General features: G+C 62.9%; 66 protein-coding genes (1 of these 66 cut by a window edge). 26 read left to right on the top strand and 40 right to left on the bottom strand.

Going from position 1 to position 52326, the window contains the following annotated elements; genetic code table 11:
* The 3 genes in view from LNV08_RS16810 to LNV08_RS16800 are tightly spaced (at most 5 nt apart) and all read right to left on the bottom strand, a layout consistent with a single transcriptional unit that may run on beyond the window.
* Nucleotides 1-362: the 5' portion of a MotA/TolQ/ExbB proton channel family protein gene (locus tag LNV08_RS16810; protein ID WP_263534886.1), read on the bottom strand. It extends 295 nt beyond the left edge of the window; 362 of the gene's 657 nt are visible here — the first part of the coding sequence; its start codon is at nt 360-362; its stop codon lies beyond the left edge, outside the window.
* Nucleotides 363-367: 5 nt separating this feature from the next.
* On the bottom strand, nt 368-1174 hold the full coding sequence (gene dapB, locus LNV08_RS16805; RefSeq protein ID WP_263534885.1) for a 4-hydroxy-tetrahydrodipicolinate reductase: 807 nt from the start codon (nt 1172-1174) through the stop codon (nt 368-370).
* On the bottom strand, nt 1171-1734 hold the full coding sequence (locus LNV08_RS16800; RefSeq protein ID WP_263534884.1) for an outer membrane protein assembly factor BamE: 564 nt from the start codon (nt 1732-1734) through the stop codon (nt 1171-1173). Before LNV08_RS16800 ends, dapB begins: the two co-directional genes overlap by 4 nt.
* Before the next feature lie 104 nt (nt 1735-1838).
* Between LNV08_RS16800 and fur the strand changes: the two genes are divergently transcribed.
* Nucleotides 1839-2267: a ferric iron uptake transcriptional regulator gene (fur, locus tag LNV08_RS16795; protein WP_263534883.1), complete on the top strand. Its 429-nt coding sequence runs from the start codon at nt 1839-1841 to the stop codon at nt 2265-2267.
* A 100-nt stretch (nt 2268-2367) separates the two neighbouring features.
* On the opposite strand, the gene hprK is transcribed toward fur, so the two are convergent.
* The 3 genes from hprK to hpf form a co-directional block, all read right to left on the bottom strand.
* Nucleotides 2368-3330: an HPr(Ser) kinase/phosphatase gene (gene hprK / locus LNV08_RS16790; protein WP_263534882.1), complete on the bottom strand. Its 963-nt coding sequence runs from the start codon at nt 3328-3330 to the stop codon at nt 2368-2370.
* Between the two features lie 28 nt (nt 3331-3358).
* Complete coding sequence (locus LNV08_RS16785; RefSeq protein ID WP_263534881.1) at nt 3359-3829, bottom strand: PTS sugar transporter subunit IIA; 471 nt, start codon at nt 3827-3829, stop codon at nt 3359-3361.
* A 267-nt stretch (nt 3830-4096) separates the two neighbouring features.
* Entirely contained in the window at nt 4097-4450 is a 354-nt protein-coding gene (gene hpf / locus LNV08_RS16780; RefSeq protein ID WP_263534880.1) for a ribosome hibernation-promoting factor, HPF/YfiA family, read from the bottom strand.
* A gap of 475 nt (nt 4451-4925) precedes the next feature.
* Here hpf and corA point away from each other — a divergent pair, with 475 nt between their 5' ends.
* Nucleotides 4926-5900, top strand: a complete 975-nt coding sequence (corA, locus tag LNV08_RS16775) for a magnesium/cobalt transporter CorA (protein WP_263534879.1) — start codon at nt 4926-4928, stop codon at nt 5898-5900.
* An 18-nt stretch (nt 5901-5918) separates the two neighbouring features.
* Here the strand turns inward: corA and LNV08_RS16770 are convergent, their stop codons facing one another.
* From LNV08_RS16770 to LNV08_RS16730, 9 genes are all read right to left on the bottom strand, one after another.
* Nucleotides 5919-6365: a nuclear transport factor 2 family protein gene (locus LNV08_RS16770; protein ID WP_263534878.1), complete on the bottom strand. Its 447-nt coding sequence runs from the start codon at nt 6363-6365 to the stop codon at nt 5919-5921.
* Nucleotides 6362-7147 (bottom strand): SDR family NAD(P)-dependent oxidoreductase, encoded by a 786-nt coding sequence (locus tag LNV08_RS16765; RefSeq protein WP_263534877.1) that lies wholly within the window; start codon nt 7145-7147, stop codon nt 6362-6364. The genes LNV08_RS16770 and LNV08_RS16765 overlap by 4 nt, the downstream gene beginning before the upstream one ends.
* Before the next feature lie 7 nt (nt 7148-7154).
* Nucleotides 7155-7700, bottom strand: a complete 546-nt coding sequence (locus LNV08_RS16760) for a DUF3833 domain-containing protein (protein WP_263534876.1) — start codon at nt 7698-7700, stop codon at nt 7155-7157.
* Complete coding sequence (locus LNV08_RS16755; RefSeq protein ID WP_263534875.1) at nt 7697-8974, bottom strand: MFS transporter; 1278 nt, start codon at nt 8972-8974, stop codon at nt 7697-7699. The genes LNV08_RS16760 and LNV08_RS16755 overlap by 4 nt, the downstream gene beginning before the upstream one ends.
* Nucleotides 8964-9533: a chalcone isomerase family protein gene (locus LNV08_RS16750; RefSeq protein ID WP_263534874.1), complete on the bottom strand. Its 570-nt coding sequence runs from the start codon at nt 9531-9533 to the stop codon at nt 8964-8966. The genes LNV08_RS16755 and LNV08_RS16750 overlap by 11 nt, the downstream gene beginning before the upstream one ends.
* Nucleotides 9534-9535: 2 nt before the next feature.
* The gene (locus tag LNV08_RS16745) at nt 9536-10756 is read right to left on the bottom strand and encodes a class I SAM-dependent methyltransferase (RefSeq protein ID WP_263534873.1); all 1221 of its coding nucleotides are present in this window, start codon (nt 10754-10756) and stop codon (nt 9536-9538) included.
* A gap of 16 nt (nt 10757-10772) precedes the next feature.
* Nucleotides 10773-11591: a DUF1365 domain-containing protein gene (locus LNV08_RS16740; RefSeq protein ID WP_263534872.1), complete on the bottom strand. Its 819-nt coding sequence runs from the start codon at nt 11589-11591 to the stop codon at nt 10773-10775.
* The gene (locus tag LNV08_RS16735) at nt 11588-12937 is read right to left on the bottom strand and encodes an NAD(P)/FAD-dependent oxidoreductase (RefSeq protein WP_263535063.1); all 1350 of its coding nucleotides are present in this window, start codon (nt 12935-12937) and stop codon (nt 11588-11590) included. Before LNV08_RS16735 ends, LNV08_RS16740 begins: the two co-directional genes overlap by 4 nt.
* Nucleotides 12938-13368: 431 nt before the next feature.
* Nucleotides 13369-13974, bottom strand: coding sequence for a glutathione peroxidase (locus tag LNV08_RS16730; protein ID WP_263534871.1), 606 nt, complete (start codon nt 13972-13974; stop codon nt 13369-13371).
* 258 nt (nt 13975-14232) lie between these two features.
* On the opposite strand from LNV08_RS16730, the gene LNV08_RS16725 reads away from it, so the two are divergent.
* Complete coding sequence (locus LNV08_RS16725; RefSeq protein ID WP_263534870.1) at nt 14233-15234, top strand: MerR family transcriptional regulator; 1002 nt, start codon at nt 14233-14235, stop codon at nt 15232-15234.
* A gap of 9 nt (nt 15235-15243) precedes the next feature.
* Here the strand turns inward: LNV08_RS16725 and LNV08_RS16720 are convergent, their stop codons facing one another.
* The 3 genes from LNV08_RS16720 to LNV08_RS16710 are packed head-to-tail and all read right to left on the bottom strand — an operon-like array spanning nt 15244 to nt 17391.
* Entirely contained in the window at nt 15244-16137 is an 894-nt protein-coding gene (locus LNV08_RS16720) for a hypothetical protein (protein ID WP_263534869.1), read from the bottom strand.
* A gap of 19 nt (nt 16138-16156) precedes the next feature.
* Entirely contained in the window at nt 16157-17044 is an 888-nt protein-coding gene (locus LNV08_RS16715; RefSeq protein ID WP_263534868.1) for an ABC transporter ATP-binding protein, read from the bottom strand.
* A complete protein-coding gene (locus LNV08_RS16710) occupies nt 17041-17391 on the bottom strand; it encodes a GntR family transcriptional regulator (RefSeq protein ID WP_263534867.1) in 351 nt (116 codons plus the stop codon). Before LNV08_RS16710 ends, LNV08_RS16715 begins: the two co-directional genes overlap by 4 nt.
* Before the next feature lie 173 nt (nt 17392-17564).
* Here LNV08_RS16710 and LNV08_RS16705 point away from each other — a divergent pair, with 173 nt between their 5' ends.
* Genes LNV08_RS16705 through LNV08_RS16695 form a run of 3 tightly spaced genes read left to right on the top strand, consistent with a single transcriptional unit; the run spans nt 17565 to nt 19382 of the window.
* Nucleotides 17565-18209 (top strand): hypothetical protein, encoded by a 645-nt coding sequence (locus LNV08_RS16705; protein WP_263534866.1) that lies wholly within the window; start codon nt 17565-17567, stop codon nt 18207-18209.
* Nucleotides 18202-18858 carry an OmpA family protein gene (locus tag LNV08_RS16700; protein ID WP_263534865.1) on the top strand — a complete coding sequence of 219 codons (657 nt, stop codon included), beginning with the start codon at nt 18202-18204 and terminating at the stop codon, nt 18856-18858. Before LNV08_RS16705 ends, LNV08_RS16700 begins: the two co-directional genes overlap by 8 nt.
* Nucleotides 18855-19382 (top strand): DUF2894 domain-containing protein, encoded by a 528-nt coding sequence (locus LNV08_RS16695; RefSeq protein ID WP_263534864.1) that lies wholly within the window; start codon nt 18855-18857, stop codon nt 19380-19382. Before LNV08_RS16700 ends, LNV08_RS16695 begins: the two co-directional genes overlap by 4 nt.
* Before the next feature lie 5 nt (nt 19383-19387).
* Here the strand turns inward: LNV08_RS16695 and truD are convergent, their stop codons facing one another.
* The 4 genes from truD to LNV08_RS23085 form a co-directional block, all read right to left on the bottom strand.
* Complete coding sequence (gene truD / locus LNV08_RS16690) at nt 19388-20419, bottom strand: tRNA pseudouridine(13) synthase TruD (protein WP_263534863.1); 1032 nt, start codon at nt 20417-20419, stop codon at nt 19388-19390.
* A gap of 418 nt (nt 20420-20837) precedes the next feature.
* On the bottom strand, nt 20838-21389 hold the full coding sequence (locus LNV08_RS16685) for a hypothetical protein (RefSeq protein WP_263534862.1): 552 nt from the start codon (nt 21387-21389) through the stop codon (nt 20838-20840).
* 53 nt (nt 21390-21442) lie between these two features.
* Complete coding sequence (locus LNV08_RS16680; RefSeq protein WP_263534861.1) at nt 21443-21586, bottom strand: hypothetical protein; 144 nt, start codon at nt 21584-21586, stop codon at nt 21443-21445.
* A 127-nt stretch (nt 21587-21713) separates the two neighbouring features.
* Nucleotides 21714-22517 carry a beta/gamma crystallin-related protein gene (locus LNV08_RS23085; protein WP_318014132.1) on the bottom strand — a complete coding sequence of 268 codons (804 nt, stop codon included), beginning with the start codon at nt 22515-22517 and terminating at the stop codon, nt 21714-21716.
* 342 nt (nt 22518-22859) lie between these two features.
* Between LNV08_RS23085 and LNV08_RS16665 the strand changes: the two genes are divergently transcribed.
* Nucleotides 22860-23261 (top strand): response regulator transcription factor, encoded by a 402-nt coding sequence (locus LNV08_RS16665; RefSeq protein WP_263534860.1) that lies wholly within the window; start codon nt 22860-22862, stop codon nt 23259-23261.
* 55 nt (nt 23262-23316) lie between these two features.
* Here LNV08_RS16665 and LNV08_RS16660 read toward each other — a convergent pair whose 3' ends face one another.
* Nucleotides 23317-23949, bottom strand: a complete 633-nt coding sequence (locus tag LNV08_RS16660) for a response regulator (RefSeq protein WP_263534859.1) — start codon at nt 23947-23949, stop codon at nt 23317-23319.
* Between the two features lie 56 nt (nt 23950-24005).
* Here LNV08_RS16660 and LNV08_RS16655 point away from each other — a divergent pair, with 56 nt between their 5' ends.
* The 5 genes from LNV08_RS16655 (at nt 24006) to LNV08_RS16635 (ending at nt 27064) form a co-directional block, all read left to right on the top strand.
* Nucleotides 24006-25397: a CHASE3 domain-containing protein gene (locus LNV08_RS16655; protein WP_263534858.1), complete on the top strand. Its 1392-nt coding sequence runs from the start codon at nt 24006-24008 to the stop codon at nt 25395-25397.
* 168 nt (nt 25398-25565) lie between these two features.
* The gene (locus tag LNV08_RS16650) at nt 25566-25730 is read left to right on the top strand and encodes a DUF1328 domain-containing protein (RefSeq protein ID WP_263534857.1); all 165 of its coding nucleotides are present in this window, start codon (nt 25566-25568) and stop codon (nt 25728-25730) included.
* 44 nt (nt 25731-25774) lie between these two features.
* Nucleotides 25775-26152 carry a hypothetical protein gene (locus LNV08_RS16645; protein WP_263534856.1) on the top strand — a complete coding sequence of 126 codons (378 nt, stop codon included), beginning with the start codon at nt 25775-25777 and terminating at the stop codon, nt 26150-26152.
* 31 nt (nt 26153-26183) lie between these two features.
* The gene (locus tag LNV08_RS16640; protein WP_263534855.1) at nt 26184-26600 is read left to right on the top strand and encodes a hypothetical protein; all 417 of its coding nucleotides are present in this window, start codon (nt 26184-26186) and stop codon (nt 26598-26600) included.
* Nucleotides 26597-27064, top strand: a complete 468-nt coding sequence (locus LNV08_RS16635; protein ID WP_263534854.1) for a hypothetical protein — start codon at nt 26597-26599, stop codon at nt 27062-27064. Before LNV08_RS16640 ends, LNV08_RS16635 begins: the two co-directional genes overlap by 4 nt.
* On the opposite strand, the gene LNV08_RS16630 is transcribed toward LNV08_RS16635, so the two are convergent.
* From LNV08_RS16630 to LNV08_RS16605, 6 genes are all read right to left on the bottom strand, one after another.
* Nucleotides 27052-28476 (bottom strand): phospholipase D-like domain-containing protein, encoded by a 1425-nt coding sequence (locus tag LNV08_RS16630; RefSeq protein ID WP_263534853.1) that lies wholly within the window; start codon nt 28474-28476, stop codon nt 27052-27054. The genes LNV08_RS16635 and LNV08_RS16630 overlap by 13 nt on opposite strands.
* A gap of 14 nt (nt 28477-28490) precedes the next feature.
* Entirely contained in the window at nt 28491-29843 is a 1353-nt protein-coding gene (locus LNV08_RS16625) for a PQQ-dependent sugar dehydrogenase (RefSeq protein WP_263534852.1), read from the bottom strand.
* A gap of 9 nt (nt 29844-29852) precedes the next feature.
* On the bottom strand, nt 29853-30011 hold the full coding sequence (locus LNV08_RS16620; RefSeq protein ID WP_263534851.1) for a DUF3309 domain-containing protein: 159 nt from the start codon (nt 30009-30011) through the stop codon (nt 29853-29855).
* Between the two features lie 45 nt (nt 30012-30056).
* Nucleotides 30057-30341, bottom strand: a complete 285-nt coding sequence (locus tag LNV08_RS16615) for a hypothetical protein (RefSeq protein WP_263534850.1) — start codon at nt 30339-30341, stop codon at nt 30057-30059.
* Nucleotides 30342-30444: 103 nt separating this feature from the next.
* Nucleotides 30445-32172 (bottom strand): ABC transporter ATP-binding protein/permease, encoded by a 1728-nt coding sequence (locus LNV08_RS16610; protein ID WP_263534849.1) that lies wholly within the window; start codon nt 32170-32172, stop codon nt 30445-30447.
* An 18-nt stretch (nt 32173-32190) separates the two neighbouring features.
* Nucleotides 32191-32664 (bottom strand): PRC-barrel domain-containing protein, encoded by a 474-nt coding sequence (locus LNV08_RS16605; RefSeq protein ID WP_263534848.1) that lies wholly within the window; start codon nt 32662-32664, stop codon nt 32191-32193.
* Nucleotides 32665-33022: 358 nt separating this feature from the next.
* Here LNV08_RS16605 and LNV08_RS16600 point away from each other — a divergent pair, with 358 nt between their 5' ends.
* Nucleotides 33023-33247, top strand: a complete 225-nt coding sequence (locus tag LNV08_RS16600; RefSeq protein ID WP_263534847.1) for a hypothetical protein — start codon at nt 33023-33025, stop codon at nt 33245-33247.
* 33 nt (nt 33248-33280) lie between these two features.
* On the top strand, nt 33281-34351 hold the full coding sequence (locus LNV08_RS16595; RefSeq protein ID WP_263534846.1) for a flavodoxin family protein: 1071 nt from the start codon (nt 33281-33283) through the stop codon (nt 34349-34351).
* A gap of 28 nt (nt 34352-34379) precedes the next feature.
* On the opposite strand, the gene LNV08_RS16590 is transcribed toward LNV08_RS16595, so the two are convergent.
* Both LNV08_RS16590 and LNV08_RS16585 read right to left on the bottom strand, forming a co-directional pair.
* Nucleotides 34380-34544 (bottom strand): hypothetical protein, encoded by a 165-nt coding sequence (locus tag LNV08_RS16590; RefSeq protein WP_263534845.1) that lies wholly within the window; start codon nt 34542-34544, stop codon nt 34380-34382.
* 54 nt (nt 34545-34598) lie between these two features.
* Nucleotides 34599-34967: a hypothetical protein gene (locus tag LNV08_RS16585; protein ID WP_263534844.1), complete on the bottom strand. Its 369-nt coding sequence runs from the start codon at nt 34965-34967 to the stop codon at nt 34599-34601.
* 275 nt (nt 34968-35242) lie between these two features.
* Here LNV08_RS16585 and LNV08_RS16580 point away from each other — a divergent pair, with 275 nt between their 5' ends.
* Both LNV08_RS16580 and LNV08_RS16575 read left to right on the top strand, forming a co-directional pair.
* Entirely contained in the window at nt 35243-35644 is a 402-nt protein-coding gene (locus LNV08_RS16580) for a hypothetical protein (protein ID WP_263534843.1), read from the top strand.
* Nucleotides 35645-35740: 96 nt separating this feature from the next.
* Nucleotides 35741-36232, top strand: coding sequence for a cyclic nucleotide-binding/CBS domain-containing protein (locus LNV08_RS16575; RefSeq protein ID WP_263534842.1), 492 nt, complete (start codon nt 35741-35743; stop codon nt 36230-36232).
* Between the two features lie 27 nt (nt 36233-36259).
* Here LNV08_RS16575 and fumC read toward each other — a convergent pair whose 3' ends face one another.
* The 5 genes from fumC to LNV08_RS16550 form a co-directional block, all read right to left on the bottom strand.
* Complete coding sequence (gene fumC / locus LNV08_RS16570; RefSeq protein WP_263534841.1) at nt 36260-37663, bottom strand: class II fumarate hydratase; 1404 nt, start codon at nt 37661-37663, stop codon at nt 36260-36262.
* A 16-nt stretch (nt 37664-37679) separates the two neighbouring features.
* Nucleotides 37680-38492 carry a Crp/Fnr family transcriptional regulator gene (locus LNV08_RS16565; protein ID WP_263534840.1) on the bottom strand — a complete coding sequence of 271 codons (813 nt, stop codon included), beginning with the start codon at nt 38490-38492 and terminating at the stop codon, nt 37680-37682.
* Between the two features lie 122 nt (nt 38493-38614).
* Nucleotides 38615-39739 (bottom strand): AI-2E family transporter, encoded by a 1125-nt coding sequence (locus LNV08_RS16560; protein ID WP_263534839.1) that lies wholly within the window; start codon nt 39737-39739, stop codon nt 38615-38617.
* Nucleotide 39740: 1 nt separating this feature from the next.
* Complete coding sequence (locus tag LNV08_RS16555) at nt 39741-40625, bottom strand: YihY/virulence factor BrkB family protein (RefSeq protein ID WP_263534838.1); 885 nt, start codon at nt 40623-40625, stop codon at nt 39741-39743.
* A gap of 33 nt (nt 40626-40658) precedes the next feature.
* Nucleotides 40659-40877 carry a hypothetical protein gene (locus LNV08_RS16550; protein WP_263534837.1) on the bottom strand — a complete coding sequence of 73 codons (219 nt, stop codon included), beginning with the start codon at nt 40875-40877 and terminating at the stop codon, nt 40659-40661.
* 151 nt (nt 40878-41028) lie between these two features.
* On the opposite strand from LNV08_RS16550, the gene LNV08_RS16545 reads away from it, so the two are divergent.
* Nucleotides 41029-41262 carry a glycine zipper 2TM domain-containing protein gene (locus tag LNV08_RS16545; RefSeq protein ID WP_263534836.1) on the top strand — a complete coding sequence of 78 codons (234 nt, stop codon included), beginning with the start codon at nt 41029-41031 and terminating at the stop codon, nt 41260-41262.
* Nucleotides 41263-41328: 66 nt separating this feature from the next.
* Here the strand turns inward: LNV08_RS16545 and LNV08_RS16540 are convergent, their stop codons facing one another.
* The 3 genes from LNV08_RS16540 to LNV08_RS16530 are packed head-to-tail and all read right to left on the bottom strand — an operon-like array spanning nt 41329 to nt 44974.
* Nucleotides 41329-42993 carry a diguanylate cyclase domain-containing protein gene (locus tag LNV08_RS16540; RefSeq protein ID WP_263534835.1) on the bottom strand — a complete coding sequence of 555 codons (1665 nt, stop codon included), beginning with the start codon at nt 42991-42993 and terminating at the stop codon, nt 41329-41331.
* A 44-nt stretch (nt 42994-43037) separates the two neighbouring features.
* Complete coding sequence (locus LNV08_RS16535; RefSeq protein ID WP_263534834.1) at nt 43038-44528, bottom strand: ATPase domain-containing protein; 1491 nt, start codon at nt 44526-44528, stop codon at nt 43038-43040.
* Nucleotides 44525-44974 (bottom strand): hypothetical protein, encoded by a 450-nt coding sequence (locus LNV08_RS16530; protein WP_263534833.1) that lies wholly within the window; start codon nt 44972-44974, stop codon nt 44525-44527. The genes LNV08_RS16535 and LNV08_RS16530 overlap by 4 nt, the downstream gene beginning before the upstream one ends.
* 231 nt (nt 44975-45205) lie before the next feature.
* Between LNV08_RS16530 and LNV08_RS16525 the strand changes: the two genes are divergently transcribed.
* The 9 genes from LNV08_RS16525 to pepA all read left to right on the top strand — a co-directional run bounded on the left by LNV08_RS16525 (nt 45206) and on the right by pepA (nt 51431).
* Complete coding sequence (locus LNV08_RS16525) at nt 45206-45703, top strand: BON domain-containing protein (protein WP_263534832.1); 498 nt, start codon at nt 45206-45208, stop codon at nt 45701-45703.
* 153 nt (nt 45704-45856) lie between these two features.
* Nucleotides 45857-46048 (top strand): hypothetical protein, encoded by a 192-nt coding sequence (locus LNV08_RS16520; RefSeq protein WP_263534831.1) that lies wholly within the window; start codon nt 45857-45859, stop codon nt 46046-46048.
* Nucleotides 46045-46401: a hypothetical protein gene (locus tag LNV08_RS16515; RefSeq protein ID WP_263534830.1), complete on the top strand. Its 357-nt coding sequence runs from the start codon at nt 46045-46047 to the stop codon at nt 46399-46401. The genes LNV08_RS16520 and LNV08_RS16515 overlap by 4 nt, the downstream gene beginning before the upstream one ends.
* Nucleotides 46398-46787 carry a hypothetical protein gene (locus LNV08_RS16510; RefSeq protein WP_263534829.1) on the top strand — a complete coding sequence of 130 codons (390 nt, stop codon included), beginning with the start codon at nt 46398-46400 and terminating at the stop codon, nt 46785-46787. The genes LNV08_RS16515 and LNV08_RS16510 overlap by 4 nt, the downstream gene beginning before the upstream one ends.
* A gap of 10 nt (nt 46788-46797) precedes the next feature.
* Nucleotides 46798-47934 carry an MlaE family ABC transporter permease gene (locus tag LNV08_RS16505; protein WP_263534828.1) on the top strand — a complete coding sequence of 379 codons (1137 nt, stop codon included), beginning with the start codon at nt 46798-46800 and terminating at the stop codon, nt 47932-47934.
* Nucleotides 47931-48767, top strand: a complete 837-nt coding sequence (locus LNV08_RS16500) for an ABC transporter ATP-binding protein (RefSeq protein WP_263534827.1) — start codon at nt 47931-47933, stop codon at nt 48765-48767. Before LNV08_RS16505 ends, LNV08_RS16500 begins: the two co-directional genes overlap by 4 nt.
* A complete protein-coding gene (locus LNV08_RS16495; protein WP_263534826.1) occupies nt 48764-49729 on the top strand; it encodes an MlaD family protein in 966 nt (321 codons plus the stop codon). Before LNV08_RS16500 ends, LNV08_RS16495 begins: the two co-directional genes overlap by 4 nt.
* The gene (locus LNV08_RS16490) at nt 49726-50373 is read left to right on the top strand and encodes an ABC-type transport auxiliary lipoprotein family protein (protein ID WP_263534825.1); all 648 of its coding nucleotides are present in this window, start codon (nt 49726-49728) and stop codon (nt 50371-50373) included. Before LNV08_RS16495 ends, LNV08_RS16490 begins: the two co-directional genes overlap by 4 nt.
* Before the next feature lie 233 nt (nt 50374-50606).
* Entirely contained in the window at nt 50607-51431 is an 825-nt protein-coding gene (gene pepA, locus LNV08_RS16485; RefSeq protein WP_263534824.1) for a flocculation-associated PEP-CTERM protein PepA, read from the top strand.
* Between the two features lie 138 nt (nt 51432-51569).
* Here the strand turns inward: pepA and LNV08_RS16480 are convergent, their stop codons facing one another.
* Nucleotides 51570-52262: a Crp/Fnr family transcriptional regulator gene (locus LNV08_RS16480; RefSeq protein ID WP_263534823.1), complete on the bottom strand. Its 693-nt coding sequence runs from the start codon at nt 52260-52262 to the stop codon at nt 51570-51572.
* Nucleotides 52263-52326: the final 64 nt, after the last annotated feature.

Here is a 52326-nt window from a genome sequence, read left to right as displayed (position 1 = left end):
TGGCCGAAGTGCAAGCGCCCCAGCACCCGGTGCAGTGCGTCGCGCAGCCGGCGGGTCAGACGTGATTCGCGCTTGCCCGCGGCTTCCAGCGTGCCACTGGGGGCGGCTTCGGTGGCAGCGTCCAGCAGCGGCAGCAAAACCGCCTCGGCATCAAATGCTTGTAGCGCCGCCCGGCCGGCAGCAATATCGGCAGCGGCCCAAAACGCCGGCACCGCCTGCGTCATGCCTTGACGGGTGCGGCGCAGCGTCCAGCTCTTCCAAAAAATCACGACCCAGGCGCTGACCGACATCGACAGCAGCAGCAAGGCGACCGCGCGGCCGACGTCGTCACTTTGGCTCCAGAATTCGCTGAATCCCGTCATGTCATTTACCTCGGCAAGCCCAGCACGTCGCTCATGTCGTACAGCCCGGCCGGGTGAGTGGCCAAGAAGCGGGCTGCGCGCAAGCTGCCTTGCGCATAAGTGACGCGGCTGCTGGACTTGTGGCTGATCTCGATGCGCTCGCCCGTGCCGGCAAACAGCACGGTGTGGTCGCCGACGATATCGCCGCCGCGCACGGTGGCAAAACCAATCGTGGACGGGTCGCGCTCGCCGGTGACGCCTTCGCGGCCGTAGACTGCGCATTCCTTCAGGTCGCGGCCCAGCGCAGCGGCGACCACCTCGCCCATTTGAAGCGCGGTGCCGCTCGGCGCATCGACCTTGTGGCGGTGGTGCGCTTCGATGATCTCGATGTCGTAGCCTTCGTTGAGCGAGCGGGCCGCCATGTCAAGCAGGCGCAGCACGACGTTGACGCCAATGCTCATATTGGGCGCCATCATGATGCCGATATGGCGTGCGTGTTCGCCGATCAAGGCCTTCTGAGCTGCGTCAAACCCGGTGGTGCCGATGACTGCCTTGACGCCCAACTCTCGGCAGACCGCCAAATGGGTCAGCGTGCCTTCGGGTCGGGTGAAGTCGATCAACACATCGGCGCCCTTCAGCGCGGCTTGCAGATCGTCCGTCACCAGCACGCCGCTGCTGTGGCCCAAGAAGCCGCTGGCGTCCTGGCCGAGGGTTGGGCTGCCGGGGCGATCCAAGGCGCCGTGCAGTTGGCAATCAGCGCTGTTGACGACCGCTTCGATCAGCATGCGGCCCATGCGGCCCGAGCAGCCCGCGATGGCGATGCGCAAACTCATTTCGCGGCCTCCAGTGGCGGGAAGCTGCGCTGCGCCCCCATCGTTTCTGCGGCAGGCGTGGCCGGTTTGACGGGTACGGGCAGGGCTTTGCGCTCTTCTTCGGTCAGCGCCAATTTGGGCGTGTCGCCGCGCAACTCGCGGGTGTTGATGGCGGTCACGAAGTCGTTCTCGGAAGGCAGGTCCGGCGGCAGGTCGAGTTGCTTCAACACATCGCCGTCAAACCAGGCGACGACCAAGCGCTGCTGGGATTCGATGCCTTGGCGGCGGATCGTGAACACATAGTCCCAGCGGTCTTCATGGAACACATCGGTCAGCAAGGGTGTGCCCAGCAGGTCGCGCACCTGCGCCCGGCTCATGCCTGGCTTGACCTTGGCAACCTGCTCCTTGGTCAGCACATTGCCTTGCACGATGTCCATGCGATAGGGGCGTACCAAGCCGAAAACCTTGTCGCCCGACACCGACGGGAAGCCAGAGCAAGCGGTCAGCAAAGTGGTCAAGGCAGCGGTCAGCGCAAGCAGACCCAGGCGAATTGGCGAGGCGGTTCTTGAATTCGGGTGCATGTGCGATTCTGTCGGGGCTGGGGCTGCTGGATAAAGCCGGAGCTGGCTATGATCGGCCCATTCTAGCGGCAGGCCCACGGTGGGCGACGCCCACCCCATCAAGCATGAACCGGACCGAAGAAATCAAGAACAGCGGGCTGAAGGCCACGTTGCCGCGTATCAAGATTTTGGAAATCTTCCAAAAGACCACGCAGCGCCATATGACCGCGGAGGATGTCTACAAGGCCTTGCTGACCGAGGATGCCGACATCGGTTTGGCCACCGTTTACCGCGTGCTGACGCAGTTTGAGCAAGCCGGCTTGCTGTCACGCAATCATTTCGAGTCCGGCAAATCGGTGTTCGAGCTCAATCAGGGCAATCATCACGACCATTTGGTCTGCCTGACTTGTGGGCGGGTCGAAGAGTTTTTTGATGCCGAAATCGAAGAGCGCCAGCATTCCATTGCACGGGCCCGCGGCTTTGATTTGCAGGAACATTCGCTGGCGCTTTATGCCAGCTGCATCAAGACGGATTGCCCGCACCGCAATAGCTAGGCTGGAAAACGTCCGCAATCTAGTTCCTGCTGACCCTTTTTGCGGGGTACCGCGAAAGGTTTAACTCTCCGGCCCTTTTTTGCGGAGTACCGCGAAAGGGTCAACTCTCGTCGAGTTGACCCTTTTCAATCGCGCGCTGGTGGCGCTCAACGAACTCGCGGTAGGTGTCGATCCCGCGTAACTGCAGCACGGTGTTGCGCACGGCCGCCTCGACCAGTACCGCCAAGTTGCGCCCCGCGTCCACGGCGATGATGACCTTGCGGACGGGCGTGCTCATCACCTCCTCATACAGCGGCTCGTAGGGCAGGCGCTCGAAATCGCGCTCCATGGTTTCCTTGCGTACCAGGTGCACGATCAATTTGAGCCGCATCTTGCGGCGCACCGCGGTTTCACCAAAGATGGCTTTGATGTCCAGCAGGCCGATGCCGCGCACCTCCAGCAGGTTCAACAGCAACTCCGGGCAGCGTCCTTCGATGGCTGTCTGCGAGATGCGGAACAAATCCACGGCGTCGTCGGCAACCAGGCCGTGGCCGCGGGAAATAAGCTCCAGCCCCAATTCGCTTTTGCCCAAGCCTGATTCCCCGGTCAGCAGCACGCCGAGGCCCAAAATGTCCATGAAGACGCCGTGACGGGTCGTGCGGTTGGCAAACAAATGGGCCAGATAGGCGCGCACCACGTCGATTACGTGGCCGGCCGGCTCGGCCGTCACAAACATCGGTATCTCTGCTCGGTCACACATGGCCACCAAGCGGTCCGGCGGCGACTGGTCATCGGCCACGATGAGAACAGGGGGTTCCAGGGTGACGATGCGGGAGATGCGCCGGTCCAACACCTCGCCGATGGCTTCGCTCAAATAGGCCACCTCACGACGACCGACGATCTGCACGCGGTAGGGGTGGATGTAGTTGAGGTAACCGACCAGATCGGCGGCAGAGTGGGCGTCGCGCACGGCGGCTTCGTCGAAGCGGCGTTCGGGGTGCGCGTGACCAGCAATCCACTCCCAACGCAGCGACTCCCGATGTTCTTCAAAGAGGCGGTCGGCGCTGATGGAGGTGGGCTTCACTGAATGTGGATTCTCGGTCTTGGTTTGATCAGGCGACCGACTTGAGTGGCTGCCACGCAGCAATCAGGCCGTGCAGGGTGGCCGCGTCGGTCTCGGATTTGAGGCGCTCGCGCAAATCGCGATCCGACAGCATTTCGGCGATTTCCGACAGTATCTCCAGGTGCCGCTGGGTTGCGGCCTCGGGCACCAATAGGAAAATCAACAGGCCAACGGGCTCATCGTCCGGCGCGTCGAAGCCAATCGCTTGTTGAATCCGCAGAACCGCCGCGAGAGGGTTTTTCAGACCTTTGATGCGGCCATGGGGAATAGCGACGCCGTGACCGAGGCCTGTAGAGCCCAAGCGTTCGCGAGCAAACAGATTGTCGGCAACCAAGGCGCGCGAGATCGCATGGTGGTTTTCGAACAATAGCCCGGCCTGCTCGAAAACTCGTTTCTTGCTTGAGGCGTCCACATTCACCAGCACATTGCTGGTCGGGAGGATGGCGGCGAGACGGTTCATGGTGTCAAAGCGTCGATTCAGGCTTGCGACCTTGGGCGAAGCGCTCCTTCAATATCTAAGCGCTGAATTATAGAAAGCAAGGGAGATCATGGGGGCTTGATGCGCGTGTAGGGGTGAACATTTGCACATATCGCTGCTGCACAGCAACAAATTTTTGTAAATAGAGAAAGCTAACAGGGTTGTTTGCTTTCGGAATACAAAAAGGCGACCCGCAGGTCGCCTTGCTTGAGAGCTCAGGCCGGCTCAGCCTGACCCTCGCTTATCGAATCAAGAATCCAAGCCCTGGCTGGGTGTTTCCAGGCGTTTGGCGGATGCGTGATGATGATTTTGCAGCCTGTCCTTGTGTCGGCAGACTTGCCGGTCCAACTTGTCCATCAATTGATCAATGGCGGCATAGAGATCTTCGGCAGCATGTTCAACGAAGATGTCGCGTCCCTTCACGTGCACGGTGACTTCGGCCTTTTGCCGGCGTTCCTTTTCCTTTTGCTTCTCCACGGTGAGCAAGACGTTGATGTCAACGACTTGGTCAAAATGGCGGGTCACTCGGTCGAGCTTTGTAAGTACATACTCACGCAGAGACGGTGTTACTTCCAAATGGTGGCCACTGATTGTCAGGTTCATAAAGCCTCCTTTCACAAGGGGAAATCGAGAAGACAAAAAACAAAACACAAAGAACGAGTTGATTTATTGCTGGGTCGCTGGATTCGGCTTTGGGAGTGGATCGGTGAATTCAGTTTGCACCGGAAGAGCTTTCGTGACAAGTCCTTTACGAGTTTTGGAGTGCTCATAGTCCGTTCTACTTTGTCGCTGACAGATGAGCCGGATTGTGTTGGGCGCAGTTTTTGCGGGTCAATTGCTTGATTTACAGGCAGTTTGAGTCACGGAGTCGCGCCTGCTCGGTGATAATTGCGGCATTACAGCTACGGAGCCTTTTCTTGGACAGCGATCACCCTAGGTGACCGTCCACACCATCGCCTATCGGCCCAGATTGATGCAATCAGCCGATTGTCCGGAGTGAGACGGTCCCACCCCCCATCCACTCCCGGACGGCGAGCCCGTCCAGACTCAATGCGGCGCAATGGCGCTGGAGATCTGCATGCTGAATGTTTTCACGCTCGACAACGGCCGCCTGAAGGGCGGTCTATTCCAAGAAGAAATTGAATCCGCCGAGGATTTGGCGCAATCGCGCCCGGTATGGGTTGATCTGGAGCTGCCCAGCGCCGAGGAAAAAGGCTGGATCAAGGATCGCTTCGGCCTGATCATCCCGGAAGACATCGTTGACGAAGACTTGGAAGAGTCGGCGCGTTTTTACGAAGAAGACAACGGCGAGTTGCACATCCGGTCCGACTTTTTGATCGATGACGATGCCAATACGCGCAATGTGCGCGTCGCCTTCATCCTGCACAACAACGTGCTGTTTTCGATCCATAACGAAGACTTGCCGGTGTTTCGCCTCTTGCGCCTGCGCGCAAGGCGCATCCCCGCCTTGATCGAAGACGCCAAGGATGTGCTGCTGAAGCTGTATGACGCCGACGCCGAATATTCGGCCGACATCCTGGAAGGCATTTACGACAAGCTGGAGACCGTCAGCGCGCGCGTGTTGAAGAAGGACGTCAATGATGCCGAGGCCGGCGAGGTGCTGTCGGCGATTGCGCGCGAGGAAGACTTGAACGGGCGCATCCGCCGTAACGTGATGGATACGCGGCGCGCCTTGAGTTTCATGATGCGCAGCCGCATGCTCAATGCCGAGCAGTTCGAGGAATCTAGGCAGATTCTGCGCGACATTGACTCGCTCGACTCGCACACCGCCTTCTTGTTCGACAAGATCAACTTCTTGATGGACGCGACCGTCGGTTTCATCAATATCAACCAGAACAAGATCATCAAGATCTTCTCGGTGGCCAGCGTCGCGCTGCTGCCGCCAACGCTGATTGCCAGCATCTACGGCATGAATTTCAAGTTCATGCCCGAACTGGACTATGCCTGGGGCTATCCCTTTGCGCTGGGTTTGATGGCGGCCTCGGTCGCGGCCCCCTTCATTTACTTCCGCCGCAAGGGGTGGTTGCGCTGATTCTGCAGCCGCCGGTGATCAGACCTTTAGTCGGCGTTTGATCAAGCGCAGCACACTGCCCAGCAGCGGCAGCTTCTCGTAGAACTCTTCGGCCGCGTCCCAATAGTCGCGGTGGTAGGCGATGCGACCGTCGGCGGCAAAGCGCAGGTGGCTGCTGCCGTGAATATGGCGCTGCTGCGTTTGGCCCTTGAGCCTGAAACTGAAGTCCCAGGTCAGAAAGCATTGCTGGTTTTGAACCAGGCAGTCGAGCACCTCGAATCGCGGCGCGTCCAAGGCTTCAAACATATGGGCAAAGATGCGCTGCACACCGATCAGGTCGCGGACTTCGTTGAAGGGGTCTTTGAAGAAGGCCTGCTCGGTGTAGTGCCGGCCCATCCACTGCACATCGTCCGCGCTGAGTTGTTCAAAAAAGCGGATCGCGGCCGCGGCGCGCGGATCCGGGGGAGCTTCGGCGTGAGGGTTCATGGTTGAATGAATTTTCTGATCACTGCAAAGTAAGCCCCATGACCCAACAGGCGCAGGGCCTTGAGCCATAAGGTGAATCTTTTGGGGAAGTGGATCTCGAATTTGCCCTGGCCCCAACCCTTGATGATGGCGGCGGCCGCGACTTCTGCGCTGATTAGGGCGGGCATCTTGAAGTCGTTCTGCGCGGTCAACGGGGTTTCGACAAAGCCCGGGTGTATGACCGACACACCGATGCCTTCCGAGGATAAATCCAGGTAAAGCGCCTCGGCCAAATGGCTCAGCGCCGCTTTCGAGGGGCCATATGCCAGTGACTTGGGCAGTCCACGGAAGCCCGCCACACTGGAGATGAGGCTGATATGTCCGCCGCAGCCTTGATGGGCTTGCAAAAGCAGTTGCGGCAGCAGGGCGTCGAGCAGATTGAGAGCGCCGACATAGTTGACTTCGATATGCCGCTTGGCCTCGACCAGCGAGAAACGTTGCGCGCTCATCGCCTGGTAATAGCCGGCGCAATAGACCGTCAGATCGATACGGCCGTGGCTACGCACCACCGACTTGGCCGCAGCCTTCAGCGCCTGCTCATCCAAGACATCAAGGGGCAGGCTCAGGCTGCCGGGATGATTTGCCGCGAACTGGTGCAGCAGATCGGCCTGGCGGGCCGACACGATCACGCGCGCGCCGGCCTGATGCAGGCTGTTCGCCAAGGCTTGACCGATACCGCTGGAGGCGCCGACCAGCCAGACGATGCGACCCTGCCAATGGGTGATTTTAGGGTTCAGCGACATCGCAAGCTCAGAGCTTCTGGAAGGACAGCGTCACTTGGCCCAGCTCGAAGCCGAACTTGCTCATGCGCGCCTTGTTGAGCATCACCTTGTCGTCGATCAGGTACATCCAATCGTCAAAATCGACCTCGTAGACCTTGCCGTCCACCGGCAATTTGAGCGTGTAACTCCAGCGCAGGGCGTTGCCAGCGGCCACGCCGGTGGCCGTGCCGACCACATCGCCGGCTGTGCCGCTGTAGCGCCCGTCGCCCAGGTCCTTGATGGTCCAGACGCGTCGCTCCTTGGCGCCGTCGCTGTATTCGAAGTCTTCTTCCAGCACGCCGGTATCGCCTTCCCAGCTTCCCTTGAGCTTGACGGTGAAGCGCCGCTTCACATGGCCGCTGCGGTCGGTGAACATACCGTGGGCCAGCAAGGGACCGTTCAAATAATTGCGCAGTTCCAGCTTGGGCGTTTCCTGCGCGTAATCGGCCGGGTTGGGCGGAGCGGCGCAGGCGCTCAACAAGAGCGCCAAAGCGCCGAATTTGAGAGCCCAGAAAAATTTGAACAGCAGCTTCACATCAACTCCTCGGCGCCTTTGGGGCGTATCCAGAACAAGTACAGCAGGCCGGCGGCCAGCAGTTTCAATACACAGGGCAACAGGCAATAGGCGAGCGTGAGTGCGCGCAAAGCATCTGCGTCGCGCCGGCCGGGCGCGTAGTCCAGCGCCTGCAGCAGCGGCAGGCTCAAGCCGGCAGCCAAGGCCAGGTTGAGCTTGGTGGCCGCATTCCACCAGCCAAAGAAAGCGCCCTCGGCCCGCCCGCCATAGCCCGCCGCGTGCACCACGCGGGCCAGCATGGCGCCAGGAATGGCCAGGTCGGCGCCGACAGCGAAGCCGCTGGCCACGCAGATCAAGGCAAAGGCCATGCTATCGCCGGCACCCAGGGTGGCGGCCCAGGCAAAAGCCGCCACGGCCAATAGCATGGCCAAGCCCCAGCTGCGCGCTTGGCCTATGCGGGCTACCATGCGCAGCCACATCGGCAAAGACAGCGCCGCCGCAATGAAGTACAGGCCCAGAAAGGCGCTTTCCCATTGCGGCGTCTGCAAGCGGTCTCGGACGAAAAACAGCAAGAGGCTGGCCGGTATCGCGGCCGCGATGCCGTTGAGCAAAAACACCGCCAGCAGCCGCTTGAACGCTGCCGACTCCCAGACTGGAACGGCTGCAACACTGGCTTCAAGCCGTAAAGCCGGCGCACGCGGGGCCAGGCGCAGCAACAACAGGCCCAGCAGCAGGGCCGCGCCCAGGGCTGCAGCCGTTGCCGGCAGGCCGATCAAGCCCGGCAGCAAGCTGGCGCTGATCACGCCCGCGAGCGCAAAGCCCTCACGCCAGGCGACCAGCCGCGTTTGCTGGCCGGCCGAGCCGCCCAAGCGCGCGCCCCAGGCTTGGTGCATCACGCTCAGCAAGCTATAGCCAAGATAAGTGAGCATCAGAAAAGTGCCGCACCAAAGCAGCAAGGCGGTCTGCCCACGCCAGGGCGGAAAGAACAGGCCAAAAAAGCCCAGCAACAAGAGCGCTGCGGCGCCCGCCATCAAGGGCAGGACGCGGCTCGCGTGCTGAATCAGCCAGCGGTCACACAAGCGCCCGATCCAGGGGTCGATCAAGGCGTCGGCCAAGCGCGCGCCCAGCAGCAGCGCGCCCAGCAGGGCCAGCGGCATGCCGAACTCCTGGGCGTAATGGGCGGGCAGGGTGATGTAGAGCGGCAAGGCCACAAAGGCCAGCGCGAAGCCAAGTGCGCCATAGCGCGCGCCGGCCGCCGGGCTCAGCGTCGGGTCAAGCGCCAGCTTAGGCGCCACCGGCTGCGCTACCCAGTAACTGCTTGCGCAGCTTGGGCTCGGAGGTTTGCGGGGCCAGCCAGATGCCCATGAACAGGCGGCTGAAGACCGGGTCTTTGATGCTGCGCTGCAGGCGGCCGTTGACGAAGAAATTGATGCCAGCGCCGGGTTCGTTGAGGCCGCTGATGCGGTCGCCCGCTTTGACGTCGGGGAATGCAGCCTCCATCTCGGCCAACCAGCGCTGGGCTTGTTCGCTGCCGATCTCGGACTGGCGGCGCATCTCGGTCAGTGAGCGTTTGGCGATCTCGGTACCGCTCAAGCTGCGGGCGTATTCCAGCTCCAGGGCCAAAACCTGCTGCGGCCAGTTTTGCGCGTCGACCGCGTCCTTGGCCCACAGCCGGATGTCGTAAATCAGCAGGCCGAAGAAGCGCATCTGCGCCTGCGCCAGCTGGCGCAAGTTCGCCAGCTCCGGAGGCGCCGCCGACGCCGCTTCGCCGGGGCCCGCCAGACTTAACTGGGGTGTCAGTAAAGTCGACGTTATGGCAGCGGCCCCGAGTTGGCATACGCGGCGGCGTTGCACGGCTAGTCCCTCACCAAAGTGAACTGCATCACATCGGTATTGCCGGCCGCAAAAGCGGCTTCGCAATAGGCCAGGTAGAACTCCCACAGGCGCAGGAAGCGGGTATCAAATCCCTGCTCGCGCACGGCACCTTCATGGCGTAAAAAGGCGTCACGCCAAAGCTGCAAGGTGCGCGCGTAGTCTTGCCCAAAGGCGAGTTCATTGACGACCCGCAGGCCGGCTTTAGCAGCATGGGCGCGGAACTTGCTCGGGCTGGGCAACATGCCGCCGGGGAAGATGTATTGCTGGATGAAGTCGCTTGAGCGGCTGTAGCGATCAAACAAGTCATCGCGAATGGTGATGGTCTGGATGCAGGCGCGCCCGCCAGACTTGAGCTTGGCGTGCACGGTCTTGAAATAGCCATCCCAGTATTCCTGACCGACGGCTTCGAACATCTCAATCGAAATCACCGCATCGAAAGCCGGGTCGGCGATGTCGCGGTAGTCCTGCAAGCGCAGGTCGGCTTTGGCGCTCAGCCCCGCTTCCTCCATGCGACGCTGGGCCCAGGCCAGTTGCTCGCTGGACAGGGTGACGCCGGTCAGCACTGCGCCAAAGTCGCGCGTGGCGGTCTCGGCCACCGCACCCCAGCCACAGCCGATTTCCAGCACCCGGTCGCCCGCTTGGACGCCGCATTCGCGCAGGGCGCGCTGCATCTTGGCCGTTTGCGCTTCGCTCAAGGATTGCTGGGCACCGGCCTCGAACCAGGCGCTGGAGTAGTTCATGCTCGGGTCCAGCCAGAGCTTGTAGAAATCATTGCCGATGTCGTAATGGGCATGGATGTTCTTGCGGCTGCCGGCGCGGCTATTGCGCTTGAACAGGTGCCGAACCCGGTGCAGGGCCGCACCCCACCAGGAACCGAAGATCGCCTGGTCCAGGCTGGCCCGGTTGCGGATGAACAGCTCCAGCAAGGCGCGCAGATCGGGCGTGTTCCAGTGGCCGGCCACATAGCTTTCAGCGAAGCCGATATCGCCCGAGCGCAGGCTGGCTGAGCAAACGGCCCAGTCGAGAATGCGAAAAGCCGCGCGCGGGCCATGGGCGTCACCAAAGTGGGCGGTCGCGCCGTCCGGCATTTGCACATCCAGGCTGCCGTGGCGCAGATGCGTGAGCAGGCCGAACACGGTGCGGGCGGCCGCGGGCGCGTCGTCGGGCAGGGCGAGGCGGTGTTTGAGGGTGGTGGAGTTCATACGGGGTATGGGCTCGTCAGCGAGTCAACAGGGATTCGGGAGGGAGAGGTTTCGAGAAGAAAGGCACGCGCTTGATCCATAGCCGCAAGGCCTGCCAATGGATGCGTGCCAGCACCAGCAAGCTCAGCGCCGGCACGGCGAAGAATGCCGCGCGAGCGCTGGCTTCGCTCAAGGGCTGCAGCTGGCCGCTGACGCTGGTCTGCAAGAGCAACTCGCCGTTGTCGTCTTCATGGTCCACGCGGGCAATGGTGCGCAGCCCGCCGGGGCCGCTGCTGTGCATGAAGCGAAAGCGATAACGGCCGGCAACCCGGCAAAACGGCGAGACATGGAAGACCTTGCTCGCTTGCATCTCGCGCCCGAGGGCCAACTCGGGGCCTTGCAGCAAATAGCAGTGACGCTCGCCGAAAGTGTTGTTGACCTCGACGACGATGGCCGCCAACTCGCCGTTGGCGCGCTGGCAGTACCAAAAACTGACCGGCTTGAAGGTGTGGCCGAGCACGCGCGGGTAACAGTGCAGCCACACCTCGCCGTCGGCGTCATGCACGCCTTCACGCTGCAGCAGGGCATCCAGCCAGGCCAGGCAATCGGGGCCGCCGTCGCCGTGATCGGCATCGGCAAAGCTCAACCAGCGCAGCGCCGCGAAGCGGGCATTGCGGTGCAGCGCCGGGCAGGGCGAACGCCGCAGCGCACGCAGCGGCAGCATCAAAAAATAGCTGCGGTAGCTGAAACCATGCTGGGCCGGCTGCAAACGCCGATGGCGTACCTGGCCGCGCCCAATCAGTGCTTGCTCGGGCCAGGCGGCGCTGCCGCTGGGCTGGCCTACGGCGGGTTTCATGCGGTGCTCGCCGGGCCGGCGGGCTGTTGGGGCGCCTGCTGAGTCCAGCGCTCCAGCAATTGCTTGGCCACGCTCAGGCCGGAGAGCAGACCGTCTTCGTGAAAGCCGTAGCGTGTCCAGGCGCCGCAATACCAGACATGGCCCTCGCCCTGAATCAAGGGGAGGCGCGCTTGCGCGGCAACGGCCGGGCGATCAAAGACCGGGTGGGCGTAATCAAATTCGGCCAGGACCTGAGCCGGCGCCGGCTCGCGCACGGGGTTGAGCGACACCATCACCGCCTGCTTCCAAGGCAGCGGCTGCAGGCGGTTCAGCCAGTAATGCAGGCATACCGCACGCTGCTCGCTGCCGCTTTGTTGGCCGCCATGCTCATAGTTCCAGGCCGCCCAGGCGCGCTGACGGCTTGGCATCAGCTGCGCGTCGGTATGCAGGACCGCGCGGTTGCGGTGGTAGGGAATGGCGCCCAGCACTTGCTGCTCGGCCTTGCTCGGCTCGGCCAGCATTCGCAGCGCCTGGTCGCTATGGCCGGCCATTACCACCTCGTCGAAGACTTCGACACCGCGAGCGCTGTGGATCTCCACCCCGCCTTGCGCCAGCCGCCGCACCTGCTGCACCGGGCAGGACAGGCGGGCATCGGCGATCCGGCTCAGCAGCTTTTCCACATAGTGCTTGGCACCGCCGCGCACGGTGTACCACTGCGGCCGGTTAGCGACCTGCAACAAGCCGTGGTTATGGCAAAAGCGTATCAAGGTCGAGATCGGAAACTCCAGCATTTGCTGGGTCGGGCAAGACCAGATGCAGGCGACCATGGGCAGCAAATACCAATTCCTGAAGGCTTGGCTGAAGCCATGCTGTTGCAGGAAGTCGCCGATGGGCTGGGCCAGTGCGGCTTCGCGACCTTGCTCGGCCAACTCGGTGCACAGGCGGTTAAAGCGCAGCAGGTCGGTCAACATGCCCCAAAAGGCCGGCCGCAGCAGGTTGGCGCGCTGAGCAAACACGCCGTTCAGATTGCTGCCGCTCCACTCCAATTGCTGATCCGGCACTTGTACCGAGAACGACATCTCGCTGGCGGCGACGTCAACGCCCAATTGCTTGAACAGCTCGATCAGCAGCGGATAAGTGCGCTCGTTGAAGACCAGGAAGCCGGTGTCAACGCCGTGGCGCTGGCCTTCCAGTTCGATATCGACGGTATGTGTGTGGCCGCCGAAATAGTCATTGGCCTCAAAGAGGCTGACGGTCGCCTGCGTACTCAGGGCCCAGGCCGCCGATAAGCCGGCAATGCCAGAGCCGATCACGGCGACACGACGTTTTGAGCTACTTCCGGGTGCTTGGACAGGCTGCGTGCACAGCTGGCTCAAAAAAGGCAGCAAGCCTTGCGCATGGCCGGCGCCGGTGGGCAGGGTTTCGCGTAAAGCATTCGCCCCGGACTTGGGCAACGAAAAGGGGCTTGCGCTAGCGGCGCAAGCCCCTGGAATAAAAGTAGTCGCAAAGCGCCTCGCAGCCAACGAGGGAGGGAGGGAGGAGGAGGAAAACGGCTGCGAGATTTCTGCTCCACTGAGGGAGTGACTTTGCGACTGTAAGTGTGTCAATCCTATCGAAATTTCGATAGGATTGCGTAAATTTTCTTGCGTTTGCAATTGTTTACAAAGCGCATTGAACGAATTCGTCATTAACAAATTGAACCGCGCAGGCAAGGCATTAGGGCTTGCCAAGCCTGGCAGTCCGCTGCTTAGTGCTTGCTTTGTGATTGCGAACGCTGCCATGGTTGGTCAGATGAAACTCAGGGTTTGGCCAACAAGCGTTCGACCTCGTCGGTAACGCTTTTGCTCAAGGGGTCGGTGGTGGACCAAAAGCTCACGACCTGCTGGCCGTCGCGCGAAATCAGATACTTGTGAAAGTTCCACTTGGGCGCGCTGCCGCTGATCTTGATCAGGTCGGTAAAGAGCGGGTTGGTGTCGGGCTTACCGCTCTTCACGACCGATTTTGCAAACATCGGGAACTTCACATTGAAGGTGTTTTCGCAAAACTCGGCGATTTCCTTGTTGCTGCCGGGCTCCTGGCTGCCGAAGTCGTTGGACGGGAAACCCAGCACCACCAAGCCTCGGTCGGCATAGCGTGCGGCCAAGGTCTCGAGCGCCTTGTACTGCGGCGTGAAGCCGCAGAAGCTGGCCGTGTTGACCACCATCACCACTTTGCCCGCATATTGACAAAGCGCCTGCGGTTTTTCGTCTTGCAGGCGGGGCATTTCACGCTGCAGCAGGGCCGGGCAGACCGCGCTCACCGCTGGAGATGCGGGTGCGGCAAGGCAATTGCCGGCCGCTGCGCAAGCCAGCAAACCAGCGAGGGTGAGGCTGCTGATAGAGATGGGCCTGGAGATCATTTTCATCGTTTGTCCTAGTCAAATCTTCGACATGCAACTATATTAGGGCAGTATTTAGAAAATGTCCATCGTTTGTCTAGGACAAAGTTGAGGTAAGGGGCTTGCTATGTGGAATCTGAGTGAAATGTCCAGCGACGCTAAGCGTCAAGGGACGGTGGTGCAAGCGGTGGCGGCGTGAGCATTAGAAAATCGATTGGAAAGCCGGCTGCTGCGGCCTCAAAGATGGCTATGGCGCTGCCGGCAGCGTTGCCGGTGGAAATGCGGATGCCCGGGGCCAGCGAAGCAACGAACCTGGACCTGACGAGTCTGTTGGGCATCGCCGCCGTCGAGCGCGATACCGGCCTGAGCAAGGACACCTTGCGCGTTTGGGAGCGGCGTTATGGTTTCCCGCTGCCGCAGCGGGACGGTGCGGGCGACCGTGTTTACCCGCCCGATCAGGTGCAGCGCTTGCGGCTGCTCAAGCGCTTGCTGGACGGCGGTCACAGACCCGGCCATGTGGTGCCTGCGTCCCTGCAAGCCCTAGAAGCCTTGCTGCAGGATAAGGAGGCGGGCCGTGCCGCGCTGTCCCAACGGGCGCAGCGCAAGGTGGCCAGCGCGTCCGCCGTGATGGCTCAGGCTGATCAAAGCGCCGAGAACCAGTTTTGCCTGCAACTGTTGCGCAGCCACAGGGTGGACGAGTTGCGCCTACACCTGGCACAAGCTTTGATGCGCCAAGGCTTGAGTAACTTTGTGCAGCATTGGGTTGCGCCCATGACCCGCTTGGTGGGTGAGCAATGGATGCGGGGCGAGTTGGAGGTGTTTGAGGAGCACATCTACACCGAATGCGTGCAGCAACTCTTGCGGCAGGCGGTGCAGAGTGTGCCCGCGCCTGGCAACAGTGGCCGGCCCCGGGTGCTGTTGACCACGCTGCCGGGTGAGCCGCATGGCTTGGGCCTGTTGATGGCGGAGGCGTTGATGGTACTTGATGCTTGCCAGTGCCTGTCCCTGGGGGTGCAAACCCCGGTGGATCAATTGCCGCTTGCCGCCGGCGCACATGGCAGCGATATCGTTGCTCTGAGTTTCAGCGGTCTGATGTCGGCCAGCATGGTGCGGCGCGGTCTGGCCGATCTGCGCGCCGCTTTGCCGTCGTCGATCGAGCTCTGGGCGGGCGGCAGCGCTTTGCTGCTGAAGCACCCGCTCAAATTGAAAGGCATCCAAATCATCACCGAATTGGCGGCCCTGCCGGCGGCCGTGGCGCGCTGGCGGGCGGCGCAAGCACAGCTCTGACCTGGCGCTTTAATGCGCGCGGCGACGGTACAGAATCACCAGCCCGAAGCCGAGGGCTGCCACCACCAAGCCGCCGATGAAATGCAGCGAAGCGGTTTGAGCCAAGGCAGCGCCTGCATCGGTGATGGCCCAAGTCGCGAAATGGCTGATGAACTGCGGCATCGCCTCTGGCAGGACCGAGCCGCTGCGCATCTGGTTGTCGGCATCCATCATGGCGCGGCTGGCGCCGTCGAATTGGGCGTGCAGCAAGTCCCAAACCACCGGATTGCCATACAGCTTGTCCAGCACATTGCCGCCGATCACGACCGCAGCGATGATGACAGGCGTGCCCCAGCGCTTCAGCCACGCCGATGCTGCCATCAAGATCATGAACATCGGCGAGAGCCACAAGGTGAACAAAACCGTGCCAAGAGCCAGCCTGGCCAGCCCGGCAGCGCCGGCCACCAGCAAGGCCCACCAAGACACATCCATCAGCGCGCCCACGCCCATCGTCCTGATCACGGCGGCTATCGACAGCAGCACGCCCATCGCCGCACCGATGCCTAGCGCCAGCAGGAACACGAACACGGTGTGCATCAAAACGGTGGCCAGAATGCTCTCGCTGTGGCTGCCCGGTAGCGACATCCAGAACTCGATGCTGCGATCTTGGGTGTCTCGACGCGCCAGCCCCGAGAGCTGGAATGAGGTGACCAAGAAGGTGATGCCGAAGACGACGAGCGTCGACATTGATATCACCGCTGCGGCCAGCAATGTCGGCGGCGGCAGATGCTCATTCAGTTGGATATGCCCAAAGGGCATTGCCACCAGCAGGATCAATGGCAGGCTCAACATCACGAGCAACCAGCCCAGATGGTGCTGCATCCACTCGCGCTGCAGCAAGGTCATAAATCTTGTCGAAAACATATCTTTCTCTCCTTGAAGCTCAAGCGGATTGGCGGGATTGCAGTTCTGGCTTGCGTGTCAGAGCCATGAACAGGTCAACCAGGCTGGGCCTGAAACGCTGGCCCAGTTCCGCCACGTGGGCCGGTGGCGCGCCATCAAACAGTGCAGCGGCGCGGCCTTGCTGGCGGTAGCGCAGCAGCGGATGGGCGTCGGCCACGGCGTCGGCGGCGGCAGCGTCATGCGACAGCGCTACAAAGCGCGAGTCCATTTCTTCCAGGCTGATATTCAAGACCAGCCGGCCTTCGTCCAACATCATCACGTCGCTGAGCAAGGTCTCGATCTCCTCGACCTGGTGGGTCGAAATCAGCACCGTGCGCTCGCCGTCGCACCATTCGTCGATGAGCATCTCGTAAAAGCTCTTGCGCGACATCACGTCCAAGCCCAGCGTCGGCTCGTCCAGAATCATCAGCTTGGTATCAATGGCGGCGATCAGGGCCAGGTGCAGCTGTGTCACCATGCCCTTGGACAGGCTCTTGACCTTGTCGCGCGGGCCAACACTGGTGCGCTGCAAAAGCACGCGGGCGCGTTCGGCAGAAAAACGCGGCTGCAGCCCGCTCATCAAGGTGATCAGCTCGTCTACTCTGGCCCAGCGCGGCAGCACCGCCACGTCGGGGATATAGGACATCGATTGCAGCAACTCGTTGCGCTGATTGCGAGGGTCCAGACCCAGCACCTTCAGCGCGCCGGCGCCGGGAATCAAGCCGACCATCGCCTTCATCAGCGAGGTCTTGCCGGCGCCGTTGTGACCCAGCAAACCGATCACGCGGCCCTTGGGGATGGTAAAGCTGATGTTGTCAACGGCGATCTTGGCCTTGCTGCCCAGGCCATAGCGAATGCTGAAATCGCGTGCTTCGATCAAGTGGCTCATTTCGTCTCCCAGTTCAAGTCGGATGCGCTCAGGCCCAGGCGCTGCAGTTTTTCGCGCAATAGCGGCCATTCGGTTTGTAAAAATTGTTCGCGCTCGCTTTGCCGCAAGCTCGCTCTGGCGCCGCTGCGTACAAACATGCCCAGCCCGCGGCGGCTCTCGACCAGGCCGTTGTCGACCAGGCTTTGCAGCGCGCGGCTGACCGTCAGCGGGTTGATCAAGTATTGGCTTGCCAGCTTGCGCACCGATGGCATGGCGTCGCCTTCGGGCGGTTGTCCGTCCAGCAACTGCACGGCCAAGCGGTCGGCCAGTTGCTGGTAGATGGGGGCGGTGTCGTTCCAGTTGTGCATATCAACGGAGCCTGAGGCCTGTGTGTTGCTGATGTAGCACACCATAACAAGCCACCGCTTGCGCCCCAAGCCGGGAGCGACAGTCTGCAGAAATTGGGTGATGAACCGGAGCCCATGACGCTCAGCAGCTTGCGGCATGGCGCAATGAGCTGGCCTCGATTGGAGCCACGCAGTTGCAGCAGCAATTGCTGGCAGATGACCTGTTGGCGAACACGCGCAGTCTGGTAACCCAGGCCGAGGCCACTTCTCAACGGACGCTGGCCGAGGCCGGCGCAGTGCTGCAAGCCGCTGGTGAAGCGCCACGCGCTGCCGTCGAGGTCGTCGTCGCACTGCGAGAACAGCTCGCCCAAAGCCAGGCCCAGGACCGTGCGGCTCTGCTTGAGCGGGCCGAGCTGATGGGGACGGTATCGACCCTGCTCGCCTCGCTGCAGCAAGCCGCTGGCGAGCAGCGCGTCGCGATTGATTCGCTGGTGGATAGATCTGCATTGCAGATCGAGGCCTTGGGCCAGCGATTCACATCGCTTGCAGAAGCCTCCGGTCACGCCCTTGCCGATGCGGCCACCAATTTGGCGGCAAGCGCCGCCGACGTCGCCAGCGTGGGCGAAGGCTTCGGCGCGGCGATTGAGCAATTCCAGGGGGCCAATGCCCAACTCGTGCAGCATCTGGCTGCGCTGGAGGAGCGCCTGTCCGCGTCGATCACGCGAAGCGATGACCAACTGGCTTACTACGTGGCCCAGGCGCGCGAAGTCATCGACCTCTGCCTGGGCTCGCAGAAGCAAATCCTGGATGCGCTGCAAGGCGCCGCGTCAAATGGGTGACCAGCTGCAGATTGAGCACGAAGGCACTGCCGCTCCCGCTTGGGCAGCTTTTGGCGACTTGATGGCCGGCGTGCTGGGTGCGTTTGTGTGGGTACTTGCCGCGGCCCTGGTGGGGCAGCTGGATCTCGCCACCCAATTGCAAGCCGAAGTGCAGCAGCGCATGGCCGAGCAGAGTCGCCGGGAAGCCTTGGAGCGCGCCTTGGCCGGCCCGCTTGCGGACGGACGCATCACGCTGGTGGAAGGACGAATCGGCATCAACAGCGCGGTGCTCTTTGCGACGGGCTCGGACCAACTGCTCGCCGAGGGCCGTACGCTGCTCGGTGCCTTGGCAACGCCGCTGCGCACCTACCTCGCGCAACGCGATGAGATCTTGATGGTCAGCGGCTTCACCGATGACCGGGGCGTCGTGGCGGGCATGCAGTTTGGTGACAACTGGGATCTGTCTGCCAGGCGGGCGCTGAACGTGACGCGGGCCTTGTTGGCGGACGGTCTGCCACCCGACGCGGTGTTTTCTGCTGCATTCGGCGCGCAGCAGCCGGTAGCACCCAACGACACCGCAGCGGGACGTGCGCTCAATCGTCGGGTAGAAATCGCACCAACACCGCGGCCACGGCGAGCGGTTGCAGCTTCTGCAGCGTCCGCACCGTGAGCAGCATTGATGATCCTGTCAATTGGGTCGCTGCGCAGCGTGCTGACCCGGTGCGTCGGCGCATGCTGCACGCACTCGCCCTGCGTGCGGCAGCTCAGCCTGCGGGCGCTCTGCGAGACAAACTGATTGCGAGACTGAGGGAGCGCGCGTCGCAAGAGCCCGTGGCGGAGCAGAAGCAGGACTATCCGGCCCTAGTCAATCCGCTGGGCGAATTGCTCGCCTTGCTGCAGCTTGATGCGAGCCAAGAGTTGCGCCAGGTGCGCCTCCACGAAAGCACTTGGCGGCAGCTGCGCGTGGCACGAAACATTGCCGAGCTCCATGCGCCGGTCACCGGGCATCTGGGGCCACTCAATGGTCAGGCGCTGGCGACGCGCATGCTCCAGCAAATTCAGGGTCTGGCTCCAGCCTATTTACACAGGCTGCTCACGCAGATGGATGCGATCGCCGCCTTGGAGCAGGTGCAGGCTGCCGGTGAGGCACCAGCGCGAACAAGCAAGAAGAAGGCAACCGAGCGGCGTCGGTGACAGCGTCATTCGCCCGCCGCAGGCTCGTTGTTCTCTGTGAGCCGCTCAGGCTCCGTGGTGCGGAGGATTTCGTTCAGCACTGACGTGGCGTAATTCCCGGCGGGCAAAGAGAAGGTGAGCACCAGTTGATCGGCTTGCGGCCATTCCCATGACATGTCCACCGGCCTGGCCACCAGGGCGCGGCGCTGCTGATCCAGACCGGCGTGTTCCATGCCGTCGCACAAGGTGGCGTGGCGCTCAGCCACGCCCATTTCCAGGGCATGCGCCTCATCTGTAGTGCTCACCCGGCCCCGTCCCCAGAGTGGTCCTGTGGGCTGGCTCGCATCAGTCATCGCGTCGCCGGGCAGAGTCTTGCCCCAGAGTCCCTGCTGAATGCGCAGCCCCAGCACCTCATTGAAGACAAAGGAGCGCACCGCCGACAGGTAGATGCCCTTTTTCTTCGGGTGGCGTACGCGGATTTCGCGCGCCAGCATGGCGCGGCCCTGTTCCACGTTGCCCCCGTCATGGCCGAAACGCTGAGCGCCGAAGTAGTTGGGCACGCCCTGTGAGGCAGCGGCCTGCAGATTGGCCTCGACGGCATCGCGATTGCCGGCTAGCTCACGCAGCACGATGCGGAATCGGTTGCCCTGCAGATCACCGGGGCGCAGCTTTTTTACATGGCGGCTCTGACTCAGCACCTTGAATTCCGGGTGCTGAAGCTGGGTCAGATCGGGCGTCTCGCCTTTGCCTTTGCCCTTAGGGAAATAGATGCTGAACCACTGACGGGTGATGGCGTAGCGGTCCTTCAGGCCGGCATAGCCCACGTCCCATTCCTGCACGCCAGCGGCCAAGGCCAGTTGCTGGGCGACGAAGGCGGTGTTAGCGCCGTTCTTCTCGATGACCAGCCAGATGTGTTCGCCCGCACCGGAGGGCAGTTGCAGCGGCAGTTCGGTCACGATGAAATCCTCGTTGAGGCTTTTCAGGGTGGCGCTGGCGCCGCTGGCCGGATAAGCGTTGGGCCACTGCGGCAAGGTCGTGTAATGGGAAGCGTTGGTCATGAGCGGTCTGATGGCAGCAAGTGTAGAGAGGGTCGGGCTGTCTCGCCGACCAGTGGCAGGACGCTGGCAGCTGGAAACTATTGAACCTTACTTGAAAAACTAGGCGCCAAGCGCGTGGGCCGACATCGTGGCCCGTTTGCTAAACGAACACCAAGTCGGCGGCGCGGCCAGCTTGGCCAGGCTGCTCCACACCGGGCGGGTGTTCGGCTTCGAGTCTGGCGGCGGCGCGATCGGCGCAGGCGGCCGACGTCTTCGTGCCCCATCACGCACGGCGCATCAACGGGCTGAATCTGCGCATGTGATCCGCGCAGTGCCGAGTGCGGCTTGTTGGTGCTCAAACAAGAGCGCCTGCATCGAGGCAGGCGCGAGTCATGCAGTCAATCGTGCAGGGGCAGCGAGTTGCCGCCCCTGCTACACATCAACTCTTGCCAAAAGTTGCTTTGGCGCTGGCCACACAGTTGCTCTTGGCGTCGCCCGACATGGAATCGCATTTTTCGATGCTGACTTTGTAGTCGGCGTCGCGCTTGGTCTGCACATCGTCCTTGACGGCGCTGTTGATCTTCTTGCTCAGCTTCACGTCGGCCAGGGCCTTGGCTTCGATCGCCTTGGCTTCCTTGACGCAGACGTCCTTGTCGTTGCCGGACTTGTCATCGCATTTTTCCTTGGCGACGGCATAGGCCGATTCCGCCTTGGCGGTGATGACCTTGTTGCTGTCGCTGGTGCTGCCGGTATGGGCGAACTCAGCTTCGGCCAAGGCGACCTTTTCATGCGCTTTGGCTTCCTCGTGGCAGACGTCCTTGGCATTGCCGCTCATGGCGGCGCAAGCGGCTTTCTCGGCCTTGTAGTCGGCGTCGATGCGGGTCTTGCTGGCCTTGTAATCCGCGTTGCTGCTCAGGGCGGCTTGAGCGACAGGCAGGCAAAACAGGGCGGCCAATACGAGGGTGGCCTTGAGCTTGAATTGAGTGTTCATGAAGTTCCTTGGTGGTTGAAAAACTAAAACATCAGCGCTCTTCAAGCGAGCGCCTAGGCGTCTGGCTTGTGCAAACAGTCCAGCGCCTGCAGGCCCAGTTCGGCCTGCATCTGCGCTGCGGCAAACCAGCTCACCGCGGCCAATCCGCATGAAGCCACAAACGCCAGCGCGGTCAGCGACAACAGAATGAAATTCATGGGCAGCCTCTTGAGAAGGGGTTAGCGTGCTGGCAGTGTCAGCCTGTGCGGCACAGTGGCAAAGCGGACTACATCGCTTATCAAGGTAGTCCTCGTCCTACGTTTGCCGTTTGGGTGTTTGGGCATATCAGGTGCGCGGCTCGCCCTGCCGGTTGACGGTGACCGTCTTGCCGGGTTGCGACCTCATCTGAACATGGTGATCCTGGCCGCGGAACTGGTAGCCCACATCCCAATAGTCAGGTCGGCCACTGGCGGCATCTGTGCTGCAGCGTTGCACGTTTTGCGTGTGAGTGGACTGGGAGTCGCCGCCCATACGCGAGCCCAGCACGGCGCCACCCACGGCACCGCCGGCAGTGGCCAAATCGCGCCCTCTGCCGCCGCCCACTTGGTGGCCCAAGACACCGCCGAGCACGGCGCCGACGATTGCACCGGGCACATTGGCGCTGCTGTTCTGCTGCACTTGCTGCTGCTCGGTCCAGCAGCGCTGCTGAGCTTGGCCCATGACGGCGCGCACCGAGGTGACTTCGGCCTCATACAGGCGCTCGTTGTTGCGGCGCCGCGAGTCGTAGACCGACACCGGCGCCGGCCCATAACGCTCTTCCTCGTATTGCTGCTTGGCAGGCACCGAGCGAGCTGAAGAGATGCGGTCGTTCAGGCCCATGGCCGAAAAACTCAGGTAGTTGCCCCGACGCAGAATGACGCAGCGGCCGCCGAAGTTTTGTTGATCGCAAACCTCCCAACGCTCGCTGCTGACGACGGCCGAGGAGGCCATGTCATTGAAACCATAACGTTGCAGATTGTTGACCTTGTTCTGCGTCTTGAACGAGCGGCCGCTGTAGTTGTCATGCTCGTAAAAGGTGATTTGTGCGCCCGCTTGGGTCGCCAGAACCAGGCCTGCTGCGGCGGCCAGAAGTTTCAGTTTCGAACTCATCGATATCTCCAGAAGTGAGCTTTTTGTCCGTCTTGAACCTTGGTCTAATGCAAAATTTAAGCGGCATCGTCAGTGTCTGGAGATAGCTCTTCGGCGTGAAGCGGACTGGGGCTCGGGCGGATGTAGTTGCCGTCCTACAACTCTGCACAGGGCTGCATGTAGGCCTTATCCTACATGCAGCCGCGCCGCAGCGGACTGCGGTGCGGGCGCTTTTGCTGGCACACTCGGGGTGTCCAAGAATGACTCCAGGTCAGCGGGGTTTGATAGAACCCCGCCGAGCGTTGCCCACCACAAATGATTGCTGAACGCTCGGCCCCTGATCCCTCCGAACTCGCACGCGCTATGGCCAAGCTCAAGACTTACATCGTCGAAGACAGCCCGGTCATCCGCGAGAACTTGATTGCGACTTTGGAAGAGCTCGGTCCGATCGAAGTCGTTGGCACGGCCGAGGATGAAAGCTCCGCCGTGCAATGGATGAGCCACAACGCGCACAGCTTTGATCTGGCGATCGTCGATATTTTCTTGAAGCAGGGTTCAGGCATAGGCGTGCTGCGCGCCTTGGCCGCCATGCCCGGTCGCCGCACCATGGTGGTCTTGAGTAACTACGCCACCACCGAAATGCGCCGCAAATGCCTGGAGTTAGGGGCGGCGCGGGTTTTCGACAAGTCCCATGAAATCGATGATCTGCTGGACTATTGCTGCCGCTTGGCGGCCGGCGATACCGGTGCCGGTGGGCTGGGCTGAGATGCTCAGCGTCGATTCGCAGCGCGGCGGGCGCGCTCACAGCGGCCCGCTCAAGTCACTGAATCAAACCGTTTTTCAAGGCGTAATAGGTCAGGTCGCTGTTGGAGGCCAGATTCATTTTTTCCATCACGCGCGTTCGATACGTGCTGACCGTCTTGACACTGAGCGACATGCTGTCCGCCATATGGCCAATCGTCTCGCCCTTGGCCAGGCGCAAAAACACCTGCAGCTCGCGCTCGGACAAACTCTCATGCACGGGCCGGTCGCCGCCGCTGCTGAGCCCATTGGCCAGTTGTTCGGCCACGCCGGCGCTGATGTATTTGCGCCCACGCACCACGGTGCGGATGGCGCGCACGATTTCCTCGGGGTCACAGTCCTTGTTCAAGTAACCGCTGGCGCCTTGGCGCAACAAAGTGGTGGCGTAATGCGTCTCGGGAAAGCCGCTCAGGATCAAGACCGGCAGGTCGGGCGCTCGCGCCTTGATGGCGGCGAGGGCATCGACGCCGCTTTGGTCGGGCATGGAGATATCGAGCAAGATCACGTCGACCTCCCCCTTGCGCACGATTTCCATCGCCTCGCGGCCGGTGGCGGCCTCGGCCACGACCTGGAAGTCGATCTGGTCGCCGAAAAACTGGCGCAGGCCGGCTCGCACGATGGCATGGTCATCAACAATAGCAATTCGAATCATGTGTGTGACGGGGCTCCTGTGGGCCATGATCCCACGATTTCCCGCCAAGGCAGCCAATGAATTTTCTATCCGTTGCGAAGCGCAGTCCCTTGGTCTTCCCTTTGGCCTGTGCAGCGACGGTGGCGCTTATCTTTCTCAGTGAAAGCTCCTATTTCCGGGCCACGTCCAGCCTGCAGGAATTGGCCGTGATGACGAGAATCCGGATGACCACCCGCATGATGCTGGTCGGCCTGCTGGACGCTGAAACCAACCAACGAAGCTATTTGCTGACGGCCGACAAGGTCTATCTGGAGCCCTATGAGCGTGGCCTGGCGGCGAGCAAGGAAGGCATGCGGGAACTCGGCTTGGCTTTTGTCCGTGATCCCGCCTACGTCGCGCTGCTGGCCGACACCCAACTGCACTTCGATGCCAAGAAAAACGTGCTTGCTCAGGGCATCCGTTTGACCGATGCTGGTCAGAGCGAGCAGGCGAGCTTGCTGGTCAAGAGCGGCGTCGGCAAGGAGCAGATGGACGAGTTTCGCGCCAATGTCGCAGAGCTGTTGCAGATTGAGACCGAGCGTACGGCTTCGGAACAAGCGTCGCTGGCTAGAACGCTGCTCATCAACCGTATCGGGCTGGCGACGCTGAGTGCTGTGTGCTTGCTGGCGCTGTTTTTGTATCTGCGCCAAGCCCTGATCCTGAAGCAAAGGACGCTGGATTCCAGGCGCACGCTGCAAGACGATCGGGATCAATTGCAAGACGAGGCCGGCATCAGCACGCTGATGATGACCGAGCTGACCCAACATTTGCTGACCGCCCGTGAAGATGAGCGCGGCCGCTTGGCCCGCGATTTGCACGATGAGCTGGGCGCGCTACTGACCTCGGCCAAGCTGGACGCGGCACGCATCAAATCGCGGCTTTCTCAGACCGCCACGGCCGTGCCCGGCGCGCCCGGGGTCAGCGAGGCCTTGGAGCGGCTGACGCATTTGGTCGGCACCCTCAACGCCAGCATCGCCCTGGGCCGCACCATCATCGAGGACTTGCGGCCGTCGACCTTGAGCAATCTGGGGCTGGTGCCGACCTTGGAAATCCTGGTGAACGATTTCACCGAAGCCACCGGCGTGCAGGCGCATTGCGATTTGCAGCCGGTCGCGCTCGCCAGCAGCACCGAGATCGTCGTCTACCGGGTGATGCAAGAGGCCATCACGAACATTTCGAAATATGCCCAGGCCAGCCAGCTATGGGTCAGCATGAAGCAGGACGCAGGCTGGGTGACAGTGTCGCTGCGGGACGACGGCATCGGTTTTGATGCCGATGAAACGCCTCGTACGGCCTACGGCTTGCTGGGCATGCGCGTGCGTATCGAGGCCGAAGGAGGGCGCTTGACGGTGATATCGCAGCCGGGTCAAGGCACTTCGATCCAACTTCAGCTGCCGGTTCAGTGCAGCACCGAGCCACCCAAGGCCTAGCCACTAAGGCCTCGTCCTACAGGCTGCAGCTGGATCGTCCGACCCCGCTTCAGCCGGGGCGCCTATCGCTTGCGCGCGCAGCCGGGCAGACACTGAGAGCAAGCCGCAGCCTCAAGGCTGCGCCCCCTCAAACACCCAGCCCACCATGCGGCTCGATAGGAGTTCACCATGCTGCACTACGCCGTCGTCTTCTTTGTGATCGCCTTGATCGCCGCCCTGTTTGGCTTTGGCGGCATCGCGGCCAGTGCCGTCGGCATCGCCAAGATCTTGTTTGTGGTGTTCGCCGTGCTGGCGATTGCCAGCTTTTTGTTCGGCTTGATCTCAAAGAACTAACGCTTTAACCAAGCTCACTTGCCTCATTACACAAAGGAACCATCATGTTCGGTAGCAACAAGACTTCAATCCCCTCCAACAGCAGCATGGATCACGCCGGCAGCGCAGCCGAGCAGGCGCTGCATGCGACCCAAGTGCTGGCACAGGAAGCGCTAGACGGCTTGGCCGGCGGCGTGCAGGAATTGCGCGACCAAGCTTCGCCAATCTTGCACCAGGCCAGCGACCGGGCGAGCAACTTCGCCCACAACACCGTCGATGCACTGCGGGACCAGTCGATGCGACTGCGCGACCAAGCGGCGCGCGCTGGTGCCAACACCACGCATTACATCCGCGCCGAGCCGGTTAAGTCGGTGTTGATGGCTGCGGCCACCGGCGCTGCGCTGATGGCCTTGGTCAGCCTGCTGAACCGCACGCGCGGCTGATCACCGTCGACATTGCTCGAAGGCCCGCCTCATGCTGCACGCGCTGCTACATTTGTTTTCCACACAGCCGCAAGCACTTGCCGAGCATGCGCAGGCCTATGCCGACTTGTTCGGCGATGAATTCGGGCAGGCCAAGCAGGCGCTGCGGCGGCGCTTTGTGCTGCATGCGGTGCTGATGTGCAGCGTCACCCTGGGTGTTGGCCTGGGCGGCGTGGCCTTGCTGCTGTGGGCGGTCACGCCGCCGGCGCAGATCCACGCTGCATGGCTGCTCTTGTGCGTGCCATTGCCGGCGCTGGTGTTGGCGCTGTACTGCTGGCGCGCTGCGGCCGCATCGCGTAGCAGCGATGCCGCAATGTTCGTGAACTTGCGCCAGCAATTGGCGAGCGACCGAGCCATGTTGGTGGGCGCCCAAGTGTCAGCAGTTGCTGCTGCGGGCGGCGCCCAATGAGGCCGCCCTCGACAGCACTGGCGCGCTTGGCTGTGTCGCGGGAGATCTTGGGCAATAGCTTGCGCGCGCGGCCTGCTGGCGAAGGCAGCGGCGAGGGCTACTTTTCAGGCTTGAAGTCATTGCCTGGGGCTGCCTTGTTATTTGAGCTGAGCAAAACTTGGTGGCGTCAGCAGCCACTGGCGGCTGCGTTCAACGCCAGCTTGCTGCCCTTGGCCCGTCGCCATCCTGTCGCCCTTGTTTGTGGCGCAGCGCTGCTCGGCGGGTTGTTGGTGTGGGCGCGGCCCTGGCGCTTGGTCAAGCCGGCCTTGCTGGCGGGCTTGGCTCAACAGCTCTTGTCCAAGGCGCTCAGCGGCGCCTCCTTGGAGTCTTGTTTGGCCGCTTTTGGCGCGATGACGCAAGCATCAGCCGCACCTGCTCAAGCAGCCCCTGCGGGTGCTCCCGAGCGCGGGCCTCACAACCAGTAAGCCCACACATTGGCAAACCACTCTTGCAGCCGCGTCGACCAAGGCCGCTGCTGCCACAACGCCCAACTGATCTGAGTGGAGGCCAGCAGGTCGCGATCGAATTGCTTGCGCATCTGCCCGCCAAAGTCAGCACCCAGCACCACCGCGTTCAGCTCCTGGTTGTGCAAGAAGCTGCGCCAGTCGAGATTGGTCGAGCCAATGCTTGACCAGACGCCGTCTATCGACGCGGTTTTGGCGTGCATGATGGCGCCTTGGCGCTCGAAGATCTTGACCCCCGCGCGCAATAGCGGCGCGTAGCTGGCGTGACCGGCTTGCAGCACCAGCCAAGAGTCGGTTTGACCGGGTAGTATGAGCTTGACGTCAACGCCACGCTCTGCGGCATCGCTCAGTGCCTTCAGCAATTGCGGGTCAGGAACGAAGTAGGCATTGCTCAGATGCACCGTGGTTTCGGCGCTGGCAATTGCCGACAGCAGGGTGGCGTAGATCAGGCTGAAGGGCTCATCCGGCGAGCTGCCGATCGCGCGCACCACTTCCCGGCCCATCGCCGGCAGCGCCGGGAAGTACTTTTTGCCCGCCAGTGCCGGGCCATTTTGAGCCGCCCAGCTGGCCATGAAGAGCCGCTGCAGATCGGCCACCACCGGACCCTGCAATTGCAGATCGGTGTCACGCCAGGCCAGCCCAGTTTTAGCGTTAGCTTTCTTGACCGCGCGTGAGCCCGATTTGAAGGAGCCGCCTGAATAGACGCTGCTGATATTGATGCCGCCCAGGAAGGCGATGCGGCCATCCACCACCAGCAGCTTGCGGTGATCGCGCTGGTTGAGGGCCCACTCGCCATTGCTGCCCAAGGCATCGATCGGGTTGAGTGGGTTGAATTCAAGCACCTGGATGCCTGCCGCGCTCAGGCGCTCGAAGAAGGCGCTTGGCGTGGCCATGGTGCCGGCGCTGTCGTGCAGCAAATTGACCTGCACGCCCTCGGCCTGCTTGGCGATCAAGGCCTGCGCAAAACGCTGGCCGACCTCATCGTCGTCGAGGATGTAGGTTTCCATATTGATGTGATCCTGGGCTGCCAAGATCGCCGCAAACATCGCTCGGTAAGTGGCTGGCCCGTCTTGCAGCAGTTGAACCGAGTTGCCGGCGCTCAAGGGGCTGCCGGTGATGGCTTCTTCCAAGGCCAGATGGCGTTCAAAAATGCCGGTTTGCTGGCCCTGGCCGCTCAGGCGCAGCAAGACCGCCTTGGCCTGTGCCGCCGACAGGGGCCCAGTGGGGCCGTTCACCTGGGGTGGTGGCCGGGCTCGGCGTGAGAGCTCGGGGGTGAGCGTGGGCAGGCCGGAGCAACAGGCCAGACTCAGCACGCCGAGCAGGCCCAGCACGATGAGCGCAAGCCATGTCCAAGGTCGCCTCGCTTGCCTCATGGCCGGTGCCGCCTTCAAGGGCGCGCGCTGACGCGCCAGATCACATTGCCCACGTCATCGGCCACCAGCAAGGCACCGCGCTGATCTAGCGCCACGCCGACCGGGCGGCCAAACGCTTGGCCCGTGTCGCTGAGAAATCCAGTCAACACATCAAGCCAGGGTCCGTCCATGGCCTGCCCCTGCGCAAAGGGCACAAAGACCACCTTGTAGCCGCTGTGCGGGCGCCGGTTCCAGGAGCCATGCTGGCCGATGAACATGCCTTCGGCAAACCTGGCAGGCAGGCTGTTGCCCGCCGCTGCGGCCAAGCCCAATGGCGCGGTGTGTGCGCCCAGCGCGTAGTCGGGCACTATGGCGCGCGCTACCTGCTCCGGCGCGGGCGGTTGCACCCGAGCATCCACATGCTGGCCAAAATAGGTGAAGGGCCACCCGTAGAAGGCCGCGTCTTGGACCGAGGTGAGGTAGTCAGGCACCAGATCGTTGCCGAGCTCGTCACGCTCGTTGACCACGGTCCACAAGACCACTTCGCCGGAACTCCGCGTCGCCCAGGCCATACCGTTGGGGTTGCGCAAGCCGGTGGCAAAGACGCGGCTGACACCCGTCTTCAGCGTCAACTCCCAAATGGCGGCCCGGCCCAGCTCGGCGGCCATGCCGCGCTCGCCCACATTGCTGTTGGAGCCCACAGTGATGTAGAGCCGTGAGCCGTCTGGGCTCACAATTAGGTTTTTGGTCCAGTGGTGGTTGATCTTGCCTGCCGGCAGGGCAAGCACTTGGCTGCCCGCACTGCGGATCTCGGTATCACCGGCCCGGTAAGGGAATTTGAGTAGCGCATCGGTATTGGCTACATACAGATCCGCGCCGATCAAGGCCATGCCGAAGGGTGAATGCAGGCCTTGCAGCAGCACGGTCCGGACATCGGCAACGCCGTCGCCATCGCTGTCCCGCAGCAGGGTGATGCGGTTGGCGCTGGGCACGCCGGCTCCGGCACGCTGCATCACCAAGCCCATCACCCAGGCCTTCAGGCTTTCGAGCGGACCCAGCTCTTTGTCCTGTTTGGGCGGCGTGTTGCTTTCGGCCACCAGCACGTCGCCATTGGGCAGTAAGAGCAGATTGCGTGGGTGCTCGAGTCCGCGCGCAAAAGCTTTTACTTGCAGGCCCGACGCTGCGATAGGCGCAGCGCCCGCAGGCCACCCAATGGCGGGTGCAATATGAACCGTTGGCACCCAGCTCGTCACCGGTTCCGGCAACAGGGGGCGCGCACCACTCCCGGCTGCCAGAGGCTGGCCGGCCAGATCGCCGCAGGCGCACAGCGCCAAAGCGCAAGTCAGGCCCAGGCCAAGCCCTGCAAGTGACCGAGCAGCCGCGCGCATGCCAAAGTCTTAAATACGGCCCATGAACAGCAAGATCACGATGATCAGCACCACGAAGCCCAGGCCGCCGCTGGGCCCGTAACCCCAGCCGCGGCTGTGTGGCCAGCTGGGAAAGGAGCCGATCAACATCAAAATCAAAACGATCAAAAGTATCGTGCCTAAGCTCATGGTGTTCTCCTGAGGGGTGAGGGGAAGGAAGTAAGGGGAGGGGGGTCAGTTCTGCGCGCCGGAAGCAGGCGGCGTGACCACGGTCACCGTGTTGCCGCCGGTCTTGCCCGTGGCGCCCTGTGCACCTTGGTCGCCGGTATAGCCCGTATTGCCTTGGTTGCCGGTATTGCCTTGCGCACCGCTGGCGCCCTGTGGGCCGGTGGCGCCTGTTGGGCCGGCAGGGCCGGGCACCGGTGTGGCGGCGGGTGGCATATTGACGACGGTCGGCTTCTCGCAGGCCGCCAGGCCCAGAGACATTAACAGCGAGGCAATCAAGAGTGAGTTCTTCATGGCATTCCTTAAGGCTTGTTTTAGATAGAGAAGAGCTGCAGCCTAAGCTTGCAGCGCCGGGGACTCCGTGCGTTAGCGAACACAGTGGCCTAGTCTTTTGCGCTCATTGCCAGACATAGCCTTGCGCCGCATGGAGGCTCCAACTGCCGTCGCCCGGCAAGGCCAGCACTTGGGTGTGGTGGCGCAGCAGGCTGGCGTGGTGGCTGACGCTGATTGGCGTGATGCTCAGATCGGCCAGCTGGCCGTAGAGTTGCGCCTCGTTGGCGGCATCGAGCGCGCTGGTCGATTCGTCCAGCAGCAAGTAGCGGGGCTTGGCGAGCAAGGCGCGGGCAAAGGCCAGGCGCTGCTGCTCGCCGACCGACAGCACGCGGCCCCAGTCGGCCTCAGCGCTGAGCCCGCCAAAGCGGTCGGCCAGCAGTGGCAGGTTGACGCGCTCCAGCCAGCGCAGCAACTCGGAGTCGGAAATGGCGCGCTCAAGCTGCGGGTAGATCAGCTGATCGCGCAGATTGCCCAGCGGCAGATAGGGCTGCTGGGGCAGGAACAGCATGTCCGCTCCGGCCGGGCGCAGCACCTGGCCCGAGCCGGTCGTCCACAGGCCGGCGATGACGCGCAAGAGTGAGCTCTTGCCCGAGCCGCTGGCGCCGGCGATCAACAGCCCCTCGCCCGGCTTGACGCTCAGGGCCAGGCTCTGGATCAGCAGATGCTCGCGGTTAGGGGTCAGCACCGTCAACTTGTCGACGCTCAGTCCAAAGGCGGGTTGGGTGATGATTTGCTGCACGCCATCGTCGGGGCTGCGCTGCAAGGCTTCGGACTGCTGATCCAGCGCGGCGGCGAAGGCGTGCAGGCGGTCGACGCCGGCCGAGAAGCGGCTCAAGCTTTCGAAGTGGTCGACGATCACGGTCAAGGCGCTCAGGATGGCCACAAAGGCGCCGGCGGCCTGGATCGCCCGGCCCACTTCAAGCTCGCCGGCCAAGACCTCGTGCGCAATGATCACGATAGGCAGCACGGCGGTCAAAAAACTGTGTGCGTATTGGAATAGATTGAGTTTGAACTGCCAGCGCAGCACCTTCAGAAAGTTGCCATACAGCGCCTCGAAAACGCGCTGCAAGGCGGCCATCTCGCGCGCTTCGCCGTCGTGAAAGGCGATCGGCTCGGCATGCTCTCGCACCCGCACCAGGTTGTAGCGAAAGTCGGCCTCGCGCTGCAGTTGGCGAAAGTTCAGCGCTATCAAACGCCGGCCGAACACCGAACCGGCAAACCAGGTGCTGACGATGGCGTAGCCCACCAAGAAGTAAACCAAACCTTGCGAGATAGCCCACAGCACGCTGGCAAAGGCGATCAGCTGCATCACCGAGCCGATCACGATCATCGAGAAATACAGCGACTGCTGCGTGAAGGCGTTGATGTCTTCGGCGATGCGTTGGTCCGGGTTGTCGATGCCGGAGGCCGCGGTCAGGCGGTAATAGGCGCGTTGGTCAAAGTAGCGCGCCAGGAAATGGTCGGTCAACCAGCGCCGCCAGCGCAGGCCCAGGGTGTCGCGCACATAAAAGTACAAGGCATAGATGGGCACGGCGCCAACCAGAATCGCGGTGTAGCGTCCAATCGCGCTCCAAAAGCGCTCGGCGTCGCGCGCCGCCAGCGCCGAGGTGAACTCGCCTGTTTCTTGATTGAACAAGACGTTGAAGGCGGTCTGCCCGAGCAGCAAGACGATCAAGAGCGCCAGCAGGCTGGCTGCCCGCCAGCGCTGCTCGCTGCGCCAATAGGGGCGCGCGATGGCTACGAAGCGGCGCCACAGTCGGGCGTTGAAACCTGGTGCGGCGTCGCTTTGCATGGTCGCTTGGGCGCCGCTTCAGTTCATTAAAGTGTCGCCATGTGGATGGGTGCCATAAAAGGCATGGATGCCTAGCGCCCATTCGGAATCGGCCATATTCGGCCACTTGTCCTTGTCAAAGCCGGGTGCGCCTTCCAGGCGCGTCTTGTCGATATTGAGCGTGAAGCGCTTGTTCACGGTGTCGAGCGTGAGGGCGCTCCATGGCACGGCAAAAAGCTTCTCGCCCAAGCTCAGAAAGCCGCCAAAAGACAGTACGGCGTAGCTGATGCGGCCGCTGCTGACGTCCAGCATGATTTCTTTGATGTCGCCCAGGTCCTCGCCCTCTTGATTGCAGACGTCATTGCCGATCAAGGTGTTGGCGCCCATCAGGCGGGGGCCGGGGCCTTGATGAATTTCGGGGTCGAAGCCACCGATGCCCTGAGTGTTGAGGTCGGTGCCTGTACCGTTATTTGTGCGGTAGATACCGTAGGTGTCGCGTTCTTCGTAGTTCATCTGATACTCCATGTGGGTAACTCATTAGGGGTTCAACTCAAGCGCCGCAACGAGGAAAACAACGCCTTGTCGCTAAGAACTTGTCCGTAAATAGCCGGGTCAGAGGATGGCGAGGCGATTTGAGCGCAGAGCAAGGCGCAGACCACAGCGATACCCGTAGGTATCGCGAGGATCTGCAACGCAGCTATGGATTCAAATCGACCGTCAGCCGACCCCGGTTATTTGCGGACAAGGTCTAAGTTAGGGCAAGTGCAGCGCTGGCACTGTGCGCCAGCGCACGGACGCTGCGCCGGCCTGCTCGCAGGATGAGCTCAGCGCCACCGAAAGGTGCTGCCCCAAGCCATACACAGGAGTTGCCATGAGTCAGACAGCACGCATCACGGGCCTCGTCGAATACCGAGAAGGCGACGGCGCCAACATCACGATACGCAAAGGCCTGTGCGAGGTCGAAGAGTCAACACTTGATGTGACCATCAGTTGGACCGACGCTGATTCGCACGGCAGCGCCGCCCTGCCGCTGGGTGACTACAAACGCTATGTGGCCAGCAAAGCCATTCAAATCGACGCAGCACCTGCTGGCTAAGACCGGCACGAGGCTCAAGAAACGGGAGTTCATATGACCAAGATCAGAACCGGCCAAGCCCCATTGCCGCTGACGCGCGCGCAGTTCAGCGAGCGCTTCAAGGGGCGTTTCTACGACCCCGCTTTCGACGGCGAATATGCGGCCATCGCCCGGCTGGAGGAGATCGCGTGGGCAGCTTTGCAAGACGGCCGCAAGGCGCCCATCACCCAGGCGGCCGGCCGCAACTTCGCCGATCCGAGCTACCAGATCTCGGTGCAGTGGTTGGACACCCAGCAGCGCCTGCAAGCGGCGCAAAAGCGTTGGAGCGACAGCAAAGCGCCGGGCCGGCTGCTGCTGATCTGCGGCAGCGCGCGCAATGACGGCACTTGCCCCGGCGAGGTCTCAAAAACCTGGCGCCTGACCGGCATGGTGCAAGACGTGGTCGAACAGGCCGGGCTGCAGGCTGACGTGCTGGACCTGAGCCTGGTGACGTCCGAGTACGGTCGCACGATCCACCCCTGCAAGGGTTGCGTGTCGAGCGCGATGCCGCTCTGCCATTGGCCTTGCAGCTGCTACCCCAACCACGCGCTAGACCAGGCCGACGATTGGATGGCCGAAATATACGAACGCTGGGTGGCGGCCCATGGGGTCATCATCCTGGCGCCGACCTATTGGTACCAGTCGCCCAGCCCGCTCAAGCTGATGATTGACCGCATGGTTTCGGCCGATGGCGGCAACCCCGACCCGACCACCACCCATGGCAAGCGTGTCGCCGAAGCCAAGCGCATCGAGCAGCAAGGCTGGAGCTATCCCAAGCATCTGGCCGGCCGAGCCTATGGCGTGGTCGTGCATGGCGATGTGGCCGGCATCGAGGATCATCGGCGCAGCCTATGTGATTGGCTGGAATGGATGGGACTGATAGGCAGCGGCCCCAGCGCCAAGCTGGATCGCTATATCGGCTATTTTGAGCCCTACTACAACAGCCATGAGGCGCTGGATCGGGACAAGGCGGTGCAAGAGGAGGCGCGCAATGTGGCCCGCACCGTCGTGCAGGCCGTCAAGCAGCTGCGCGCGGGGCAGCTGGCTCAGCCCGATCAACGCACCAGCAAGCCGCGCCCCAAGTGAGGGGTCTTGGCTTGTTGCCCTGCTGCGCTCAGGTGCTGGCCTCGGGGTCGCCCGGGATATGCGTGGGCATAGCGCCTTGATCGGGTTGGACGGGTAAATCGCCGGGCTCGACGGGCTCGGTGGGCAAGTCAAGGGGCTCGAAGGTGGGCGGCAAGTCGGCCGGTGGCTGAGGGGGCATTGCGGTGGTATCCATCTTGAGATCCTTCTGGGCTGGTTTGAGTTGGCTAGCTAGTAGGCCGGCTGGGGCTTAGTCGCGGCGCGGGCCGCTGGAGGCTTTGGGCGGCGTCAGAGGAGCGGAGTGGTCGTTGGCTTGACCCGGCATCGGCATTGCGCTGGATTCCTGCGCCCGGCTCATACTGCCGTTGAAGCGGCCCGCAGTGGGTTCGGGCTTGGTGGCCGTGGCGGGCGCGCCCGTGACGCCCATTACGCCGGGTACGGTATCGGCCGCCGGCACCGACGGGTTCGATACGCCGCTTGCGCTCTGTGCGACTAACTTGCTACTTGCGGGCCGAATTTGCGGCTCGGCTGGCCTGAGAGGCACGGGCGGCGTTCTTTCACAAGCGCACAGCAGCAGGGCCAGGAGGCTCAGGCCGGTCAGCTTCAACGGGTGATGCATGGAATTCCTTTCGTCTGGCGTGTAGTGGCAGCTGGTTTGCAGCCTTCGATAGCTTTATAGGGTCACCCGAGTGCCGACGTCTGTGGTGTACCGAACAGACCGGCGATCTGCCGGCTCGCAAGCTGTGAGCAGCGAGCCCCCGATTCGCCCGACCGCACTTAGCACTTGTCCAATGGAGTACCCCATGCAGCGACTCACCCCACCCGAATGGCCCGCAGGCCTTGCTACTGCTGGCGAAGCTCTTCTCTCGTTCAGCCGCCAATGAGGGCCGCACCATGAGCAGTCTTACCACCGTCGAGCAAGTGCCGACCTCCTTTGGTGCCTTCAAACCCGTGGGTTGGCTGATGGTCGGCCTGCCGACACAGGTGCTCGCCGATAGCTTGAGCAAAGCCTTGCAGGCCGCCGAATGGCCCAGCGCTGCCGTGCTGCATTTCGCACCCAGCGACACCGAGGTGGAACTGGAAGCGATGGCTGACAAGGCCGGCGCCATGGCCGGCTTTGGCTATGAAATCACCCTGCTTCGCCGCTACGTCAAACTGAGCAAGGAAGGCTACCGCTGGCTCTTGGTCAAGGTGAAGAGCGCCGAGCACGCGGCTGAGGCTGCCGCCATCGCACGCAGTTGCGATGCGACTGTGGCCGTGCATTACCGCAGGCTGACGGTTGAAGAGTTGTTGTAGTCAGTCTCGCCAATGTTTTGGTTTCGGTCCCGGGCTCGGGCATGAGCTGGATGAAAACCTGCCCAGACCGGCCTCTTCCGTTTGAAAGGATTCACCATGATTGACCCCGAACTCAAGCCGGAGGCGACGCGCAGCGTGGCCCAGCCAGCGGTCAGCGCCATCCAGGCGGTCGCCCGTTCGCGTCTGTTGACCGTGGCTGTTGATGCCCATCTGGTCAACGTGGCCGCGCTGCTGTCGAGCGCTCAGATCAGCGTGGTGGTGGTGTGCAGCGAGACCGGCGAAGTGCTGGGCATCATTACCGAAACCATGTTGGTCAAGCAGCTCGGCATGGGGCGGGCCGATTTCTTCAGCACGCGCGCAGATGCCGTGATGACGCGAGATATCAGGTCTTGTGGGCTGCAGGATTTGCTGCCCGATGTCCTGACCATGATGCACAAACAGGGCTTGATCCATGTTTTGCTGGTCGACGCAGACAACAGGCCACTTGGCGTGGTGAATATGCGCGACGGGCTGCGCGCGCTGCTGCAGGCAGGCAACCATGAAGAGGAGCTGCTGCGCAGTTATGTGATGGGAATCGGCTACCAATGAAAGAGCAGTTGGTCTTTGAATAAGTCCTTACTGACGCGGCACCAACATTTGGGTCGGATCGACCCAGATGTCGAAGTCTTCTGCTGTGACGGTGCCCAGTGCCAAGGCTGCGGTACGCAGCGTCGACCCGCTTTGATGGGCTTGTTTGGCGATAGCCGCCGCTCGGTCGTAGCCGATATGCGGCACCAAGGCGGTCACCAGCATCAGCGAGGATTGCAGCAAGCCCTCGATGCGCTCAGGGTTGGCTTCGAGGCCCTGCACGCAATGCTGGGTGAAACTGCGCATCGCGTCGCTGAGCAGGCTCAGGCTGTCCAGGCAGTCCAGGATGAGCAAGGGCTTGTACACATTCAACTCGAGCTGCCCCTGCGAGGCGGCAAAGCCAATCGCCGCGTCATGGCCCATCACCTGGGCGCAGACCATGGTCAGCGCCTCGATCTGCGTGGGGTTGACTTTGCCCGGCATGATGGAGCTGCCCGGCTCGTTGGCCGGCAGCAGCAACTCGCCCAGGCCGGCGCGCGGGCCACTGCCCATCAGGCGGATGTCGCCGCCAATCTTGGTCAAGGCGATGGCCAGCATCTTCAGCCCGGCATGCAGGCCGACCAAGGCCTCATGGCAGGCCATCGCAGCGAAAAGATTGCTGGCCTGCGTCAGCGGCAGCCCCGTTTGCTGCGCAAGCAACAGGGCTACCCTTGGACCGAACTCCGCATGGGTGTTCAGCCCGGTGCCGACCGCCGTGCCGCCAATCGCCAGTCGGTGCACCGCTTGCAGCGCATAACGCAGATGGCCCTCGCACAGCTGCAGCTGCGTGGCATAGCCTCCAAACTCCTGGCCCAGCGTCACCGGCGTTGCGTCTTGCAAATGGGTGCGGCCAATCTTGATCAGCCCGGCCCAGGCATCGGATTTGTTCAACAGCGCCGCCTGCAGTTCGCTCAGCGCCGGCAGCAGGCGCTGTTTGGCCTGCAGGGCCAGCGCGAGGTGCATGGCGCTGGGGAATACATCATTGGAGGATTGGCCGAGATTGACATGGTCGTTCGGGTGGATGGAGCGCTGCTCGCCCAAGCCGCCACCCAAGGCTTGCGAGGCCAGATTGGCGATCACCTCGTTGACATTCATATGGCTTTGCGTGCCCGAGCCGGTTTGCCAGACGGACAGCGGGAACTGCCCGTCATGCACGCCGCTGACCACCTCGCGCGCGGCCGCCGCGATCGCCTGCGCCTCGACCGCGTCCAGCAGGCCCAGATCCCGGTTGACCAGGGCCGCCGCCCACTTGATCCAGGCCAGCGCATGGATCAATGCCAGCGGCATGCGCTGGCCTTCTTGTTGGCCGATATTGAAGAACAGCAGGCTGCGCGCGGTCTGGGCACCCCAGAGCGCGTCGGCCGGCACTTCCAATGTGCCGAAGCTATCGGTTTCGCTGCGGGTGGGCCTCATCGCGTGGCTCCGGGCTTCACTGCAGAATCGCGCCGGGCGCTTGAGCGTCGGCTTGAATGAAATCGTTCAAGGCCTGCAGGTCAGGGATCTGAATCATGCGCCGGCCCTTTTCGGTGAAGCAGATCACGCGCGCGCGGGCCAGGCTTGACAGCGCGCGGCTGACCGACTCCAAGGTCATGCCCAGGTAGTTGCCGATCTCGGCGCGCGACATGCGCAAGATGATCTGGTCATTGCGCAGCCCTCTGGCGGCCAAGGATTCGGCCCATTGGCGCAAGAACTCGGCGACCCGCGCCGCCACCGGCAGCGTGCACACAGACAGCAGGGCATCCCGCCCGCGCGTGATGGCGCGGCTCATCTCGCTATGCAGCTCATGCAGCAGCTGAGGCTCTGCGGCGGCCGCGCTCAGCAGCTGGTCATAGCGCCAAGCCCAGATTTCGCCGATCTCCAGCGCCTGCGCCGTGCAGCCGTAGCAGCCCTTGGCAATGCCGTCAAAACCCAGCCAGTCGCCCCGAAACAGCAGGCCGACGACTTGGTTGCGGCCGTCGGCGGCCGTGTTGACGACCTTCACATAGCCCGAATTGATCACATAGAGATGATTGAAGGGCTGACCGGCTTCAAAGATCAGATCGCCCGCATGCACCAGCCGGCGACGCACGGGCAGGTGCTTCAGCAGCAAGTTCAACACCCGGGCAATCTCGTCGCTTCTGGCGCCGGCGCCCTTGTCGCGCGGGTAAATTGCCTGCGCGCCGCTCAGCCCGGCTATGCCCGGCTCAGCCTTGAGCAGGCGCGGGCGTGCGTCGATCATGAGTGCTTCTTGTGCCTTGTGCATGGCTTCTTCCTGGGCTGCGTGGGCTGAGTGGGGTGTCCAGGATGAAGACTAGGTCTGCGGGCAGGCGCCGTCTGTGCGCTACGTTACATAGCGCGGCTATTCGCTTGCCCGCGATGGGACTGTCAGCTCCCCAGCAACTCGCCAATCGGCTGCAGCGGGTCGACCCGGTCGCAGATGGCCTTGACCACGGTCAGCACGGGTACACCCAGCAGCAGGCCCCACAAGCCCCAGAGCCAAGCGAATAAGAGCAGGCCGACGAAGATCGCCACCGGATTCATTCTGGCGGCCCGGCTCATCAGCCAGGGCGAGAGCAAATTGCCCGAGAGCATATGGATGGTCATCACCGTCACGCCCACCGCCAAAGCCATATCGACCGCGCCGAACTGCACAAAGCCGACGAGGCTGGCCGTCACGGACAAGATGATGGCGCCGATATAGGGAATGAAATCGAGCCCAAAGGCCAGCAGGCCCCAAACCCCCGCGTACTCCATGCCAAGCCAGCTGAACGAAATCCAGACCGCCAGCCCGGCCACGACGCTGGTGAAGAGCTGCACCAGCAAATAACGCTGTATTTGCCCGTTGACCTCGTTGAGCGCTTGCATCATGACACGGCGCCTGGCAAAGCTGGGTCCGGCGATTTTGACCATCTTGCGCCGAAAAGTCTGGCCTGACACCAGCAAGAAGAAGGTGATGAAGCTCACCACCAGCGCTTGGCCCAGGCTGGCCGCCAGCCCCAAGGTGCCGCTCCAGAGATAGTCCTGCAGATTGAATTGCGGCCGCTCGATGCGCACGCGCGTGACGCCGCGGCCGGGGGCCGGCGCAGGCGGGCCGCTTTGCTGCGCGGCCTGCTCGATCTCCGCGGCCGCCCTTTGCACCTTGCCGATGGTGGACTCATCCGGGCTGCGGTGCGCGCGCACGGCGCTCTGCACTTTCTTCGACACCTCCGGCAGCGACTCCAGCAGCTGCACGGCGTCATCGCTGAACTTGTAGGCGGTCCAGACCAGGCTGCCGCCTAGGCTCAGCAGTAGCAAGGCGGCGCCGAGCACGCGCGGCAGGTGGCAGCGGCGTTGCAGCCCGTCGACCATGGGCGTTAAGGCGTAGCTGAACATCAGACCCAAGGTCAGCGGCACCAGCACCGGGCTGGCCCAGCGCAAGGTGAACAGCAAGGCCAGCGCGGCCAGGATGACCAGTGAGGTATTGCCGGCGTTGGCGGGGATGTGCAGGCGCGGCTTGGGTGTTCGGGGCATTTCAGTCATGCTTGTTTTGTATTGTGGGGATGGGAAGTCGCTCGAATTCGGCGATCACCTGCGCGCCCAGCAAGAGCAAGCTAGCCGCCAGCTCCAGGCTCAGCAGCACGGCGATGGCGGTGGTCAGCGAGCCATAGACCAGGCCGATCTGCGCCAGCGTGCTGAAGTACCAGACCAGCAGCCGGCGCGAGACCTCCCACAAGCAGGCCGCCACCACCGCGCCGAACAGCGCATGCTTGAGCGACAGCCGGCCCACCGGCATCACCATATAGATCGAGGTCAGCACCGCCACTTCACCGATCAGGCCCAGCAGATAGAGCAGGGCGGTGGCGGGCCGGCCAAGCGACCAGTCGTGGCCCAGCAGTTCGATCTCGCCCTCGCCCATGGCCTGCAGGCTGCCCGTCATCAAGGTGACGAGCAGCAGGCCTAAGCCCAGGCAAAGGATGTAGGCATAGGGAATCAGCGCCGAAATCATCCAGCGCCGCCGCCGCACCACCACGCGGTGCAAAAAGATCACCGACATCGCACTCTCCAGCACGGTGAAGGCGAGCGAGCTGGAGAACAGCATGGTCAACAGCAGCGCCCAGCCAATGACTTGCCTGTGATCCAGAAAATGCGCCAGCTCGCCGACCAACGCCGGCGCCTGCCCCGGCAGCAACCACTCGAGATAGCGGCCCAGGGTGAGCAGCAGCTCCGCTTCGTTGATCACCTGCGACAGCGCGATCACCAGCAGGATCAGCATGGGCACCAGCGACAGCAGCGCGTAATAGGCCACCGCGCCGGCCAGCAACAGGCCCTGGTTGCGATGAAAATTGCGCAAGGCCCTGAGACCGAAAGCGGCGGGGTGCCGCAGCACCATCAACAGGCGCGGATCGAAGGTCTGCATGAACCGGGGGAGCTTCGTGCCGCCCGCCAAGGCCTAGCGCTTGCTGCCAAACACCAGCAAGACGGCGCCCAGCAGGATGGCGCCCAAACCGGCCCAGACCGGCACATTGACCGAATGGGTTTCGTCCACCGTCAGGGCAATCGGCCCCAGCTTGACGGGCTGGCTGCGCTCGGTATAGCTGAACCCCCCATAACCCAGGCCCAAGAGCCCCGCCACGATCAGCGCCAGGGCGCCTAGTTTGATTGTGTTCATCGCTGCATTGCCTTTTTTTGAAAAGTTTTGGGACTCGTTGGCCTGCAGATTAGGGGGCGCAGGGGCGGCTGTCCGTGCGCCAGCACACAGACGGCGGCGACCCGACGGCCCAGGCTGAGCATGTCTTTCAACCTAAGAAGAGGCTACCCATATGATTTCAATCCAAGGCTTGACCCGGACTACCCTCAGCGCGGCTTTGCTGCTTGCGCTTGGCGCCTGTGCCGGCATGTCCGAACATGACAAAAGCATGGTGATTGGCGCCGGCATCGGCGCGGCCGGTGGCGCGGTCTTGACCGGCGGCAGCGCGGCGGCCACGGTCGGCGGTGCGGTCGTCGGCGGCGTTATCGGCCACGAGATCGAAAAGGACAAGAAGAAGGAGAAGTAGACGTAGAAGTAACAGGGCAAGCGATCGGAGCCAGGGCCGGAGCCGGGTCCGGGCCAGGGTCCGGGCTCAGGCCGACAGCGGCAGGGTGACCATGAACTGGCTGCCCAGCCCCACGCCGGCGCTGCTGGCCCGCACCGTGCCGCCATGCGCTTCGACGATCTCGCGTACCGCCGTCAGGCCCAGCCCCAAGGCCTCGCCATACACGCCCACTGCATGGAATTCGCGCCCAAAGGGCTCGAAAATCCTCTGCAAGGCCTGTGGACTGATGCCGATGCCGGCGTCGGTGACGGTGATCACCGCTCGGGCATCCAAGCCTTGTAAGCTGAGTTGAATCAGGCCGCCCCGATGGGAGTAGCGGCTTGCGTTGCTGAGTAAATTGCTCAGCACCTGGGTCAGGCGCAAGGCGTCGCCCTGCACCCACAGCGTTGGCGCTGTTTTGATCGCCGGCTCAAACTGCAGCTGCTGTTCGCGGCGGGCCAGCAGCGGCTGGCATTCTTGAGCGCAATGGTCGAGCAGGGCCGCCAGATCCAGCGGCTCCAGCATCAGCAGCAGCCTGGCTTTGTCTGCGTCTGTGTCTGTTGACGATGTTGCCTGCTCCTGTTGCAGCAAATCGCTGACAAAGCCGCGTATCAAGGAGGCCTGCAGCGCCATCAAATTGCTCGCATGCGGCAGCAGTGGCGTGGCATCCGGCGGGCGACCCAGCGCCGCCATGGCGATGCGGATCGGCGACATCGGATCGTTCAACTCGGCCGCCACACCGACCATGAACTCGCTGTTGCGCTCCTGCGCGGCGGCCGCAGCGGCCTGCAGGTCTTGCGCGCTGAGGCTGGCCAGCACCAACTGCTCGTTCGCCTCCCGCAGCAACAAATGCCTTTGCTCCTGCTTGACCAACTCACGAGCCAGCTCGGCCGAATGACGCTGCAGCGCCCGCATAGCAGGTTCTGCCGGCCCTTGAGCACTGCCCTGCGGCGCCGCCGGAGACAACTCCAGGGGGTCGGCGTCATCGACAAAAAATGAAATCCCGCCCGGTCCTTGGCGCTTGGCCATATACATGGCGAGGTCGGCGCAGGCGATCAAGGCGTCGGCCGTGCCAGCGTCGCGTGGGTAGATGCTGATGCCAATGCTGGCACTCAGCTCGCCCCAGTTGTCGTTCGCGGTCCGCGCGAGCTGCAACATATCTTTGAGCTTTTCGGCCACGCCCAAGGCGTCATTGACCTGTGGCAAATCGTCCAGCAGGATCAGGAACTCATCGCCGCCATGGCGGCTGACCGTGTCCGACTCCCGCACCGCCGACAACAGGCAATGAGCCACCTGCTGCAAGACCTGATCGCCGACGGCATGGCCCTTGGAATCATTGATCTGCTTGAACTTGTCCAGGTCCACGAACAGCAGGGCCAGTTGCGTGCCCTGGCGCTTGGCGTGCGCAATGGCCCGCTTGAGGCGGTCAAAAGCCAAGCTACGGTTGGCCAACTGCGTCAAGGGGTCCAGCCCGCTGGCGCGCGCCACTTCTTCCAGCGCTTGCAGGGCCGACTCGCTGGCGACCTGCGCCCCCAGCGAAGCCAGTACTAATTGCTCGTTAGCCTCCAGCAGCTGCACGCTTTGATTTTGTTCGAGAAAGCTCTCCGCCCGCACCACGTCTTGTAGCAGCCGCACCAAGACGGCTCGCATCGCTTCGACGCGCTCGGTGATGTGAGTCAGCTCCTGCTCGGCTTTGGCAACAGGCGCTGTCATGGCGGGGTGAAGTGCGTCCACGGCGGGTTAGGCTGGCTTTAGCCTTAAGCGTTAAGCGTTAAGCGGGCTGTTTTTTGGCTGGGCCGGCCGCCGAGCAAGCCTTCTTGTTCGGCCAAGGTGTCGCCTATTTGCAGGCCTCCGTCATCGATATGAAACTCGCGCAACTCGTCGGAATGGGCGCTCGCGCGCACCTTGACGACGGCCAGCATGCGGCGCAGGCGGCTGTCGATCTCGATATAGCGCTGCACGATGATGGCGTCGGTCAGGAAGGCGGTGCCGTAGGGGCTGAAGCGCAGATCGGTGTAGCGATCCTCCAGCTCGGAGGTCATCAAGATCGTCACACCGGCCCCTGCCATGGCCAGCACCAAGCGGGCCAAGGACTCGCGGAAGTCCTCGCGGAAGGTCGGCGCCACCGCCAGCTCGAAGCCGGACAGCGAATCAATCACGACGCGCGTCGCCCCCAGCCGCGTAATCTCGCGCAGCAGCAGGCCTATCACCTCGTCGATCGAGAGGTCCGGTGCGCGGCTGTCGACCACGCCCACTTGGCCGCTGGCCACCAGGTCGACAATGATGCGGTTTTGCGATTGGCTGGGCCTTTGCTCGAAGGCCGCCAGCACACCGGTCTCGCCAAGGCGAGCGCCTTCGGCCAGAAAGGCCGCCGCCAGAATGCTTTTGCCCGAACCCGAGGGCCCCGCCACCAGCAGCGAATAGCCGCGCGGTAGACCGCCGCCCAACATTTCATCCAGCTTGGGCACGCCCAGCAGCACGCGGTGTGCGGTCGCAGGCGCGCTGCCCGGCTTGTGTTCGGGCTGGACCATGCTGGGCGCGCTGGCCGGGGCAAAAACATTGATGCCGCTGTTATTGATCCGGAAGGTGTGCAAGCCCGGCAGCGTGGCCTGCCCGCGCATTTTCAGGATTTCGATCTTGCGCACCATGGAATTGCGCTGCACGCTTTGGCGCAGCCAGATCAGGCCGTCGGCGACGGTGAAGACCGGGTTGGCATCGGTTTCGATGAAGTACTCGCCGATCAAAAAGGTCGTGGCCTGCCAACTCGTCATCAGCATGCCGAGCTGCTGCACGAACTGCTGCAGCCGGTGGGTGGGGCTGTGGGGGTGGTCGCTGGCTTCGCTGGCGACCATGACCGAGCGAAACGAATCGACAAACACCAGGCCCGGCTCGTAGGTAGCGACCGCCTCGCTGATGCGTGCCAGCACGCGCTCCAGGTCACCATTGGCCGCGTCATCGGACAGATTGATGAAGCGCACCGAATCGTTGATCAACTCGCTGTCAAAGAAGTCGAATTGCTGCTGGTAGCGCAGCATCTTCATTGGCGGCTCACCCAGCACGGTGAAGTAAATCGCCGGGCGCTGCGTGGTGGCGAGCGAGAACATGATCTGGTGCGCCAAGGTGGTTTTGCCGCAGCCGGGTTGGCCGGCGATCAGATTGAAGGAAAACTCGGGCAAGCCCCCGCCGAGCACTTGGTCCAGGCCCGGCACGCCCGTGGTCAACCGTTGGATGGCTACTTTGCTGCTCATTGCGTGTTGTCCTGCGCGGCCGAACCGCTCAAAAAAGTAAGCCAAGGGGTGCGAAGCAGGCGATCGGTGAGCGAGCGCCCGACCAATTTGCCCAGCAGCTCATAGAAAGTTTGCAATAAGAGGCAAGCGGCGGCCGCTGCTTCCGGGCGCGTTTGCCTTGCGGTCAAGGCACAAAAAGCTGCGGTATCGAAGTTCACCGGTACAGGCCCGCTGCTGTTGCTAGCGGGCGTCCCGGCGTCGCTCATCCAGGGGTGGCTTTTGGCGCCCAGCTGCAAGCTGCGGGCAAACAGCGCCGCCACACCGCGCTGGCCCACGATAGGCACCAGGGCCAGATTGATCTCCTGGCACACCCGGCCAAACAGCCGGGCGATCTGCGCCGCATCGGCGCCGGCGTCCAGATGCTCGGCCAGAAATGCCAAGGTGTGATCGCTCTCTGAACTTGTCATGGTTGGGCCGGGTCACTGAAGGAGTCAAAGGCAGGCATGCTTGTCTGTCCGCCTGCTTGCTGTTTTGAAATGAGTGCTGACCATAACGCACATTCAAAGCGGAATCTGTACGCCAGCGTACATAGCCGGAGTTTTTGTCGGACCCGTCCGACAAGAATTGGCGGCCTCGGCCTGCATCGGATCGCCGCCGCGCTGGCTAGGCTCTCGGCCTGATATTCAAAAAGGCCTCATATGAAAATTCCTAAAAATCCATCGCCGCAAGTGATGCAAGCCCTGGCTGCCGCCATCATCGCCCTGAGCCTCGCTGCTTGCAGCAAAGAAGATGAGGCCGGGCGCACCCCGGGCAAGCAGCTGGATGACGGCATCGCCAAGGTTGAGCGGCAGTCCGATGCCTTGCGGGCCAATATGGAGCGCGGGGCTGCCGACGCAGCCCTGGCCGCCAGCGCAGCGGTGCGCGACGTCAAGCAGGCTTCGCTCGACATCCGCGAGCAAGTCGGCACCGATCTCGGCGACGCCGGCATCGTCACCCTGGTCAAGGCCAGATTGGCCGCCGACAGCGTGATGAGCGCGGCCAGCATCAATGTCGATGCGAGTCAGGGCCGGGTGGTCTTGCGCGGCACGGTGGCGGACTTTGTCGCCGTGGGCCGAGCGCGCGAGATCGCACTGGGCGTCAAGGGTGTGATCAGCGTGGACAACCAGGTGACGGTCAAGCCCAAGGCCAGGCCCTGAAATCGCGCGGCGGCGGTCGCCAGGGCGTTCGCGCAGCTGTCGGGCCCGTCCTACAAGCCGACCCGCTTTTGGCCGATGGCGCAGGCGTCGGCAGCCACTGAAGATGGGCACAGCCAAGGCTCGCTGTCGCTGGGTCGGCTTTCGGGGTCTGTGATGACGGATGAATTGAACGCATGTGACCCATCGTCTGCGGGCGAGCGGCCAGCGGCTGGCTGGCGCAGCAGCGCCGACTTCCATGTCGAAGGGCTGGGCGCGATCGGCTTCGAGTCGGCCTGCCCTGCCTTGCTCGGGGCTCTCTGGCCCGCAGCGCTTGATCAGGGCGGCGCAGCACCGCAGGCCGCATGAGCGCCCACGCGTTACAGGCTGCACGTGGCCGCAGCCGCGCTAGCACCCGCGCCCGCACAGGCACCAGCATCGGCAACCAGGGGCCGAGCAAGCGGGCGCGCTGGTGCTGGGCGGGCGGGGCTGCTCTGCTTGGCCTGGCTTTGCTGCTGGCGCTGCAGTCGGTCTTGCAGGCTTCGGTCAATCAGGAACAAGTGCGCCGAGCGATCAAGGTCACGCAGTTGGGCCAAGCGCGCCAATGCACACAGCTGGTCGGCGGGCGCCGGCAAGAAGTTTGTTTGCTGGCGCTGAATGCCAGCGCGCGAGCCGATGCCGCAGCGCCGGCATCCCTTCCCAAGACCAGGAGTTCCCCATGAAAGAGACCCTCCACTGCAGCTTCTTGCTGGCTGCCGCGCTGCTGAGTGCGGCCGTGGCGGCGCAACCGTCCTCTGCGCAGCTGCGCTACCAGCAAGAGATGGCCGCATGCAAGAGCGCGCAGGCCTCGCAAAGCCGGGCCGATTGCCAGCGTGAGGCCGGCGCCGCGCTGGCCGAAGCCAAGCGCGGTGCAATGGACACTGACCCTGCCTCCTACGAGCGCAATGCGCATGAGCGCTGTATGGCCTTGCCCGCGCCGGAGCGCTATGAATGCATTGCCAGAATGCGCATGCCGGCCAGCGGCAGCGTCGCCGGCGGCGGCCTGCTGCGGGAGTTGGTCACGCCCGAAAACCCTCCAGAAAAAGCGCTCGAAAAGCCAATCAAGTAGTTCATCCAGCATGGATGCAGCCGCCAGCTTCTGCCAAGCGACACCGCAGCGGCTTGTCTTGGCCGGATGCTGGACGACGCTGGGTATGGGTGACTTGCCGGCGCGTCTGGCTGCCGCAGCCTTGACCCAGCCGGACGGCGGGCTGGAGATTGAGGCCGCCGGCGTGAAGGCGCTGGACAGTGCCGGCGCCTATGTCTTGCAAAAGCTCTTGCTGCGCCTTGGGACAGCGGGCCAGCCGGCCCCGCTGGTCGATCTGCCCGCGCCCATGACGGCCTTGTTGCGAGTGGTGGGCGAGCAGCTGGCCAAGACCGCGCCGGTGGCCGAGTCCCCAAGGGCGCGACCGGGTGTGCTGGAGCGGCTGGGTCGCAGCTCGGTGGCGAGCGGCTCGGCCGCTGGCGCTGAGCTCTTGGCCTTGCTGAGTTTCGTCGGCGAGAACGCGCTGGCCTTGGGCCGCTGTCTTGCAAAGCCCGCGCGCTTTCGCTGGCGCCCCATGCTTTTCAATCTGCGTCTGGCCGGGCTTGATGCCTTGGCCATCGTCGGCCTGATGTCCTTCTTGCTCGGCGTGGTGGTGGCCTACCAAGGCGCGGGCCAGCTGCGCCAGTACGGCGCCAATATCTTTGTCACCGATCTGGTCGGTCTGGCAATGCTGCGCGAGTTCGCGCCGCTGATTACCGCCATCATCATTGCTGGCCGCTCGGGCTCGGCCTATGCGGCGCAGATCGGCAGCATGGTCGTCAGCGAGGAGATCGACGCGATGCGCACCTTGGGGCTGCTGCCGCTGGAGTTGTTGGTGCTGCCCAAGCTGGTCGCCCTGGTGATTGCCTTGCCGCTGCTGACCTTGTTCGCCGATGTGCTGGGCGTGCTGGGCGGCATGCTGATGGCCAGCGTCAAGCTGGACGTGACGCCGACCGAATTCATCGAGCGTTTCCCCAAGGCCGTCAGCGTAACGTCCTACCTGATAGGCATAGGAAAAGCGCCGGTGTTTGCCGCCATCATCGTGCTGGTCGGCTGCTTCCAGGGTTTTCGCGCCAAGGGCGGCGCCGACAGCGTCGGTCGCCAAACCACCCGCAGCGTGGTGCAGTCCATCTTCTTGGTCATCAGTGCAGACGCCTTGTTCTCGGTCGCCTTCAGCGCGCTGGATCTATGAGCAACGCTGCCGCCTCGCAAACCGACACCGTGATTGAAATGGCCGGCGTCAGCACCAGCTTTGGTGATCACGTCGTCCACCGCGACATCAGCCTGGGCGTGCGGCGGGCCGAGATCTTCGCGCTGATTGGCGGCAGCGGTTCCGGCAAATCGACCCTGTTGCGCGAGATGATTCTCTTGCAGCAGCCCAATGCCGGCACGGTCAGCATTTGCGGTGTGGCGCTGCAAGGCATCAGCGACGCGGATGCTTTGGCCTTGCGCCGGCGCTGGGGTGTGATGTTTCAGCATGGCGGACTGTTTGGCAGCTTGACGGTGCTGGAGAACATCGGCCTGCCGCTGCGCGAACACACCGAGTTGAACGATGGTCTGATCAACGAACTGGCGGCCTGGAAGTTGCAGCTGGCAGGCTTGAAACCCGAGGTGGGCGCGCAGTATCCGACCGAGCTGAGCGGCGGCATGCTCAAGCGTGCATCGCTGGCGCGGGCGCTGGCGCTGGACCCGGAGCTGCTGTTTCTGGACGAGCCCACCGCCGGGCTGGACCCGGTCAGCGCCGCCGGCGTCGACGAGTTGGTGCTCAAGCTGCGCGAGCTGTTTGGTCTGACGATCGTGATGATCACCCATGATCTGGACCTGCTCTGGCAGGTGGCCGACCGGGTCGCGGTGCTGGCCGATGGCGGCGTGGCGGGTGTAGGTTCGATGAAGGAGTTGGCCGCCATGCAGCTGCCGGCGGTGCGGCAATTTTTTGACGGCCCACGCGGCCGCCAGGCGCAACAGCAGGCAAAGCAGCCGACAGAAGAACAAGAAGCCGGGAGCACGCCATCGAAACCAAAGTGAACTTTGCCTTGGTCGGCGGCTTTGTGCTTGTGCTCGGCGCGGCGCTGATCGCGGGCCTGCTGTGGCTGGCCTCGGGCGGCGCTTGGCAAACCAGGCAAGACATCTATCTTTCAATCATGGAAGAGTCGGTGGCGGGTCTGAACCTGAACGCGCCGGTCAAATACATGGGCGTGGATGTGGGCAAGGTGCAGGCGATCGGCCTCGACGCTGCGAACCCCAAGCGGGTGCGCCTGCTGTTTGCCATCGACCGGGGCACGCCGATCCGCGTTGACACCGTCGCCGTACTCAAGACCCAGGGTCTGACCGGGATTGCCTATGTGGAGCTGGACGGCGGCGCCGCAAGCTCTGCGCCGCTGCAGGCGGTGGCGCCCGAGCGTTATCCGCTGATTCGCAGCAAGCCCTCGCTCAGTGCTCGATTGGAGAATGTGTTGACCACGGTCTTGACCAAGCTCGACAGTACGTCGACCAGCCTCAATGCCTTGCTGAGCCCGCAGAATCAAAAGGCCTTCAGCAGCACATTGGCCGATATCGCTTTGTTGACCCATACCCTGGCCGAGCGGCGCAGCACGATTGATGCCGGCCTGAACAGCGCGGCGAAAACCTTTGACAACAGTGCTGAATTGACCGGACAGCTCAAGCGTCAAGCCGGGCCCTTGCTGGCCCGCATTGACAGCGCGGCGCTGGCTGTCGAGCGCATGGGGCTTGAGACCGCGCAAGCCAGCAGCAGCGCGGGCCGCACCGTGGTCGATGTGGGCGGCGACATCAAGCGCTTCAGCGCCGTGGCCTTGCCCGAGCTGCAGCAGCTGATGGGCGAGATGGCTGTGCTTGCCGCCTCGTTGCGGCGCTTGAGCGAGCAGGCCGAGCGCAACCCCGGCGCGCTGATTCTGGGCCAGGGCGCGGTGCCCGATGGCCCAGGCGAAGCGCTTGAACCCACGCGCAAGCCGAGAGAGGAAAGACCATGAAACCAAATCTGCTTGCGGGTGTTTTACGCCTTGTTTGCGCGGTCATCTTGCTGGGCTTGGGCGCTTGCGGCAGCTTGCTGCCCAAGCCTGCGCCACCGCCGACCTTGCATCTGCTGACCTGGGACAGCGCAGCGCGGGCCTTGCCAAGCCTGGCAAGCCTGCCAAGCCTGAAGATAGCGCCGGTGCAAGCCAGCTTGCGCATCAACCCGCCGCAGGCCGCCGCCGGCTTCGACAGCCGCCGCATCATCTACCTGCGTGAACCCTACCGCCTTGACTACTTTGCCAAGCATGAATGGGCGGACACGCCGGCGCGGATGTTGGCGCCGCTCTTGCTGGCTGCCTTTGAGGCGGGCGGCGGCTTTCGAGCCGTCTTTGCAGCGCCCAGCGCGGCGGCTGCGGATTTCAGCCTGGACACCGAACTGATCCGCTTGCAGCAGGACTTCTCCCATATACCCAGCCAGCTGCGGCTGACGCTGCGGGCCAGCTTGCTCGACAACGCGACGCGCCGGGTCTTGGCCAGCCGCGAGTTCGATGTACGCGAGGCGGCGCCCAGCGAGGACGCCGCCGGTGGCGTGATTGCGGCGAATCAAGCGCTGCAAAAACTGCTGGCCGACCTGGTGCGAGCACCTGGTTTTACGCCCTGACTTGGGCTTGCCCCGCGCTGATGCTCGGCTGCCAAGAAGTCAGCGCTTTATGTCAGCGTTTTATGTCTGCGTTTGGGTGCGCTAACGCACAGAACCGGCAGCACGAAGTTTCTATTCTTCAGACCTAAGCTCATTGTTTGGTCCCCTTGCTATCCAAGAGCCGGTGCCATGAGCTTAGGAAAGAAAACGCCGGGCATCCCGTCCGGTGTTGTCCAGTATCTTGGAGTATCAGCATGACTTCCTCTTCCTCTTCCTCTTCTTCATCTTCCTTCTTCAAGCCGCTATTGCAGCGCAGCGGCATGGCATTGGCATTGGCGGCGGTTTGCGCCAGCGCCTCGGCCGATGCCTTGCCGCAATTCACTTTCAACCCGGCGGCGGCTGGTTTGGCTGGTGCCGCATTCACGGGCGACAACATCCTAATCTCCAACTACTCGTCCGTCCTTTCTGGCCCTGGCGGCAGCTTCACGGAAAGCGGCTATCTGTCCTTCAGTGCCCTGCAGTTGGGCGGCTCTACATTCACGCCGGCCGGCCTGAACAGCAGCTACGGCATGTACATTGCCTTCAGCGGCAGCGGTGTCACTTCCGGTGGCAATCCGGCGCAGGGCATCACGTTCGGCGCCTTGACCTCGCTCAACTACACGATGTACGGCTATAACGGTCCGGCCAGCTTCGGCTTCAGCGGCAGCACGCCCACCGAGACCGCCAGCGGCGAAGTGGTGCTGGCAAGCGGCAGCCTGATCTCGGGTGGCGTGGTGTCGATTCCGAGCGGCGACGGTGTGCATTTCACGCCCTCGGCTGCGGCCAGTTTGACCTTTGAAGTGGCACCTGGCCAGGGCGGCTTCTTCCAGCTGCCGGCGCCTTTTTTCAGCCAGGCCATCACGGCCTTCACCAACACGAGCTCGCAGGTCTCGCCGATGGCAGGCGGCTTCTTGATCAGCCAAGGTGGCGGATCGATCAACTTCACCGCCGCCGTGCCGGAGCCTGAGACCTATTTGCTGATGCTGGCCGGCTTGGCCGCGCTCACATTTGTGGCCCGTCGCCGCAGCAGCAAGAGCTGAACACAGCCTTGACTTGACAAAGGGCGGGCGCGCATGTTTTGGCGCCCGCCCTTTTTCTCGTCTGCTTTTCTTGCCGCTTTGTTTTGAAGTTATGGCGTAGGCTTATTGCCCCTATGCGGAGCCAAACTGAAGCCCGATTCAGCTTAGATGTTTGGCGTAGAGCGCATTGTCCAGGCCGTAGCAGCTGCAGGCTGCAGCCTCAAGGCCGGCCCGGTGCAGCACCGAGACATGGCCCCGGTGGTAGGCGATCAAGCCCTGGCTTTGCAGCTTGCCGGCCGCCTGTGTGACACCGACGCGGCGCACGCCCAGCATATCGGCCAGAAATTCATGGGTGACGTAGAAGTCATTGGCATGCGCCCGGTCATGGCTCATCAGCAGGCAGCGCGCCAGGCGCGGCAAGATCAGGTGAAAGCGCAAACAGCTGGCGCAGCGCGCGGTCTGCGCCATCAACACATAGACGAAGCGTTGCAGCAGGCTGTGCAGGCTTGGGCTGAGCGCCAGCTCGGCCTGGAAACTGTCCGCCGCAAGCCGCCACGCCAGGCCCGTGCCTTGCACCAGGGCGCGTACGGGTGCATGGTCGACGCCCAGCACCAGATGCGCCCCTACCATGCCTTCGCGCCCGACCATGCCGACTTCCAGGCCGGGATGCCCATCGGTCAAGGCCAGCAGGGACACAAAGGCATCAACCGGAAAGTAGACATGGCTGCAGGGCTGATCGGGCTCGCTGAGGCGTTCGGACAAGCGCAGCTGCACCGGCTCGCAAAGTGCAAGCAGGCGCTCCTTTGAGGGCATCGGCAGCAGCTCAAGCAGGTGGTTGTCGGCCTGGGTCAAGATGACGCTCCCGGGGTATGGATGACCCCGTGCTTGTGGTTCGGATTCGTTCCCTGAGACCTTC

Origin of the sequence: Paucibacter sp. TC2R-5 (genome assembly GCF_025717605.1) — a bacterium.
GTDB lineage: Bacteria > Pseudomonadota > Gammaproteobacteria > Burkholderiales > Burkholderiaceae_C > Paucibacter_A > Paucibacter_A albus.
This window is presented reverse-complemented; position numbering and strand designations above follow the sequence as displayed.

Excerpts from the sequence above, each read along its gene's own strand:
- dapB (WP_263534885.1), bottom strand. The coding sequence starts at position 1,174 with ATGAGTTTGCGCATCGCCATCGCGGGCTGCTCGGGCCGCATGGGCCGC.
- LNV08_RS16800 (WP_263534884.1), bottom strand. The coding sequence starts at position 1,734 with ATGCACCCGAATTCAAGAACCGCCTCGCCAATTCGCCTGGGTCTGCTT.
- fur (WP_263534883.1), top strand. The coding sequence starts at position 1,839 with ATGAACCGGACCGAAGAAATCAAGAACAGCGGGCTGAAGGCCACGTTG.
- LNV08_RS16785 (WP_263534881.1), bottom strand. The coding sequence starts at position 3,829 with ATGAACCGTCTCGCCGCCATCCTCCCGACCAGCAATGTGCTGGTGAAT.
- hpf (WP_263534880.1), bottom strand. The coding sequence starts at position 4,450 with ATGAACCTGACAATCAGTGGCCACCATTTGGAAGTAACACCGTCTCTG.
- corA (WP_263534879.1), top strand. The coding sequence starts at position 4,926 with ATGCTGAATGTTTTCACGCTCGACAACGGCCGCCTGAAGGGCGGTCTA.
- LNV08_RS16770 (WP_263534878.1), bottom strand. The coding sequence starts at position 6,365 with ATGAACCCTCACGCCGAAGCTCCCCCGGATCCGCGCGCCGCGGCCGCG.
- LNV08_RS16765 (WP_263534877.1), bottom strand. The coding sequence starts at position 7,147 with ATGTCGCTGAACCCTAAAATCACCCATTGGCAGGGTCGCATCGTCTGG.
- LNV08_RS16745 (WP_263534873.1), bottom strand. The coding sequence starts at position 10,756 with ATGAACTCCACCACCCTCAAACACCGCCTCGCCCTGCCCGACGACGCG.
- LNV08_RS16740 (WP_263534872.1), bottom strand. The coding sequence starts at position 11,591 with ATGAAACCCGCCGTAGGCCAGCCCAGCGGCAGCGCCGCCTGGCCCGAG.
- LNV08_RS16730 (WP_263534871.1), bottom strand. The coding sequence starts at position 13,974 with ATGAAAATGATCTCCAGGCCCATCTCTATCAGCAGCCTCACCCTCGCT.
- LNV08_RS16725 (WP_263534870.1), top strand. The coding sequence starts at position 14,233 with ATGCCCGGGGCCAGCGAAGCAACGAACCTGGACCTGACGAGTCTGTTG.
- LNV08_RS16720 (WP_263534869.1), bottom strand. The coding sequence starts at position 16,137 with ATGTTTTCGACAAGATTTATGACCTTGCTGCAGCGCGAGTGGATGCAG.
- LNV08_RS16715 (WP_263534868.1), bottom strand. The coding sequence starts at position 17,044 with ATGAGCCACTTGATCGAAGCACGCGATTTCAGCATTCGCTATGGCCTG.
- LNV08_RS16710 (WP_263534867.1), bottom strand. The coding sequence starts at position 17,391 with ATGCACAACTGGAACGACACCGCCCCCATCTACCAGCAACTGGCCGAC.
- LNV08_RS16700 (WP_263534865.1), top strand. The coding sequence starts at position 18,202 with ATGGGTGACCAGCTGCAGATTGAGCACGAAGGCACTGCCGCTCCCGCT.
- truD (WP_263534863.1), bottom strand. The coding sequence starts at position 20,419 with ATGACCAACGCTTCCCATTACACGACCTTGCCGCAGTGGCCCAACGCT.
- LNV08_RS16685 (WP_263534862.1), bottom strand. The coding sequence starts at position 21,389 with ATGAACACTCAATTCAAGCTCAAGGCCACCCTCGTATTGGCCGCCCTG.
- LNV08_RS16680 (WP_263534861.1), bottom strand. The coding sequence starts at position 21,586 with ATGAATTTCATTCTGTTGTCGCTGACCGCGCTGGCGTTTGTGGCTTCA.
- LNV08_RS23085 (WP_318014132.1), bottom strand. The coding sequence starts at position 22,517 with ATGAGTTCGAAACTGAAACTTCTGGCCGCCGCAGCAGGCCTGGTTCTG.
- LNV08_RS16665 (WP_263534860.1), top strand. The coding sequence starts at position 22,860 with ATGGCCAAGCTCAAGACTTACATCGTCGAAGACAGCCCGGTCATCCGC.
- LNV08_RS16660 (WP_263534859.1), bottom strand. The coding sequence starts at position 23,949 with ATGATTCGAATTGCTATTGTTGATGACCATGCCATCGTGCGAGCCGGC.
- LNV08_RS16655 (WP_263534858.1), top strand. The coding sequence starts at position 24,006 with ATGAATTTTCTATCCGTTGCGAAGCGCAGTCCCTTGGTCTTCCCTTTG.
- LNV08_RS16650 (WP_263534857.1), top strand. The coding sequence starts at position 25,566 with ATGCTGCACTACGCCGTCGTCTTCTTTGTGATCGCCTTGATCGCCGCC.
- LNV08_RS16645 (WP_263534856.1), top strand. The coding sequence starts at position 25,775 with ATGTTCGGTAGCAACAAGACTTCAATCCCCTCCAACAGCAGCATGGAT.
- LNV08_RS16640 (WP_263534855.1), top strand. The coding sequence starts at position 26,184 with ATGCTGCACGCGCTGCTACATTTGTTTTCCACACAGCCGCAAGCACTT.
- LNV08_RS16635 (WP_263534854.1), top strand. The coding sequence starts at position 26,597 with ATGAGGCCGCCCTCGACAGCACTGGCGCGCTTGGCTGTGTCGCGGGAG.
- LNV08_RS16630 (WP_263534853.1), bottom strand. The coding sequence starts at position 28,476 with ATGAGGCAAGCGAGGCGACCTTGGACATGGCTTGCGCTCATCGTGCTG.
- LNV08_RS16625 (WP_263534852.1), bottom strand. The coding sequence starts at position 29,843 with ATGCGCGCGGCTGCTCGGTCACTTGCAGGGCTTGGCCTGGGCCTGACT.
- LNV08_RS16620 (WP_263534851.1), bottom strand. The coding sequence starts at position 30,011 with ATGAGCTTAGGCACGATACTTTTGATCGTTTTGATTTTGATGTTGATC.
- LNV08_RS16615 (WP_263534850.1), bottom strand. The coding sequence starts at position 30,341 with ATGAAGAACTCACTCTTGATTGCCTCGCTGTTAATGTCTCTGGGCCTG.
- LNV08_RS16610 (WP_263534849.1), bottom strand. The coding sequence starts at position 32,172 with ATGCAAAGCGACGCCGCACCAGGTTTCAACGCCCGACTGTGGCGCCGC.
- LNV08_RS16605 (WP_263534848.1), bottom strand. The coding sequence starts at position 32,664 with ATGAACTACGAAGAACGCGACACCTACGGTATCTACCGCACAAATAAC.
- LNV08_RS16600 (WP_263534847.1), top strand. The coding sequence starts at position 33,023 with ATGAGTCAGACAGCACGCATCACGGGCCTCGTCGAATACCGAGAAGGC.
- LNV08_RS16595 (WP_263534846.1), top strand. The coding sequence starts at position 33,281 with ATGACCAAGATCAGAACCGGCCAAGCCCCATTGCCGCTGACGCGCGCG.
- LNV08_RS16590 (WP_263534845.1), bottom strand. The coding sequence starts at position 34,544 with ATGGATACCACCGCAATGCCCCCTCAGCCACCGGCCGACTTGCCGCCC.
- LNV08_RS16585 (WP_263534844.1), bottom strand. The coding sequence starts at position 34,967 with ATGCATCACCCGTTGAAGCTGACCGGCCTGAGCCTCCTGGCCCTGCTG.
- LNV08_RS16580 (WP_263534843.1), top strand. The coding sequence starts at position 35,243 with ATGAGCAGTCTTACCACCGTCGAGCAAGTGCCGACCTCCTTTGGTGCC.
- LNV08_RS16575 (WP_263534842.1), top strand. The coding sequence starts at position 35,741 with ATGATTGACCCCGAACTCAAGCCGGAGGCGACGCGCAGCGTGGCCCAG.
- fumC (WP_263534841.1), bottom strand. The coding sequence starts at position 37,663 with ATGAGGCCCACCCGCAGCGAAACCGATAGCTTCGGCACATTGGAAGTG.
- LNV08_RS16565 (WP_263534840.1), bottom strand. The coding sequence starts at position 38,492 with ATGCACAAGGCACAAGAAGCACTCATGATCGACGCACGCCCGCGCCTG.
- LNV08_RS16560 (WP_263534839.1), bottom strand. The coding sequence starts at position 39,739 with ATGCCCCGAACACCCAAGCCGCGCCTGCACATCCCCGCCAACGCCGGC.
- LNV08_RS16555 (WP_263534838.1), bottom strand. The coding sequence starts at position 40,625 with ATGCAGACCTTCGATCCGCGCCTGTTGATGGTGCTGCGGCACCCCGCC.
- LNV08_RS16550 (WP_263534837.1), bottom strand. The coding sequence starts at position 40,877 with ATGAACACAATCAAACTAGGCGCCCTGGCGCTGATCGTGGCGGGGCTC.
- LNV08_RS16545 (WP_263534836.1), top strand. The coding sequence starts at position 41,029 with ATGATTTCAATCCAAGGCTTGACCCGGACTACCCTCAGCGCGGCTTTG.
- LNV08_RS16540 (WP_263534835.1), bottom strand. The coding sequence starts at position 42,993 with ATGACAGCGCCTGTTGCCAAAGCCGAGCAGGAGCTGACTCACATCACC.
- LNV08_RS16535 (WP_263534834.1), bottom strand. The coding sequence starts at position 44,528 with ATGAGCAGCAAAGTAGCCATCCAACGGTTGACCACGGGCGTGCCGGGC.
- LNV08_RS16530 (WP_263534833.1), bottom strand. The coding sequence starts at position 44,974 with ATGACAAGTTCAGAGAGCGATCACACCTTGGCATTTCTGGCCGAGCAT.
- LNV08_RS16525 (WP_263534832.1), top strand. The coding sequence starts at position 45,206 with ATGAAAATTCCTAAAAATCCATCGCCGCAAGTGATGCAAGCCCTGGCT.
- LNV08_RS16520 (WP_263534831.1), top strand. The coding sequence starts at position 45,857 with ATGACGGATGAATTGAACGCATGTGACCCATCGTCTGCGGGCGAGCGG.
- LNV08_RS16515 (WP_263534830.1), top strand. The coding sequence starts at position 46,045 with ATGAGCGCCCACGCGTTACAGGCTGCACGTGGCCGCAGCCGCGCTAGC.
- LNV08_RS16510 (WP_263534829.1), top strand. The coding sequence starts at position 46,398 with ATGAAAGAGACCCTCCACTGCAGCTTCTTGCTGGCTGCCGCGCTGCTG.
- LNV08_RS16505 (WP_263534828.1), top strand. The coding sequence starts at position 46,798 with ATGGATGCAGCCGCCAGCTTCTGCCAAGCGACACCGCAGCGGCTTGTC.
- LNV08_RS16500 (WP_263534827.1), top strand. The coding sequence starts at position 47,931 with ATGAGCAACGCTGCCGCCTCGCAAACCGACACCGTGATTGAAATGGCC.
- LNV08_RS16490 (WP_263534825.1), top strand. The coding sequence starts at position 49,726 with ATGAAACCAAATCTGCTTGCGGGTGTTTTACGCCTTGTTTGCGCGGTC.
- pepA (WP_263534824.1), top strand. The coding sequence starts at position 50,607 with ATGACTTCCTCTTCCTCTTCCTCTTCTTCATCTTCCTTCTTCAAGCCG.